Below are 57671 nucleotides of genomic sequence, written 5' to 3' on the forward strand. Positions count from 1 at the left end.
ACACGTGAATTGCATCTCAATGTAAGGAGAAAAGATATGGCGCCTCGTCCAGCTGCTATAACGCAACCAGCCATTGCTCGCGCTTTAAGAGAAGCTAAAAAACAAGGTTGTGAACTCGTAGAAATCAAACCTACCGGTGAACTGCTTATCTATCTTAAATCCGATATCCCAATACCAAATTCAGTTAACCACCCAGACAAACTTTTAGATTTGTCAAAGAATGAATATTACGAAACCGCGCTCTCCAAGATGTAAAATTGCTTATGCCTAAACCACGCCCTCCTCATCTTGTCAAAGAAGTCACACGCCATGGTAAAATTATATGGTATGTACGTATTGGTCATGGACCACGTATTAGAATACGCGGCACCTATGGAACGCAAGAGTTTGTTGATAACTACAAAAGCGCACTTGCCGAGTTACAAGGGCTTATACTTCCTAAATCAAAAACTGGTAAACTTGTTGAAGGGTCATTTGCATGGCTACTTAAACAATACTTTAACAGCTCCAATTGGCATAACCTTGCTAAAGCTACAAAGAAACAAAATCAACTCATTCTTATAAAGGTGTGCGATGCAATAGGAAATATTCCATATCAAGCAATCGAGAAAAAACATATCATAGCCGGTGTTGAGAGGCGTAAAGAAACACCAGCAATGGCTAGGAATTTTCTGAAGGCACTTAATGGGCTTTTTAATTGGGCGATTGATCAAGGACTTTTGGAAAGTAATCCAACTTTAGGCGTTAAAAAACCTCCACTTAAAAATAAAGAGGGATTTCCTGTTTGGACAGAAGAAGATGTTGAGAAATATTATCAAAAATGGGCTTTAGGAACCCATGAACGTGTCTGGATTGATGTTCTTCTTTACACGGGTTTGCGTCGTGGTGATGCCGTACGAATTGGTTGGAAAGATGTGAAAGATAATATCATTCATCTTAAGACAGAGAAAAGTAAATTCCAAACAGATGTTTTTCTACCAATTTTGCCTGAACTAGCCGAAACCCTTAAAATTGGTCCTATTGGAAATGAAACATTCATTTGTGGTAGACGTGGAAACAAAATACCCAAAGAAAGCTTCGGGGTTTTATTTTACAAAGCATGCAATGAAGCGGATATAAAAAAATCAGCACATGGTTTGAGAAAATTAGCAGCAACACGCGCCGCTAATTCCGGTGCAACAGTTTCACAATTGAAAGCACTTTTTGGATGGACAGACGACAACATGGCATCTCTTTATACAAAGAGTGCAGATCGTAAAAAACTTGCTCTTGAATCGATAAAAAAGCTCCAAAAAAGTTAGGGATAGGAGCAAAAAAACGTAATAGAATCAATAACCGCCCAATCCCTTACATTAAGCATAATTATTTGATTTTATTTGTACTGTATTCGCCAAACAGGCCCTATAGGTTCACATATTGACATAGAAGCTTGTAGAGACTTAGGAATTGAAATATTAGACGGTGGAGGAGATCCAACTTCTGCTGCTGAGTTTGCGTGGCTCTTAATTATGTCTGCGCGTAGAAAACTCTGTAAATCTGTTTCTGATATGAAAAAAGGACGATGGCAAACAACATTTGGCAACCAAATGAAAGGGGCTACTCTTGGAATATTCGGGTTTGGGCGTATTGGTAAAATGGTTGCTCAATATGCTCAAGCTTTTGGCATGTCCATTTTGGTTTATGGAAGCGAGCGTTCAACGCAAGAAGCAAAAAATTTAGGTTATCATTTTACGCATTCAAAAGATGAATTTTTTACACGTCCTGACATTATATCCGTACATTTACGTTTAAGTGATAAAACCAGAGAAATCATTCAATTAGAGGATCTATTGAGCATGAAACCTCATGCTATTTTTGTCAACACAGCGCGTTCAGCTTTGGTTGAAAAAGGGGCGATAGAAAAAATACTAAGTTTGAAAAATTCAACTTACTTTGCACTGGATGTTTATGACAGCGAGCCAGTATATGAGAGCAAATTATTGCAATCAGAGAGAGTTCTTTGCACACCGCACTTGGGCTATGTGACTGAAGAAAGTTTTGAGAATTATATGGAAAAAGCTTGCCAAAATATAGCGTCTTTTATGAAGAGCGCTTAATGCCAGCTGAGCCAATGTTTGTAGAATTTATTTTATATAGCTAGCGTATCAAATTTGCACGACACATAATAGCTTATTTCCTTAAATTAAGCATATTCCTTAGCTTTCATATGAATACCAATCGTATTGACAGCTTTTTATGTCATCCGCATAAAATACCTCATTTATTGTTGCAAGCATTATTAAAAAAGGCTACAAGAGCACTTTCATTGTAGGGGGCTGAGTGAGCAATCATCAATTTATAGAAAAAAATTTATTATAGATGGATTGTATTGCTTGTTGCCACTATCGCTCAAGCATCAGCCTGCTTCTTTGTTCAAGGGATTGGTCCTTTAGCTGAATTTTTTTAAGAAGGATTTCTCGCTGAGTGACTCTCAGATAGGTTTGCTGTCTTCAGCAGCGCAATTCCTACCTATTAATGGGTTACTTGTAGCTGGCGAATTACTAGACAAGTTCAACGAGCGCTATATTGTTGAGGTTGGGCGCACTCGGCGTTTCTATCGCTCTTTTATTGGGAGCAATCGCAGATAACTATATTTCCCTTTTGGTTTGTTTGCTCATTGTAGAGGGATTTTATAGTTCTGCTTAACCCAGTGGCGCTAAATCTATTTCTTCATGGTTTCCACAATCGCAGCGCGGATTTGCAATGGGAATAAGGCAGGTGGGGCTACCATTAGGTGGAGCATTAGCTGGAATGGTTCTTCCTGCTAGTACGCTTGTCTATGGCATACAAGGTGCGTTTTTGGTCGGTGCCATAGTTTCTTTTTTAGGGGAATGTATATTTATTATTTTTTATCACACACCAGCAAAAGTTGTCGCTATCGTTCCCAAAAGCAAGGCAAAAGTTTCGTTCTATGCAAATGTAAGGTCTCGTCTTGCGATGTTGGCTGCGCCGCATATGAAGAATATTATTTTTCAGGCGTTTCACTTGTGATCGTTCTCAATATGTTTTAACCATTTTTATAACGATTTATTTTTATAGAATCTATCACCTGCCTCTAGATAAAAGTGCTTATTTGTTTTTTGTTTCACAGGCTTCTGGTGCCTTAGGAAGAATTATTTTAGCAGCGTGGAGTGATCATTGTAAAAAAGGACGATTTTTTCCTGTCTTGTTTTGCATGATTGCAGTCGTTTTTGGATTTTTAATATTAATTTTTGGCATGAGTGGATCCATAATTTATTTAACTATTTTATCTTCTTGGTTAGTTTTTTTGGGATTAGGATGGTATGGCCCTTGGGTTGCTTATATTGTAGACTCTTCACCGAAAGAAAGCGTTAGCTTTTCTCTGGGGTTAGTAATATCTGTAAATCAAATCGCAATTATTACTGCGCCATCATTATTTGGATTAATCCAAGATTTTACAAACACTTATTTACTAACATGGCTGATTTTAATTTTAATGATTATTTTTTCACTTTTCTTAACAAAAAAATAGGGAAATATAATCGGGGAGGAAATTATAATGATAAATGAAAATACTTTTGAATTGAGCAATGTCGAAAGAGACAAACTTTGAGAGGCTTTAGACCATGTTATTTATGATCCATACGGGTAGTATTGAATATTCGGTTGAACTAAAAAATAGTATTTTCGCTGCTACCACATAGAATATTGACAATTCTTATGAAGCAAAAGGGGTCTATTACCCCTAGACCATATTAATCTTTGAAAACCTTCCTATTGATAGAAAAATTAATACGTCACCTAATCCTTATAATCTAGATGCGTCTTGTAAAAGCGGTTATATAAGCGAAAATTTAATTATGATGTTTTCTTTATTAATCGGAGAGCCGTATTCAATTAAGTTTGAAGCCGAACATATAGTAAATAACCTAGTTCATTTAGAGGATAATAGAAAGGATTATACAGGATTAGGATCTGAAGTTGAGTTAGATTTTCATATAGAAAATGCTGCACTAAAATTTATAAAAGGTTTAAATTTATCTCCTAAAGGGATACTTTTAACTGGTGTTCGCAATGATGTTGATGGCCCGTTAACGAGAATATCTGATGCACGTCTAGCTTTAAAACTTTTAAGTGAGGAAGATTTGAGTAGCTTAAGGGATAATTTATATATAATTAATGTTCCCTATAGAGGAGAAAAATGGAGTAACCTCTACAAGTAAAGTGCCCCCTAGTTCAAGGAGACGGTGAATTCCCAGATATCAGCGCTGTTTTTTATCTGGGCATGTTAGAACCACAGTCAAAAAAAGCCAAGGACACTTTAGATCATTTTTATGAAGCTATTAAGGCTGTATCTTTTGGAATTGATGTACAACCAAGAAGATTATTATACATTGATAACAGAATGGCTCTACACTCTAGAGATAAATTTTCTGGATCATTTGATCGTTATAAAAATCCAATGCGGTGGATTCAAAGAGTATTTGTGTCTGCAGATTTATGGAATCATAGATATGTAGAACAAATAAAAGAAAGAGTCTTTGATTTTCAATGTTAATGTCTTGATCATGATATGATGTTGAGTATTATATATTATTGACGACATATCTCATATGTATAGATTTCTCCCGCATCATCAGGTGAGGTGGCTATCTAATTATAAGCTATAGTAGCCAATTGATTTTCTATGGCTGCACTTATCTTTGTTATTTTGCCCTTCCTTTCAAGCCGCTAGAGGGCTTTTCCTATTAAGCCCTTGGAAGAGCGATTTGGAGTAATTTCATAATGCGAAACCAAAACATAGTGACAAACTCTTCTATTGTTTTCACAAGTATGACGGTTTGCATGGTTGCACCCTTCAAGCACAGTGACTTTTTTTCTTGCACGATGAAATCTTTCATATATGAGACAACATAATTAATTTATAACAGATAATTCAATGTATTATCTAAAAAATGCAACGAAATAGCTATTAATGCGAACATATGAATTAAAAAAACAAACATCGCGTACAAATAAATTCAAATATAATTGGCCACACGACTTATAACATTTTTTAGATGAACAAATAATAATACACCCCATGTATTTAAACAAAGCCCCATGTCTTTAAACAAAGAATGAAAATCATAAAATGAGCTCTAAGGATAATAGGAACTCTTCGCAAAGAAGAGAAAGAGATGAAGACTCCAAAGACTTCATCATCACCATCCTTCTCTATTTTGTTAACACATTCATTTTATACAAGAATCTTTCCCTCGGAGGAAACAGCATTTGCAATAGCTTCCTCGCTTGCCTCATCAGGTAATAACATCTCATTATGGGCGCATCCCGATGGGATCATAGGAAAACAGTTTTCTAAATGATAAACACGACAATCAAAAAGAACAGGCTTATCACAGTCAATCATCTGCTGAATTTTATCATCAAGTTCATCGGGTTTTGAACAATGAATTCCCACCGCTCCATAAGCTTGTGCCAATTTCACAAAATCAGGCATAGATTCCGTATAAGAATGAGAAAGACGATTACCATGCAGCAATTGCTGCCACTGGCGAACCATACCCATATACTGATTATTTAAAATAAAAATTTTCACTGGCGTATTATGCTGAATTGCCGTTGCAAGCTCTTGAATATTCATCTGAATAGAGGCATCACCAGAAATACACACAACAAGCGCATCAGGGTGTGCTATTTGAGCACCGATAGCCGCAGGAAGACCATACCCCATCGTTCCTAACCCACCAGAAGTCATCCAATGTTTTGGTTCATCAAAATGATAATATTGTGCTGCCCACATCTGATGCTGTCCGACATCCGTTGTGATATAAGCGTTCGCATCTTTGGTAAGAGCATACAGCCGTTCAAGAGCATATTGTGGCATGATAACATCTTTTTTTTTCATATATGCCAATGAATTACGAGCTTTCCAACGGTTAATCTGTGTCCACCACGCCTCACGAACTTCAATGTTAAACGCTGGTTTCTGTATCTTTAAGAGTTGCGTCATATCTTCCAAAACACAAGCCACATCACCAATAATTGGAACTTCTGCTTTTACAATTTTATTGATGGAAGAAGGATCAATATCAATATGAATAATACGCGCATGAGGTGCAAATGCATCCAATCGCCCCGTGATACGATCATCAAATCGTGCTCCAACAGCTAACATGACATCACAATCATGCATAGCCATATTAGCCTCATAAGTTCCATGCATCCCAAGCATTCCAAGCCAATTTTTACCAGAAGCAGGATAAGCACCAAGTCCCATTAATGTTGAAGTAATCGGAAAATTCCCCAACTGAACCAAATTACGTAAAAGCTGTATAGCTTCCATCCCCGATGAAATTACACCTCCACCAGAATAAATAATAGGACGTTTTGCCTCAACTAAAAGAGAAACGGCCGATTCAATAACCTTAGTATTCCCTTTCAACGGTAGAGAAGAATGCAAAGATTCCTGAACTTGAGGTGCTCTATAAATTCCTGAAGCAAATTGAACATCCTTAGGAATATCAATCAAAACCGGACCAGGACGACCTGATTGAGCAAGAGAAAAAGCTTCATGAATAACAGCCGCAAGATCATTGACATTTTTAACTAGCCAATTACGCTTCGTACAAGGCTTTGTAATTCCAACTGTATCAGCCTCTTGAAAAGCATTTGTTCCAATCACCGTTGTTGACACCTGCCCAGAAAAACAAACAAGAGGTATAGAATCCATAAGTGCATCCTGCAAAGGTGTCACAGCATTCGTTGCCCCTGGACCAGAAGTCACAAGCATAACCCCTACCTTCCCTGTGCTGCGTGCATAGCCTTCAGCCGCATGCCCTGCGGCTTGTTCATGGCGCACCAAAATATGCCGGAGTGTATCTTGATGATAAAGAACATCAAAAATAGGCAAAACAGCCCCACCAGGATAACCAAAAATATGTTTAACCCCTTGATCTATAAGAGCCTGAACCACTATTTCAGCCCCCGACATTATTTTTCCATCTGCACTCTCTTGCTTTCTTGGATCATTTCTCATTTTTCCCACTCACCTACTTTATAGGACAATAAAAAAGCCCCTAACGGAGCCCATAAAAAAAGACCCCAAAGGAGCCCATTACACAACACATACTGTATGATCACCCCCCATTATTCCAACGTATAAAATATATAAAAAAATTCCTTGTAGAAAGATTTCTAATTCCATTGATACCATTCGTCAATAAAAAATTATATTTTCTAAAAAAAATTTTTCACGAATTATCTTTTATCTTTCGATAAGTTTCTTTGCAAAACTCTAGCTCTTTTATCAAAAAGTAAGTATCCATTCTTCATCAAATTGATTACGAAACCATGTCATTTGTCTTTTTGCATATCTCCTCGTTTGTATTTTCACCGCTTCAAGAGCATTCTCAAAGCTTCTATATCCATCCAAATAAGCCATAAATTCAGGTATACCAATAGCCTTCATTGCTGGTAATGAAGGGGAAAGCATAAGATTCTTCATGATCATCACTTCTTCTAAAGCTCCTCTTTCAATCATAGAATCCAAGCGTTTATGAATACGTTCATAAAGCAGAGGACGTGGTGGCATGAGAAGAATTTTTTCGGTCAAATTCGGCGCAATAAGAGGTGTTGTTTTTTGTTTCTGCCACCAACTGAGCGTCTTACCGGTTGCATCATAAACTTCCAAAGCACGGACAATACGCTGTCTATCGTGCGAAGAAATTTTTTCAGCAACAACAGCATCAATCTTCAACAACTGGCGATAAAGATTTGCAACGCCCTCTTTATCAAGCAGCAAACGCCACTTCTGCCGCACAACATCTGGAACATGAGGGATTTCCGAAATCCCCTCTAAAAGAGCACGAAAATAAAGTCCTGTTCCACCAACAAAAATAACTGATCTTAAAGAAAAAGTAGCCAATAGCTTCTCGACATCACACAACCATTGCCCTACTGAATAATTCAAAGTAGGACTCACATGACCATAAAGATAATGTGGAACAATCGCAGTATCATCCTCCCTCGGCCGTGCCGTTAAAATATTTAAAACATCATAAACCTGCATTGAATCAGTATTAATAATGAGAGCATTTTTTTCTTGAGCCATTTGCAAGGCAAGTTCTGACTTCCCACTTGCCGTTGGTCCCGCTATTAATGTAACTGTTCTCTGCTTCATAAATAGCAATTTCTCCCTATCAATAACTTATTGCAACATGCATGACATCTCCTAAAGCCCCTGTATTTTATCTTCGTTATCATAGAGTGAACACTTTAAACAAAAATACGAATACAAATTCTTCTTAAAACCAAGCCTCTTATGAAACTTATAAAAAAGAAAAAATGGACTTAATAACAACACCAAAGGAATTTCCAAGCATTTTTGCTATCCTAGTTCAATAATAAACTACAGCCATGATCATTCTGTCCGTTAGTCCATTAAAAACAAACATATTCTTTGTCATCATTTATGAAAATAATACTGAGCTTAACCTATACAATCAAACAGCTTTATTTTTTCCTATAAAAACAGCATATTATTCTGATTTATAATAGGAGATTCAGAAATTGTCTTTTTCACACTTTTTTTATAACTATTTTTTCATCCATCACCAAGAAAGATATAAATATATATAACTAATTTAGTCTAATATGATTTTTCTCTGGATCACTTTTTTCAAACTGAAGTGAAAAAACGTTCTCTATAGCACACAAAACACAATCACAAAGTGCTAAAAGTCTCACTAGATAAAACATTATTTATAATAATAATTGACTTAAACACAAAACATAGATCTCTCATACAGCATTTCAAAGCCTAAGCTGTTGCAAGGTTGAAATCTAGCAAATCTATGATGGTACCAACTTGTACTTTTATTTAACGCAAAAATAGAGCTGCCCAATGGATTTTATGTTATACAGTCCATGCTCTCTGTCGTTAAATGAGCTTGAGAAATATGGGACACCACATGGCTGAGCTACAGAATATCCCATATACTAAGGCTGATAAAAAACAAAAAATTAATTTCTTAAGCATCAATCCATTAGGAGCGTTACGAACCGCAACTCTCCATCTGGACGCGCTACAATAAATAGAGCATTTTTGCGTCCAGCTTCACGTAATTTATGAATACGTTTTTTAGCCTCATCAATTGTTGTGATAGCACTCTGATTGATATCAACAATCACTTCACCAACTCGAATACGCTTTTTATCCGCTGCGCTATTTTGTGCAACAGATGTCACCACTAGTCCTCGAAGTTTATCTGAAATTGAATAACGATGACGCAAATCCTCTGTCAGTTCAGATAACGTCATTCCCATAAATTGCATTGTCACGTTTTTCGACAGATCTTGACTTTTTTTATCATCAACTTCTTCTTCTGTATCTTCATTTGGATCTGTTTCAATCAAACGTCCAAGCTTAACTTTTACTGTTTTTTCTTGCCCATTACGTAAAACAGTAACATCCACCACTTTTCCTTCTGAACTTTCTGCAACTAAACGCGGCAAATCACGTGCATGCTTAATTTTGGAATTTCCAAAGTAAAGAATGACATCTCCAGTTTGCAACTGGCTATTATCTACATTATTTTCTTCCGTCTGTTCTATTTTACCAGCCACCAATGCCCCTACAGCATTGTCCAATTTTAAACTTTTTGCAATATCCTTTGTTACCGGCTGAATACGAATAGCCAACCAACCACGTCTTATTTCTCCAAAATCACGCAATTGATTAATAACAGAAAGGGCCATATCCGATGGAATAGCAAATCCAATACCGATAGATCCTCCAGAAGGTGAAACAATTGCTGTATTAATGCCAATGACTTCACCATTTCTATCAAATAACGGACCACCAGAATTGCCCCGATTAATTGCTGCATCTGTTTGAATAAAATTATCATAGGGACCAGCATTAAGATCACGGTTACGTGCAGAAATAATACCAACCGTCACACTTCCACCAAAACCATAAGGGTTTCCAATAGCCATAACCCAGTCACCAATGCGTGCTTTTTCAGAATCACCAAAACGCACAGCTTTTAATTTTTTACTTCCTGCATCGACTTGAAGCAACGCCAAATCAGTTTTGCTATCCTTTCCAAGAAGCTTTGCCTTTAGTTTTGTACCATCCGTAAAATTAACTTCAATATCATCAGCATCAACAATAACATGATAATTTGTAACAATAATCCCTTTTTGCGCATCAATCACAAAACCAGACCCTAAAGAACGCACCTTTTGAAATTGACTATCTTTTTGACCATCTTTGGGTGTAAAAAAATCACTAAAATATTCCTCCAGCAATGAATCTTTTGGGATAACGGGTACCGAGGTATTTTCATCCTGTTCGGTTCCTTCAACAGTCTGTGCCGTGGAAATATTCACAACTGTTTCCAAAAGCTCAGAAGCTAAATCAGGAATAGAAAGCAATTCCTTGCTTGTCTCTGCGCCCCAAGACAAACTCACTGATCCTGATAGAAACAAAGTCACACAAAAAACAACTCTTGTGATAAAAAACTTTAAAAACGTATTTTTACTCACGACACTTCTATCCATGACATGCCTTTAACCAAAGCGGCAAAGAGCCCCACTAAATTTATCTATGTAAAACCAGCACGGCTCGATACTCTCTACGACTTTTATCATAAAAGAAAATGGTCACAGATCATTCTTTTCATGCAAAATCTCGTATCTGCAATCCATTATTTTATCTATTCTCTCCCGATTTTGAATCCGTTTTACTGAGGCCTGTATTCATTGTCGGTAAGAATGCTTTATTTGCCTGCGGCGGATTACGAAAATAGAAAAAGAAATCCTCATTTGGTGAAATCACCATCGGAGTACGCTCTAAATTCTTGTATTGTTCCATCGCCAACCAAAAATCGTAAAAAGATGGATTAGCCTCCCTCGCATTCAATAAAAGACGAATACTTTCAGCCTGACCTTCACCACGAGTAATTTCAGCATCACGCTTTGCAGCTGCTACGATTTCTTCATATTCACGATTAGCTTCTGCCACAATACGATCTCGCTCCTGCTGACCACGAGCACGAATATTTTCCGCAGCAGCTTCACGTTCAGCTGCCATTTGCCGATAAACATCTTCTGAAACAGCATCCGTCAAATCGGTTTTACGAATACGCACATCAACAATGTTAATACCCAACGAACCTGCATCTACAGAGAACTGCTTCTGTACTTCAGCCATCATCGCTCCCCGTTCATCCGATAAAGCCGCTTTAAATTCTCGCTTACCATAAACAGCCCGTAAAGCATCAATAAAACGCGGTGCAAGATTTTCACGGGCAGCAATTTGCGGACGCCCAGAAGCAATGCGCTGTAAAAACAACTTAGGATCTGTAATACGGTAAATAAAGAACGCATCCACTTCATAATACGCACCTCCACGAACCTGTACAGATTGTGTAGGAACATCATAACGCAACAACCGATTATCAACAATGATCATCTTATCTATAAATGGCGCCTTCAAATAGATCCCTGGATTAGATTCTACCTGAACAATTTGTCCAAAACGCTTAATTGCTACTTGTTGACGAGGATAGACGATAAAAACGGACATCCACAAAATCATCAAAACCAGTACTATAGCACTCAAAACAAACAAAAAACGAGATTGCTGCATAATTAATATCCTCCAGAAATGCTAGAATCCGAAAGCGATGCAGGACGCGCTGATGTTGCCTTCAATTTTTCTGATGAATTGCTACGCAACAATTCGTTCAAAGGTAAATAGGGCACCGCTGGAGAATTTGCCTGATCAAAAACCAACTTATTTGGTGAAGAAAGGATGCGCCCCATCGTTTCCATATAGAGACGGTAGCGAGCAGCTTCTGGTGAAATAGCAGCCTCACGAGCTATCGCCTGAAAACGCTCCGCACGCCCTGTTGCCTCTTCGACCATTTGTGCCTTTTCACCTTTTGCGATTTCTCGTGTGCGTGAAGCTTCACCATTTGCTAAACCAATTTTCGTAAAACGCACACGATTTCCCTCTTCAATCATTCTTCCACGTTCCTGCTCCGCCTGCTGAACAGAATTAAACGCAGCAGCAACCTTTGTTGGAGGAGCAGCTTCACTGATAGACACACGGCTTATTTCAACACCAAGTTGATATTTATCTACAGTCAACTGAATAATCTTTCTAACGTCATTAGCAACTTCTTCTTTCTTGTCACGTAAGACATCATCAACCGGCCGCGAACCAATGACTTCACGCATTGCACTCTCAGCAACTTGGCGAACTGTTCCTTCTTGATCATTCACATTGAATAAAAACTGACTAGGGCGTGAAATACGATAGTAAACGGAAAAATTAACATTAACAATGTTCTGATCACTTGAAAGCATTAAGCCATCACTTTGTTGCGCCTGACCGGGCTTCCCACCAATCGCGATTGTTTTTTCCGTTAAAGGTACTTTCATATAGGTCTCAATTGGCCAAAAATGAAAATGCAACCCATCACCAATAATGCCTTCTTTAGGGATGCCAAAGCGCAACTCCACCGCTTGTTCATTTTGCTGAACAATATAAAATGACTGATATAGCCAAAAAAACGCAATAAGCAGAAGGAATAAAACAGAAAGACTACTTCTCCCAAATTGTTTAAACTGATCCTGCCCTTTGCGCAAAATATCATCAAGATTGGGACTATTATCACCACCATTATTGCCACCAGAACCAAAGAGATTCTTAGCTGGTTTCTTTTTATCACCACTGTTTTTATTGCCACTCCATGGGCCACCACCATTTTGATTTGTCCAGGGCATTATCACCTCTTTAACTGATTACCACTACTCGAACACCAACCATTTGCTTGATCTTATAGGGTGTCTCTTACCTCATTACAATACAACTGATAAACCCTTCCACTTCATATTACAAAAAATTATTTCCGCTCATAAACAACAAAACGTGTCGGATGACTATCTTTATCCCCTTTTGGAATATCTTGTGTTTGCACAATAGTCCACTTTTCTTTATCAAAAACAGGAAAAAAACTATCACCTTCTATAGAAGCTAAAACTTCTGTAAGAAATATTTTATCAGCCATATGCAACCCTTGTTGAAAAATTTCACTACCACCAATAATAAAAATTTCCTCTACATCATTTTGAGAAGCAACGCTTGTTGCAAGAGAACAAGCTTGCGATAAAGAGTGAGCAACAACAGCCCCCCCAGCACAAAAGGTGCAATCACGCGTAATGACGATATTTGTACGCCCTGGTAAAGGTCGCCCGATAGAATCCCAAGTTTTTCTTCCCATAATAATAGGCTTACCCAACGTCAAAGCTTTAAAGCGTTGCAAATCTGTCGATAAATGCCACGGCATTGCACCTTCACGACCGATAACACCATTTTCTGCAACAGCAGCAATTAAACAAATGGAAATCGTCATATTGCTACCGGCGCTTTAATATGGGGCTGTGCTTCATAATTAAGCAACTCAAAATCCTCAAATTGAAAAGAAAAAAGATCTGTTACCGCTGGATTTATGCGCATACATGGCAAAGCATTTGGTATACGAGACAATTGATATTTTGCCTGTTCAAAATGATTAGAATAAAGATGAGCATCTCCCAGAGTATGAATAAAATCGCCTACTTTAAGACCGCTTACTTGCGCAATCATCATCGTTAGCAATGCGTAGGATGCAATATTGAATGGAACACCTAAGAAAATATCTGCTGAACGCTGATACAGTTGACAAGATAATTTACCCTCCGCAATGTAAAATTGAAAAAGACAATGACACGGAGGCAAAGCCATTTCCTCTATTAATGCAGGATTCCAAGCTGATACAATCAAGCGACGAGAATCTGGCGTTTCCTTAATCATCGTTAAAAGATTGTTAATTTGATCAATATGGCGTCCATCAGGAGCAGGCCAAGAACGCCACTGATAACCATAAACAGGACCAAGATTTCCCTTTTCATCAGCCCATTCGTCCCAAATCGATACACCATGCTCTTTCAACCATGCGATATTTGTATCGCCTTTAAGAAACCACAAAAGCTCATAAATAATTGAACGTAAGTGTAGTTTCTTTGTTGTCAACAATGGAAATCCTGCTTGTAAATCAAAACGCATCTGATACCCAAAGATAGATCGCGTTCCAACACCCGTTCGATCTGTCCGATCAATACCCTGATTTAAAACATGAGATAAAAGAGCAAGATATGATTTCATAGGGCTATTATGTCCGATTCTTCTCATTATAGAAAATAAAAACTGCAAAATCCGTACAAACATAATTCAAATCTTTTTCCGAAAGCATCTTACACAAGAAATTATCATGATCTGACTAAAATTTTGATGCAAAAGATAAAATACTATAGACAGCTTCTAAGAAAATGACATAAATGAACAAAGATGGATGAACAATAAAGGGATCGACTATGGAAAAACAAGAATCTTTAGCACCGCATGATACAAGAAAACGTATCTGGGCTATTGTGTCCAGTGCATCAGGTAATCTAGTAGAATGGTATGACTTTTATGTTTATTCCTTTACGTCCATTTACTTTGCATCACAATTCTTTCCCTCAGATGGCGATGTCGTTGCGCAACTTTTAAAGGCTGCTGGTGTTTTTGCTATTGGTTTTCTTATGCGCCCAATCGGAGGATGGCTCTTTGGATACATTGCTGATCGTTATGGCCGCAAACGCTCAATGCTTATCTCTGTTTTTATGATGTGTGGTGGTTCGTTCTTAATCGCCCTACTTCCTACCTATGAAACCATTGGAGTAACAGCAGCAGTTCTTTTACTTTTACTCCGAATGCTTCAGGGACTTTCTGTCGGTGGCGAATATGGTACAACAGCAACTTATATGAGCGAAATCGCCCTCAAAAACCGCCGTGGATTTTTTAGCTCTTTTCAATATACCACACTGATTGGTGGTCAACTCCTAGCCAGCCTCGTTATATTCATTCTGGCACTTTATCTCAACGAAGATCAACTAAAAGCGTGGGGCTGGCGTATTCCTTTTGCCATTGGTGGATGTGGCGCAATAGTTGCAATTTATCTCCGCCGTACACTCCATGAGACAACGACCAAAGAAAGTCGTTCTAGTGCACAAGCTGGTAGTATTAGGGGACTTCTAGGCAACCACCGAAAAGCTTTTTTTCTAGTTATCGGCTTTACCGCTGGAGGATCGCTCACATTCTACACCTATACGACTTACATGCAGAAATATCTGATCACAACCACCGGCTTTGATAAACATACAGCCACAACTGTGATGACTGCCGCACTCTTTGTTTTCATGTTACTCCAACCCCTCTTTGGTTCTCTCGCAGATAAAATTGGAACAAGAACTTCACTTCTTATTTGGAGTGTCTTATCTATTATCTTTACCATTCCTGGACTTAATGTGATTGGTAATACTGATAGTACATGGATTGCTTTATCAGTCATTATTGGAATGCTATGCATTATGAGCTTTTACACATCCATCTCAGGCATTGTAAAATCGGAAATGTTTCCCGCTTCAGTGCGAGCAATAGGTGTTGGACTCTCTTATGCTATTGCCAATGCACTCTTTGGTGGTTCTGCCGAAGCTGTAGCGCTTGGATTAAAAGATATTGGATATGAATCTATCTTCTATTTTTATATAACCGGCATGATGATCATTGCCTTCATCGCAATTCTCTTAATGCCAGATGCTCGCAAAAAGGGGTATTTACAAGGAGACGATATTCATTAACTTTTAGTGTTAATAAAAAAGGATTTTAATAAAAAAGCCCAGAATACTGGGCTTTTTTATATTCTTTCCGATAGAAGTTTAAAGCTCACAATTTTTTATCCCTTCAAACACTCTAAAGAAGAAATTTTCTCCCCTGCATATGCCGCTTATAAAAATAAATGGCTTCATATTATAATGTAATAAATATTTCTTTTGCTGAATTTAGTTCACTGAAGATAAAAAACGTTTGATTTATTTTAATATTCCCATTTCCACTCAAAGTCGAAGAAACGTGATTATCTTTTAAGAAATTTTATCAATAATAAAGATTACACTCATGATTTTGTTTAATACGTTCTTAATGGTACTCCTCATGCAAAACAAATCCTTTCATGAAAAATAGAATTACCATTATATTATGAATTCGCACACTTTTTTGAGAAACATTTCTCAATGCACCCAACTCCATTTCACAACAGTACTCGTGAATGACATAACGTAAAAGCCCCGTAAAGTATAAACATGTATACCACCCTCTTTACACTTAATAAAAGTGTAAGCCGCTATCATTATACTATTGACGAACTCTTAATATTGCACTCCCCCCTTGACACTTAAGATGGTTCATAAAAAGTATTTTAACTGATACACCAACTTCGCATATCATAATCAATAACATCAAGCATATAAACTAAAGAGTATCATATCTTCATAAACACTCTGCATATGTAAATAATTCACAATCAAACAAAAAACAATATTTCCTTCAAGATGGTCAAAAACGTATGATTTACGCAATATAACAACACCATGAGCCCAAAACAGTACTGATAGCTCTCGAAAAAAACTTTATGTTTCCCTAAAAAATTATCATAATACAATGGCGCTTTTATAATGCACATCGTAAATAGCTTTAAAAAGAAGAAAAGTTATAAATCTAAAAGGGGAATACTTCATGAATAATCAAACAACTTTGGACCCACATGATACAAGGAAACGTATTTTTGCTATCATATCCAGCGCATCAGGAAATCTGGTAGAATGGTACGACTTTTATGCTTACTCCTTTGCATCGGTTTATTTTGCATCACAATTTTTTCCTGAAGATGAAGATATCGTCACACAACTGTTAAAAACAGCAGGAATCTTTTTTATTGGCTTTCTTATGCGTCCAATTGGAGCATGGCTCTTTGGATTCATTGCGGATCGTTATGGACGTAAACGCTCAATGCTTATTTCTGTTTTTATGATGTGTGGTGGCTCTTTTCTCATTGCCATACTTCCCACTTATAAAACCTTGGGAATAACAGCAGCATTTCTTCTCCTTTTAGTCCGTATGTTTCAAGGACTTTCCGTTGGCGGTGAATATGGTACAGCAGCAACTTATATGAGTGAAGTTGCACCCCAAAATCGTCGCGGGCTCTTTGCTTCTTTTCAGTATGCAACAACAATCTCAGGTCAACTTCTCGCAAGTTTTATAATATTTATTTTAGCTCTTTACCTTACTGAAGATCAGTTAAAAACGTGGGGATGGCGTATTCCTTTTGTCATTGGTGGCTTTGGAGCAATCGTTGCAATTTATCTGCGTAGTTTGCTCCATGAAACAACAACCCACAAAAGCCGCTCTGAACAACATGCTGGTAGTCTTCGAGAACTTTTTCGCAATCATAAAAAAGCTTTCTTTTTGGTTGTTGGCTTTACAGCTGGTGGATCACTCACATTTTATACATACACGACTTATATGCAAAAATATCTGATCACAACCACGGGCTTTGATAAACAAACCGCAACAACGATAATGACTGCCGCCCTCTTTATTTTTGTGCTCCTCCAACCCCTTTTTGGTTCCCTAGCCGATAAAATTGGAGCAAGAGCTTCACTCATTAGTTGGGGGGTATTATCTATTATCTGCACCATCCCTGTACTTAAAATGATCGGTAATGCTCATAATCCATGGACAGCACTCTTAATCATTATTGGAATACTCTGTGTTATGAGTTTTTATACGTCCATTGCTGGTATCATAAAAGCAGAATTGTTCCCTGCTTCAATCCGAGCAATTGGCGTTGGATTTGCTTTTGCCATTGGCAACGCACTCTTTGGCGGTTCTGCTGAATATGTAGCGCTTGGATTAAAAAATATAGGATACGAATCTGTGTTCTTTTTTTACATAGTTGGTATGATGGTCATTGCACTCATCTCTATTCTTCTTATGCCCGATATAGATAAAGGAGGATATCTCGATAAGGACGATAGACTTCATTAAACTTATTTTCTGAATAAAAAAGCCCAAGAAATTGGGCTTTTGTGATCTCCTCTCCACCCTAATAAAGAACGAAAAGTCCGCCCCGCATTCGTCTTGCAAACAACTCAATTTCTCTTAAATTGTCTATAGTTACTGCCTTCTTTATGTAATTTACTTGATAAGATTCTATAGGCAGGCCCTATCCTAAATATTTATCACGATATCTAAAAAACACCTTATACGGAAAACCTTATCTGAGCCTTACCTCACCCTCCTAAATGATGATGTGTTATGATACAACAAGATAAGTAAGGACACAAAAATCCCCTTTTACATTATTTAAGCTTTATGAAATGTCTTCAGTTTTTTGACTTTCCGCTCATAAAGACCATCTCTTCTATGATCTTCCGATATTATTCCAATAATTGCATTCTTCTCATAAAGTTTAAAGGTATTCTGATCTACTTTTCAATGTTCTCTCCCTTTAAATGCAATGTGATAACTTTTTATTCTATAACACAAGTAAAAATCTTAAAACGAATGACAACATAACTCTAATAAATCATCTTAAAGAGTTTCCCTAAGAAATTATTATAATACAATTGAATTTTGCTGGAAATCATAAACAATTATGTTTAGAAAATATGGACTATAAATCCAAAAGGGGAACAGTTCATGAAAAATGAAACAACTTCAGCATCACAGGATGCAAGAAAACGTGTTTTTGCTATTATAGCAAGTGCATCAGGAAATCTCGTAGAATGGTACGATTTTTACGTTTACTCATTTGCATCGATTTATTTTGCATCACAATTCTTTCCCTCCGATGGTGACACAATTACTCCACTGTTAAAAACCGCGGGTGTCTTTTTTATTGGCTTTCTTATGCGCCCTATTGGAGCTTGGTTTTTAGGATTTGTCGCCGATCGTTATGGACGTAAACGCTCGATGCTTATATCCATTTTTATGATGTGTGGTGGCTCTTTTTTCATCGCCATACTTCCCACCTATGAAACCTTAGGAATAACCTCAGCAATCCTTTTACTTTTAGCTCGGATGATGCAAGGGCTTTCAGCGGGTGGTGAATATGGTACAGCAGCCACTTATATGAGCGAAGTTGCCCTCAAAAAACATCGTGGGCTTTTTGCTTCTTTCCAATCTGCCACCCTTATTACAGGTCAACTTCTTGCCAGCTTCATTATATTTATTCTAGCATCTTATCTCTCTGAAGATCAGTTAAAAGCATGGGGATGGCGCATTCCTTTTGTAATTGGTGGATTTGGGGCAGTGATTGCGATTTATCTGCGTCGTTCTCTCCACGAAACAACCACGAAAGAAAGCCGCTCTCACAAACACTCTGGCAGTCTTAAGGAACTTCTCACCAAGCATACAAAAGCCGTTGTCGTAATTGCATGCTTTGCATCAGGAGGATCACTCACATTTTACACCTTTACGACTTATATGCAAAAATATCTGATCACAACCACCGGCTTTGATAAACAGACCGCAACAACGATTATGACGGCTGTACTATTTATTTTCATCCTATTCCAACCCATAGCTGGTATCATAGCCGATAAAATTGGAACAAAAACTTTACTTATCATTTGGAGTATACTCTCTGCCATCTTTACATTTCCTGGACTCTGGATAATCGGTAATACGCATAGTACATGGGTTGCCTTATCCGTCATTATTGGCTTGCTCTTCATTATGAGCATGTATACATCCATCTCTGGTGTCGTAAAATCAGCAATGTTTCCCTCTTCAATACGCGCATTAGGCGTTAGCATCTCTCATGCCATTGGTAACGCCTTATTTGGTGGTTCTGCTGAATACGTTGCACTTGGATTAAAAAAGTACGGTCATGAATCACTCTTTTATTTTTATATAACCGTTGTGATGATCATGGCATTCATTGCTCTTCTCTTTGTCCCGAGTATGCGTAAAGGGGGATACCTCCAAGAGGATGAAAAACATTAAACCTTTTTATCAACGAAAAAGCCCAAGAAATTGGGCTTTTTTTATCATTATCACAAATTTAATATTGTTTAAATTTTATGAAGTGCATTTAATTGTTTGGCTACCAAATAATAGAAAGTCATACGACTTTTTCTGCGATCTCCAGACATCATTTCTGCAACTTTTGACACAGCCATTTTAGCGCTCTGCTCATCAGCTTCTAAAACATCTTGAACCCATTTTTCAACACGTTCTAACTCTTTTGGATCCGACGTAGCAACAAGCGCCGCATCCTGCTTTTTCATCACCAAAGCTAAACGACGGCTAAGTCGTTCTACTGCTGCTTCATCGGGATTTGAATCATATAGTTTAATATCTGCTAAATTATTTGTCATTTTGCATCATCTCCTCTCCAAAAATGAGCGGACTATACTTTACAGCCGCATCATATAACTCCATAAATAATTAGAGGATTAAAAATATTAACAACCCCCCTTTTCTAAAGACCGTTCTTCATCTATATTTAGAAGGCTGGTTTACCAGATATGGTAATAAATGGACGGTGAAATAAACCTATTGGACCCGGGGGCGGTACCCGGCGCCTCCACCAAAATATAAGAAACCAACATTATATTTTGGTGGGGGCGAAATAGGATCGACAAGGGTGTAAAGATCGCTCTTTTACTCGGCATTGTACCACCGTTATCGGGCTAAATGAGTAGTTGCAAATGACAACTATGCGGAAGCACGTCTCGCTGCTTGATGCAGTGTGAATGTTTCAAACTAAGTCTTAAACCGTCGCAGGTTTAAGCGGGGTTCGGAGGCACCTGGCAACAGAAGCCTTCACTTTTTTAAATGTTGTTGATTGATCTTTCAGACATTATCAGACATTATTTACCATAGAGTTTCGTATTTATTCGATTTATTGAGGTGCATCGTAGAAAAAACACTGTTAATTTTAAATATATTTTCTATCACACAATATCAATACGCCCCATTCTGCTACGTGAAATAAAAGGAATAAACTTCGATGGTTAAAGATCAAATCCGTTACGATATTCTCGTTCAGGATGCGCTTCGTGGAGTTATCCGTAAAGTTTTATCGGAAGTTAGCAAAGCAGGTCTTCCGGGAAATCATCATTTTTTTATAACTTTTTTGACAAATGCCCCAGACGTTAAAATTTCTTCTCGGCTAAAAAATCGCTATCCCGAGCAAATGACAATCGTCTTACAACATCAGTTTAGAGATCTCAGTGTTTCAGAAACAGCTTTCGAAGTAACCCTCTCCTTCAGGGAAATAACCGAAAAGCTCGTGATTCCTTTTACGTCCATTCAGGTCTTTTATGATCCTGTAGCAGCATTTGAAGCAGCATTTGATCTACCCTCAAATCTTACCTCTGGAGAAAGTGAAAATTCAGAAAATACTTCAACCATGCCCATTACCTTATCAAACACACAAAAAAAAGAAAATACGCTTACAAAAGAACAAAATCTCAGTACAAATAAAGAATCTTCAAATAACGATGCAAAACAAAGTGCTGATGTTGTCTCTTTAGATTCCTTCCGAAAAAAATAATTTTTCTCATGACTGAATTGATTAACCTTCGCCAATTTCGAAAACAAAAAAAACGTACAGAAAAATCTCTTTGTGCTGAGCAAAATCGTTATCGTTTTGGACGAACAAAAACTGAAAAAAATTTTGAGCAACAAAAATCTTTAAAAACGCAAAAATTTCTTGATCAAAATTGTTTACGAAATGATGAATAAAGGTAGAAAAATGCACGAAAATAATTCTATCGATTGGTCAAAAGTCATTCCACGAAAGATATCTGTTCGCGTTGATGGACACGCAACAAGCGTCTCTTTAGAACCACCATTTTTAGATATTCTAAAAGATATAGCCCGCAAAAAAGGACAATCTTTAGCCTTTATTATCACTGATATTGATAGCAAAAGACCACAACAAGTCAATCTTTCGGCTTCGTTACGCGTTTATGCCCTTCAAAGCATTCTCACTCAACGCCTTTAATGTTTGTGCTTATTTTTTACGTTCTCTTTCTGTTTATTCAACTGAAGCTGTTGTGACTTTTTTAAGAGAAGTTTTTTTGATCTAGAACTTCAATGAAAAAAAGACTACAAAAGAGATATAATGAGTAATTTTTCTGATCACAACATACCTTTCTTTGAAGATGATTCCCCTCCAGACCATGATAAGAAGAGCTCTGGTTTTTTCTCCCATACTCTAAAAGAACAAAAATCATATAACACAGACTATTTAGAACAACTCAATCCAGAACAGCAACAAGCTGTTATGAATACTGAGGGGCCTCTTTTAGTTCTTGCAGGTGCTGGTACAGGAAAAACGCGCGTTTTAACAACCCGTATTTCTCACATTTTACGCTCTGGACTTGCCTCTCCTCAGCAAATACTTGCTGTCACTTTCACCAACAAAGCAGCACGTGAAATGAAAATGCGTATTGGTGAACTTATTGGAGGAGTTGTTGAAGGTATGCCTTGGCTTGGAACTTTTCATTCCACTGGTGCTAAAATTTTACGACGTCACGCAGAACTTGTTGATTTAAAAAGAAACTTTACAATTCTCGATAGCGATGATGTTCTTCGACTTTTAAAACAGCTTATTCAAGCTGAAGGATTAGATGATAAGCGTTGGCCCGCACGAAACCTAGCCATGATGATTGATTCTTGGAAAAATCAAGGACTTTCACCAACACATATCTCAAAAAGTGATGCTCATTCCTTTGGTAACGGCATGGGACGCGAACTTTATCACAGTTATCAAAATCGATTAAAAGATCTTAATGCTTGTGATTTTGGTGACCTTCTACTTCATTCTATCTCTATCTTCCAACATAATCCAGATATTCTTCGCGAATATCATTCTCAATTTCGTTATATTCTTGTCGATGAATATCAAGATACAAATACAGCACAATATCTTTGGCTTCGCCTTTTGGCCCAACATCCTCAAGGTCAACATGTTAATCTTTGTTGTGTTGGCGATGATGATCAATCCATTTATGGATGGCGTGGTGCAAAAGTCGAAAACATATTACGTTTTGAAAAAGATTTTCCTTCTGCTAAAATTATTCGTCTAGAACGCAATTATCGCTCAACATCCCATATTCTTAAAACCGCCTCCCATCTCATTGCTCATAATGAAGAAAGACTGGGAAAAGTTCTTTTTTCTGCTCAAATAAAGAGTGAGGAAGAAAAGGTAAAAATTCATTCAGCATGGGATTCGGCAGAAGAAGCACGAGCGATCGGAGAAGAAATCGAACGCGCACAACAAGCCGGTCATGCATTAAATCATATGGCTATATTGGTACGTGCATCATTCCAAATGCGTGAATTTGAAGATCGCTTTGTAACGCTTGGTCTTAACTACCGCGTCATTGGTGGTCCTCGTTTTTATGAGCGAATGGAAATACGTGATGCCATGGCTTATTTACGCGTTGTTGTCCAACCCACTGATGATTTAGCTTTTGAGCGTGTTATTAATACGCCAAAACGCGGCATTGGCGATGCAACCCTGCGCATTCTTTATGAGAGTGCACGTGCACGTGCTGTTCCTCTCTTTTTTGCTGCCGCTGACATCATTGAAACAGATGAATTAAAGCCTAAGGCACGCAGTGCGTTACGAAGCCTTATTGAAAACTTCCGCCGCTGGCAAAATATGCTTCAAGACACTCCTCATAGAGAACTTGCCGAGATCATCCTTGATGATTCTGGTTACACAACCATGTGGTTAGAAGATCGCTCACCAGAGGCTCCTACACGACTAGAAAATCTTAAAGAAATGATCCGTTCCATGGAACAATTTGAAAATCTTCAAAGTTTTTTGGAACATGTTGCACTCGTTATGGAAACGGAAAATAATGAAAATATGGATGCAGTCAACATCATGACACTTCATTCAGCCAAAGGGCTTGAATTTGAAACAGTTTTTCTTCCAGGTTGGGAAGAAGGACTCTTTCCCCACCAGCGCTCATTAGATGAAGGTGGACGTTCAGGATTAGAAGAAGAACGGCGTCTTGCTTATGTTGGACTCACAAGAGCAAAAAAAAACCTGCATATATGGTTTGTATCTAATCGAAGAATTCATGGACTGTGGCAACCTGCTCTCCCCTCCCGTTTCCTAGATGAATTACCAGCAGAACATATAGAAGTTGCAGAAATGGAAACATCCTATGGTGGTTATGGAAAGCCTTCCTTTCAACATCATGATTTCTTTTATAATGACTATACAACACCAAGACAAAAGCGTGCACAAAAAAACAAGAATATTGAAGGAAAAGTTATCACCCAATCAATCTCTCACGCACCATCAGATTTTTCTGTCAATGATCGGATTTTTCACATAAAATTTGGTTATGGTTATATTACAGCAATAGACGATCATAAATTGACAATAATGTTTGAAAAAGCCGGAGAAAAGCGTGTACTGGATAATTTTGTAAACAAAGCTTAACTAAAGGCAAACCACGATCCGTTTTTTCAAGAGACCTTTTTGTTTTATTCTGACTATCATTTCCATTTGCGAACAAAGACTTCAATGGATAAATTTTGCATATCAGGCAATGCGTCGTGAATTTTATCAAGTGGCCAATCCCACCAAGCCATATCTAAAAGGCATTCTATGACATGATTGGGAAAACGCATCCGCAAGCGTTTAGCAGGAATCCCAACAACAATCGTATAAGGCATAACATCTTTCGTTATAACAGCGTTAGCACCAATAATTGCTCCATGTCCAACTGTCACCCCAGGCATAATAACCGCGCCATGTCCAATCCACACATCATGCCCAATGATAACACGTTTTGCACAGCGCCTTTCGCGAAAAGAACGATCAAGTGCCATATAACGAAAATATTCGTTTGGACGATAGGTTATTTTATGCGTTGAAACGCGCTCCATAGGATGCTCCAACGCATTCATCCGTACATGAGATGCAATAGAACAAAAACGCCCAATATCGCTATAAATAGCCTCACTATTACGTTCTAAATAAGAAAAATCTCCAACGGTTACATCCCGTAAAATCACCCGCTCATTAATTTCCACATAGCGCCCTAATTTACAACCATGCAGCCGTGCTGTCGTATGGATACGAGGCTCACTTTCATGGAACCGAAGATCATTCTCAATATTCATGCATCTTTCACCAATGTTTCATCAATAGATATGGAAAGACATACCAATCAAGCCAATAAAATCAACCATGAAACAAACATTGCAAAACAAACCTGCCAATGTTACAATTTCCCGATCTATCTAAGAGAGTCAAACTATGAAAAATGTAATACGCATCTTGGGGCTGACAATCATATTTCTTGCAGGTGTTTTTATTTATGATGCGCTGACAAATAAGCCTTTAGGTGATAATTTTACACTCACTGATTCTAATGGAAAAAATATTACTGAGGCTGATATTCGAAGCAAGCCTTCAATAATTTTTTTCGGCTTCACTATGTGTCCTGAAAGCTGCCCTACCACACTGATGAATCTTGATCGGTGGCTTACAGCCCTTGGATCCAATACCGATAAATTAGGTATATGGTTTGTGACTGTTGACCCCGAACGTGATACACCAGAAGTACTCCATGAATATCTCAGTAATTTTAACAATAAAATCATTGGTATCAGTGGGGATCCTGATAAAGTTCACAAAATGGTCAATTCCTTTAACATCGTTGCTGAAAAAGTCCCTGGAACAGATGGAAACTATACATATAACCATACAGCAGCAATTTTTTTACTCAAAAAAGGTGGAAAATTAGCTGGCGTTATCCGTTATGACACGAAAGAAAGCGATAGCGAATTAAAAGATGAAATCGCCATTGAACGGTTAAAAAAACTCATCTTAAACTAAAAAAAGCCGATCAAAAGAAAGAACAGCATGTCGCAACAAATTCGCCTCTATTATACTGCTTCTAAAAATGAAGCAGAACGGTTCTACACCCTTATAGAAACAGCCTTTGACGAAGAAGGTTATCCTCTTGCTCTTACAGAAATAGATGAACAAAATGCTATATATGAACTTTCACTCTATGTAGACCAAGAAAACTACGAGCATATTTCGAAACGTTTTGCCCAAATCCTTTCTATAGATTTTGATAAAATTAATATGGAAGTTTTACCCAACATTGATTGGGTACAAAAAAGCCTAGAAGAACTAAAACCTGTGCAAGCCGGTCCTTTTTTCCTTCATGGAAGTCATAACCGAAACGCCATTCCCGCAAATGTTCTCCCTATTGAAATTGAAGCTAATCAAGCTTTTGGCACCGGACATCATGGAACAACAGCCGGTTGTTTAGAAATGATTGCAAAAGTCATGAAACACGAAAATCCAAAAAATGCCCTTGATCTTGGTACTGGGAGCGGTGTACTAGCCATTGGCATCGCAATGCTCCAACCAATTACTGTGCTCGCATCCGATATTGACCCAATTGCTGTTCAAGTTGCACAACACAATATCGAATTCAATGGTGTCAAAGAATATGTTACAGCTATTACAGCGACAGGTTTTGCCCATGATGCAATTGCTTCACGTGCTCCCTTTGATCTCATCGTTGCCAATATCCTTGCTAATCCGCTTATTGAACTTGCGCAAGAAGTGGTAAAAGCACTTCAAAAAGGGGGATCACTTATACTCTCTGGAATTCTTGAAGAACAACATGCCCATGTTTTGGAGACTTATATAAAACAAGGACTGAAGCACATCGAAACATACCACCGGCAAGGATGGGTTACGATACATCTGAAATAAAATAAAAGAAAAGGACGTCGTTATGTATCAATCTTTTGAGGCGACAACAAATCCTGCTTATGCTCTAGAGCGCATTGCCTCTCTTCGTAAAGAACTAGACCGTCTTGGACTCGATGGTTTTCTTGTTCCACGGTGCGATGAACACCAAGGAGAGTATGTCCCTCCTCATGCTCAACGCCTTAGCTGGCTAACCGGCTTTACTGGATCAGCTGGGATTGCAGTGATTTTAAAAAACAAAGCCATCATATTTACAGACGGGCGATATAAGCTCCAAGTTCGCCAACAAACTGATCCTGATATTTTTGATTATGAAGATCTCATAACTTGCCCTCCCTCACAATGGCTTGAAAAAAATGGGCAAAAACTTTCTATTGGTTTTGATCCATGGCTCCACACGATTGCCGCTACAGCAACGTTAAAAAAATCTTTAGAGATAGAAGCCGGTGGAAAACTTGTAGCAGTTCAACATAATCCCATTGATCTGCTCTGGCATGACCAGCCACCATTTCCACAATCTGCCTTATCAATTCACCCTCTCAAATATGCTGGGTGCGATACAGATGAAAAACTCGCTTTGATTTACAAAGATATACAGCAAACTCATGCAAATGCCTTTATTTTTACAGACCCCTCCTCCATTGCATGGATATTCAATATACGGGGCAGTGATGTTTCCAATACACCTTTTTCCCTTTGTTTTGCTCTCATCCCACTTAACGAAACACCAGCCTTATTTATTAGCAGAAAAAAACTTGGTGTAGAACAGAAACAATATCTGAAACGTTATGCAAAATTATATGAACCAGAACAGCTTATTCCAAAGATCAAAGAGTATATTCAAAAAGGAACAGTGTTTGCCTTAGATCCACAGCTAACATGCGAAAAATTACGAACTGTTATTGAAGAAAACAATAGCTCTTTCATCACACTTACCGATCCCGCTGCTCTACCACGTGCCATTAAAAATGACACAGAACTCAATGGTGCACGCAAAGCGCATCTACGCGATGGTGTTGCCTTAACCCGTTTTTTTTCTTGGTTAGATAAACAAATACTAGGGTCAATAAGTGAAATTTCTGCTGCTCAAAAATTAGAAGAATTTCGCATAAACACAGCAAAAGAAATGGGAGAAGAACTTAAAGATCTTTCTTTTGATACAATTTCAGCAGCAGGTGCAAATGGTGCCATTATTCATTATCGTGTAACGACACAAACAAATAAACACCTCAATGCTGGTGAACTTTATCTTGTTGATTCAGGTGGACAATATCGTGATGGCACCACAGATGTGACACGTACAATAGCAATTGGAAATATTGGAGAGGAAGAAAAGCGCTGTTTTACTCTTGTTCTCAAAGGCATGATTGCTCTTTCAACCGCACAATTTCCAAAAGGAACCCGTGGACAAGACATTGATAGTCTAGCACGCATCGCCTTATGGAAAGCTGGTTTTGATTATGCTCATGGTACCGGTCATGGTGTTGGGTCTTATCTTTCTGTTCATGAAGGGCCACAAAATATTTCTCGCAAAGGATGCCAAGAACTCATCTCCGGTATGATTCTTTCAAACGAACCAGGATATTATCGCGAAGGTGCTTTTGGTATCCGTCTTGAAAATTTGATAATGGTAAAGCCAGCACAAAAAATTGATGGCGGAGATATAGAAATGCTTTCGTTTGAAACGCTTACACTTTGCCCTATTGATCAAAAACTCATTCTTCCAGAGCTTTTGACACAAGAAGAACGACAATGGCTCAATGATTACCATGCGCGCGTTTATCAGATGAATGCACCTTACTTAAATGAAGAAGATAAAAAATGGGCAAAAGAGGCAACAATGCCCCTTTAAATGAAGAAACACAAATATCTTCCAACGCTTCTTACAAAAACACCACACCCTTCTCTTTTAAAGAGAGAAATGTGTATTTACCATCAACAAACACAAAAAATGCTTCTATAAAATACTTCAAGTTTTTTACCGATACAACAAAAGCTCTTCCCAAACTGAAACAGGACGGGATACACTTGTAAAAGATAACGCTTATCAACTATCCTCCACTCCATCTTCACATGAGTTATAACCTTATTCTACTATATAGAAATTTTCATTATATTTTATAATCCTCCGCGTCATATTTCTAAAGCACCTATTATAACCAGCTTATTACGCCGTATAGATTCAAAATTTTGCATATTTATTTATAATTTTTACCTTGCTTCACAGTGACAACGTATATCTTTTACTAATAATAATCTTGTATATTCTTCATCATAATAGTTTAAGTTTAATATTTAATTTCAACGTTTTTTCAATAACTTAATAAATATCAAAGTATATGGCGCTCTATTTTTGCAAAAAACAGCCTCTATTATCCCCTTTTTGATTCCAGCCCCAAAAAGATATAAGAGAGATAATCATACAAACAGTATACGCATCTCCTAGAAAACGCACTCTAAACATTATGTTCCTCAATCAACTGTAGCCAAGCCTCTTCATCAATAACCTCAACACCTAATTCTTCAGCTTTAGCCAATTTGGAACCCGCTCCAGGTCCTGCAACAAGAAGATCTGTTTTTTTAGAAAGTGAACCAGATGTTTTGGCCCCTAATCGCTCTGCCAATGCTTTTGCTTCATTGCGTGACATATGCGCTAAAGTTCCTGTAAAAACAATTGTCTTCTCCGCTATTGGAGAAGAAGCTGTCATGATAGGCTCCTCATCAAGAGGGGTTACTTCTTCAAGTAAAACAGACAAAACCTCACGATTATGCGCTTCTTGATAAAAATCAACAATTGCGCTCCCTACCTGTGGTCCAATTCCTTCGATATTGGTAAGCTCCATCCAAGCTTCATTGCCTTTTTCATTTTCCTTATCACATGGCATAAGTGCTTCCATAGCCGCGGTCTCAAAAGCCGTATAATTTTTATAAGTACGCGCAAGACGGCGTGCATTCACCTCTCCAACATGACGAATCCCCAATGCAAACAAAAAACGGCTCAAAGGAATTTTGCGACGTGCATTAATGGCATCATACAATTTGCGAACTGAAACAGTACCAAAACCTTCTATATTTTCTAAACGTATCAAAGATTTTTCTTGGCGACGTTCTAAAGTAAAAATATCAGCTGGTGTATGAATACAAAGCGCTTCATCTTGAGCATAGAAAAAAAACTCTACCTGTTTTTTACCCAAGCCCTCAATATCAAAAGCATTGCGTGAAACAAAATGACGAATACGCTCAATCGCCTGTGCAGGACAAATAAGCCCCCCTGTACAGCGACGCACGGCTTCTCCCACTTCACGAACAGCATGACTCCCACAAGCTGGACACAAATGAGGAAAAATAAAAACAGCAGCATCTTTCGGACGTTTTTCAATAATAACATCAATAACTTGAGGGATCACATCACCAGCACGTTGTACAATCACGCTATCGCCTACACGGATATCACGTCCTTCACGAATAGGCTCTCCTTTATGACCAATTCCCTTAATATAATCCTCATTATGCAAACTAGCATTGGTCACCACCACTCCACCAACAGTAATAGGCGTAAGACGTGCAACAGGTGTCAAAGCTCCCGTGCGACCAACTTGAATGTCAATATTTTCCAAAAGCGCTATCGCTTTTTCTGCTGGAAATTTATGGGCTATCGCCCAACGCGGCGAACGAGAAACAAACCCCAAGCGCTTTTGGAGCATCAAATCATTAACCTTATAAACAATGCCATCAATATCATAGCTTAAAGAATGACGGCGTTCTTCGATATCGTGATAATAAGAAATAATTTCTTTTACTGTCTTAAAGACTTTTATTAATGGATTGATAACAAAGCCATATTCTTTTAGCTTTTTCATCATCTCCATTTGACTTTCTGCCAATATTTCACTCACCTCACCACAAGCATAAGCAAAAAATTGAAGTTTTCTGCTAGCGGTTATCCGTGAATCAAGCTGACGCAGTGAACCAGCCGCTGCATTTCGAGGATTGGCAAAGGTTAACTTGCCCTTCTCTTGTTGGCTGATATTTACTGTTTGGAAATCCTCCCGCCCCATATAAACTTCACCACGCACCTCAATGATATCAGGAAAATCACCTTGCAAAACTTGTGGAATATCAGCAATTGTTCGGGCATTTGCCGTCACATTTTCACCGACAGTTCCATCCCCACGCGTTGCCGCTCCCACGAGCCGCCCCTTTTCGTAACGCAAAGACAAAGATAAACCATCAATTTTTGGCTCCGCTGTTATTTCCAACACTTGTGTTTCTGGAAGCCGTAAAAAACGTCGAATACGCTCAACAAATTCAGTAACATCTTCAGAGCTAAATGCATTATCAAGTGAAAGCATTGGCTGTGCATGAACAGATTTTTCAAACTTTTCAGAAATTGGTGCCCCAATTTTATGTGAAGGCGAATCAACACGAATAAGCTCTGGAAAAAGAGCTTCAATTTCTGCATTACGGCGGCGCAAAGCATCATATTCTGCATCAGAAATTTCAGGCTGATCATCACGATTATAAAGCACATCATGACGTGCAATCTCTTTTGCCAACCACTCTAATTCACTTTCTGCTTCAACAGCTGTGAGATTTTTATCTGCATTTTTGTTCATAAAATCTATTCCAAATTACAAGCACTGCCCTAAGGATCTCCACGTCTCCTCATAAAGTGAATCTCAATAAATACAAGCTTTCCAGTATTTTTATCGTTGACGAATTACCTTTATGCTAGAAGCTTTTGAGCCGCTGCACGCGCTTCTTCAGTAATCTGTTCTCCTGCCAACATACGAGCAATTTCTTCTGCACGCTCATGCTCTTCCATTTTATGAATCGCAGTAACAAAGCGTCCTTTATCATGACTTTCAATTTTTGAAATAAGAAAATGTCCACGCGCTTTCGATGCAACCTGTGGAGCATGCGTAATAGCGAAAACCTGAACATGTTCTGATAAGCGTTTCAACCGTTGCCCAATAGCCGCTGCAACAGCACCCCCAACGCCTGTATCAATTTCATCAAAGATCAGCGTCGGTGCTGATCCTCGATCAGACAAAACAACTTTTAATGCCAACAAAAAACGAGACAATTCACCGCCAGAAGCCACACTAAGCATTGGTCCAGCACGTGTTCCAGGATTTGTTCGCACCCAATATTCAATACGATCACATCCCTCTGCACTCCGCTTTTCCATATCACTTTGCATTTCAACAATAAATTCAGCCCTCTCTAATTTCAGTGCTGGTAACTCAGTCATCACGCTTTCAGACAAGTTCTTTGCCACCTCTTGACGTTTTATTGACAACGCTTGCGCTAATGTATCATACTCTTTTTGTGCTTGTTTTGCCTCATCTTCAAAACGTGTCAATACAGTCTGAGCCTCTTCAAAAGCAGCGAGTTCAGCATCCATTTTATCACGTAACTGTACCAATTCATCCGCAGAAACTTGATATTTACGAGCAAAACCCCGAAGAGAAAAAAGACGCTCTTCTATCCTTTCCAATTCATCAGGTTCAAAATCTAATGCTCGTATTGCCGTCTCAATACCTTCTTGTGCTGTTGCAAGTGCATGCAATGCCTCATCAATAGATTTCACCACTGGTGCAATAAGCTCTTGTGCCTCAGGAATTTTTCGCTCCAAACGCCTCACCAAATTAGAAAGCACGGGGATTGGTGATTTTTGACCCGTTAAAAGATTATCCGCTTCTTTAATATCCGTCGCTATTTTTTCTAATTTAAGCATATCGGCACGGCGCAGAGAAAGAGCATCCTCTTCACCAACTTTAAAATCAAGCTTTTCAAGCTCTTCTACACACGCACGAAGATAATCAACCTCACGTACGGCGCTCTCTACTTTAAGACGCTGTCGTTGCAAACGTTCCTCAAATTCACGCCATGTGTGATAACACTGACGCAAATTTTCCACTTCATCGTCAAGACCACCAAAGGCATCTAATAATTGGCGATGTGTAGCAACATCAACAAGCGCACGATCATCATGTTGTCCATGGATTTCAACCAGCAAACGGCCAACACTCCGCATCAATGCAACACTAGACACCTGATCATTAATAAAAACACGGCTACGTCCATCACTTGATTGCACACGCCGTAAAATAATATCACCCTCATCATCAAGACCATTCTCACGAATAAGTTGACGTGCAGGATGTGAAACAGACACATCAAAAACAGCTGTGACCTGCCCACGGTCCGCACCATGACGCACAAGCGAAGCATCACCCCGCCCCCCTAGAGCAAGTGATAAAGCATCCAAGAGAATAGACTTCCCCGCACCTGTTTCTCCAGTTAAAACAGTCAACCCCGCCGTAAAATGAATATCGAGCGTTTCGATCAAAACAATATTATGAATCGAAAGCTGTACTAGCATAGAGAATCAACGCACCCTCTTCTTATCACCACCTAAAGCATTTGAGATCCAAGAAGATTTATGCTCGCGGGGCGATATTTTATTCTTCTGCAAGAGATTATAAGAAAATTTATACCATTCACTTTTGGGATAATTACGTCCTAAAATAGCTGCTGCCGTCTGTGCTTCCGCCGTTAAGCCGAGAGCAAGATTAACCTCTGTCAAGCGGAAAAGTGCTTCTTCAATTTGATTTGTATCAGAATACTCTTCAACCACGGTACGAAACCGTCTGCTTGCTGCAAGGTAGCGCCGCCCCTCTTCATAATAACGGCCAATCTGCATTTCTTTACCAGCCAGCTGTTCGCGCCCAAAACGAATTTTATCCTTAGCATCCTTGACATATTCAGAATTAGGATAACGCTCTATAAGGAGCTGCATAGCAGCAATAGCACGTTTCGTATCACGTTGATCACGCGTAACATCCGGAATCCGACGGAAAGAAGAAAGACCAATAATATAGTACGCATAAGCGGAGTCAGTAGACCCTGGATAAAGAGTAATATAGCGTTGAGCCATACTAATTGAATCATCATACTTTCCAAGTCGATAATTAGTAAAAGCACCCATGACCAAAGATTTACGCCCCCAGTCAGTATAAGCATACTGCTTTTCAATCTTCAGAAACTTCTTCGATGCATCGCCAAGCTTCCCACTCTCAAGGCTAGCAAGAGCCTGATTATATAAAACATCTGGTGGCTCTATTTTTAAAACATAAGCAGATGGATCAAGGGTATTTTTCTCTTTAAAGAGGCATCCCGCCAACATACAGGTGCTTCCCAAAAGCACCACCCCCAATATCTTGCGTACAATGTTAGATTTTCTATATGTCATATTTCCAATGCACACATGAGATTTTTTCATAGTTTTTCCGGCCTCCACAGAATATCACCTTGTAGCAAAAACAATTTATCAAAGCTTTTATACCATATCACTTTAAAATCCACATAACCAATTTAGCAGTTTAGGTCAATCATCCCCTTAAAAATCAAATAAACGATAAAAAAATCTTGTCATTTTTTTTACTCTTTCTCTAAAAAGCTTTTATCGTAATATGATTCGTCTGCCAAAACAGCCTTCACCAATTGCGCATTAATTCTATGTCCACTACAATAAGAACGAAATAATCCAATAAAAGGCGCCCCAAGCAAAGCAGTATCACCAATCGCATCAAGCATCTTATGCCGAACACATTCATTCTCCCAATAAGGACCATCGGGATTTAAAATTTTATCATTAAGGTCGATAACAAGGGAATTTTCCAAAGAAGCGCCTCTCGCCTTTCCAGAAAGCCTTAATTTTTCCACGTCTTTGATAAAACCAAAAGTGCGCGCACGTGACAAATCATCTCTAAACCCTCGTGTGGTAAGATCAAAACTGAAATGTTGCTTACCAATAGCAGAAGAAGGAAAAGAGATCGTTATATCAAAACGACGTCCATCGAATGGCAAAAGCTCTGCAAAACCATGAGCTCCTTCAACCCGCAATGGCTTTTTTATAATGAAATAAGAACGCAACGCATTTTGCTGTACAATGCCAACATCCTCAAAAGCTTGGCAATATAACCACGCTGAACCATCCAAAATAGGAATCTCATTATGTGACACTTCAATAACAAGATTATCCAAATTATAAGCAGCAATTGCTGCCATCAAATGTTCAATTGTTTCAACCCTTACATCTCCATCTCCAAGTACCGTTGATAATTCAGTTTCTCCTGTTTGCGATGCATGGGCTTGAAATATTTTCTCTGTTCCGTCTAATCCACAACGCTTAAAAACAATACCACAGCCAACATCCGCTGGACAAACCTTTACCACTGACAAACAGCCACTGTGAACGCCAATCCCCTTAAATGTTACTGCTTTTTTAAGAGTAGACTGATATTTTGGCACCAAATTCATCATATTATTTTATTGCATTGCTTTTACATCTTTTAACAAAATTTATAAAACTATAAAAAATATTCATAGTAAATAATAAAAAAAAACCGCTTATTATAAGCGGTTTTTTAAAAACAAAGTATTTTATCCCAAAAACAGCAATATATTTTACTGTATAATTTTTGACTGAGCATCAAAGAGGTAATAAAATTGCTTACTTTGCCTCGTTTTTCATCAATTAATTTGCCTGACGACGTAAAAATGCTGGTATTTCCAACTGATCTTCTTCATTTATAAAAGTACGCTGATCTTGTGGTACCTGAGGGTGCAGCTCACCAGAACGACGTGGAACATAAACAGAAGCATCTTGAGAAAGCGCTTGAGAATTTTTATTGTAGACATGAGACTCTTGCTGCTGAGACGATCTAACAGCAGGCTCCAACCTCGCTTCTGGCTCTGCTTCTTCACGATGCGTCAAACTCTGTTTCAAACGCTGCCAAAGATTACGAGGACCTTGATCAGTCACAGATGTTCTGTGACTTTGCCCATGAGCAACAGGAGGAAAATCCTTTAACTCAGGCATACGCATTGGAGCCCGCGCTTGCATCTGTTGCATTTGTTTTGGTTGCACTGGCTTTTCTTTTTGCTTCACAACCCCTGTCATCTCATCAAGAACATGCGCTGTTGCTTCCATACTCACGGGAGCCGTCATAGCCTGTTGAAAACCGCGGCTTACTTGCATACGGGGCACATTTGATCTCTGTTCCTGAACAGCATTTGAACCATACGCAACAGCATTCGTTGCACTTCGTGTCGTCATTGCTTCTGCAGGATGTGCAAAAATTTGACTTTTGGGACGGAACTGTTCTCCGGTTGATTTGCCCTTCTCTATTTCAAGTGATTCGATCACTTCTACCATTGACTCAGAACGCAGGGGCGATGACTGAACATGAAAAGAACTGTGTGACGTTCCAGGATCGCTCTTACGTATTGGAGAAGCAGGCCTTTGAATCTGAGGATGAGAGGACTGCACCACATCACTAACTTCACGATCAATACCGGTGGCAACCACAGAAACACGAATAACGCCTTCCAATGACTCATCATCAATAGCACCAAAGATCACATTCGCATCAGCATCCACTTCTTCACGAATACGATTAGCAGCTTCATCAACCTCAAAGAGAGTCATATCACGACCACCCGTAATAGAAATCAGTAAACCACGCGCCCCACGCATAGAGGTATCATCCAACAATGGGTTTGCAATAGCAGCTTCAGCCGCAGCCAAAGCACGCCCATCACCAGATGCCTCACCCGTTCCCATCATAGCTCGACCCATTTCGTGCATAACAGAACGAACATCAGCAAAATCAAGGTTAATCAAACCCTCTTTAATCATCAAATCCGTAATGGAAGCAACACCAGAATAAAGCACTTGATCAGCCATAGCAAAAGCATCAGCAAACGTTGTCTTATCATTTGCAATACGGAAAAGATTTTGATTGGGAATAACAATCAATGTATCGACAGACTTTTGTAATTCTTCAATACCAGCCTCTGCCGTTTTCATACGACGTGCGCCTTCAAACTGAAACGGCTTTGTCACAACACCAACAGTCAAAATACCTTTTTCACGTGCTGCGCGAGCAACAACAGGAGCAGCCCCTGTTCCAGTTCCTCCCCCCATACCAGCAGTAATGAAAACCATATGAGAGTCTGCAAGATGATCAATAATTTCATCAATACATTCCTCTGCCGCCGCTTGTCCAACTTCCGGTAAAGCACCAGCACCCAAACCCTCTGTCACAGCTGCTCCAAGTTGGATAACACGTTCAGCCTTTGACATAGCCAAAGCCTGTGCATCCGTATTTGCAACAACAAAATCAACTCCCTGAAGACCAGCATTTATCATATTATTCACGGCATTCCCGCCACCACCTCCAACACCAAAAACGGTAATGCGTGGCTTCAATTCCGCGATATCTGGCCGATGCAGATTAATCGTCATTTTCTTTTCCTTCTCATAAGACACCGCAAGCCAAAGCGATGAAATTTATCCAACTAGACTTAACTAAAAACTCTCACGCAACCACTGACCAACACGCTGAAAATACCCACGCGTGCCCATCGATAAATGATTTCCTGCCACCTGCATTGTTTTTTCTTCAAAACCCACCAATTGCGGATAAATTAACAACCCAACAGCAGATGTAAACGCCGCCCCTTTTGCAAGAGAAGGAAGCCTCGAAATACCTAAAGGCCGCCCGATACGAACATTTCTTCCTAATATAGTACGTGCCATTTCTGGCAATCCCGTTAACTGGCTTGCTCCCCCAGTCAAAATAACACGTTTACCAATGATGTGACCAAAACCAGAACGATTTAAACAATCACGGACCATTTCTAAAATTTCTTCAACACGCGCACGAATGATACGCCCAAGAACCGCGCGAGGATATTGAGTTTCACGCTGTTCACTCCCAATTTCTGCTACATTAATCATTTGTCGCTCATCAGCACTTGTTAAAAGTGCTGAACCATAAACAACTTTTAAACGCTCCGCCTCTGTTAAAGACATAGAAAATCCGCGCGCAACATCAAGAGTGACATGATGCCCCCCAACAGCAAGAGCATCCGCATGAATAAATTTTCCCTCAAAAAACACTGAAAATGTTGTTGTTCCACCACCAAAATCAATACATGCAGCCCCTAAATGCGCCTCATCATTCATCAAGACAGCAAGACCACTTGCAAAGGGAGTAGCAACCATTGCTTCAACACTCAAATGTGCACGATTAATACAAGTTTCTAAATTACGCAAAGAGGCTGTTTCTGCTGTTACCACATGCACGTCGACACCAAATATTTCCCCTGCCATGCCAATAGGATCAGAAATTCCTTTATCTCCATCCAACACATAAGAAACTGGAACTGTGTGCATAACATGACGTTCAGCATCAAAAGCTTTACGCGAAACATCTGAAAAGGCCATACGCATATCACGCTTGGTGACTTCACGACCATTCAAATGGACCTTTCCATTAATCAAAGCACTTTGTAATCGACTTGAGGAAAAATTCACAATCACTGAATCCACCACCAAACCCGCCATTTTTTCTGCCGCATCAACAGCCAATCTTATTGATTGTTCTGCTGCAAACATATCCATGACAACACCGGATTTAATACCGCGTGAACGCTGCACTCCAAAGCCTAGAATCTCCATAGAATGTGTCCGACCATGTAAATAGTGCGCATGCTTCAAAGGACGCAAACAAGCAATAAGACAAACAATCTTACTTGAGCCGACATCAAGAACCGTTAAAAAACGTGTCTTACGCCCCCCCCGATGATGTGATCTAAGCAACATCATGGGTTTCCTGCCTTTCGTGCCTTCAAAGTACGTTCTTCTTCTGCTACAGCAGCATGATAACGCTCCAACGTTTCATCTGATAGAGAAACAGTAATTCGATCAGCAAGACGTAAATCAACACTGAGAATATCGCGCGATAAAAGATCTTGCATTGTACCAGAGGAAACAAGAGAGGAAAGCCTTTCAAGGGCACCATTTTCAGGCAACATAACGCGCATTCCATTATCCAAAACAAGATCCCAACGTCGATTACCTACCCGCACAAAAGCACGAATACGATCATATACTTCCGGATAGACTGACAGCACTTGAATAAACTCTTTAGCAGCATTTTGCGCACCCTGCCCAACCACAAGAGGCAAATCCCGAGCAATTTCTCCTTTAAAGGGCACAATAACACGACCTGTATTATCAATAATATCCATTATGCTATCATGTTGCCAAATGGCATAGGGTTCACGCTCCACGATGGAAATGCGCATTCTATTGGGATAAATTTTCTGAACATTTGCTGATTGAACCCAAGCCTGTTTTTCCAAAAGAGAACGTGCTCTTTCAACATCAAAAGTGAATATAGAAGGCGCAACATCAAGTTTTAAAATTTTAAAAATATCCTGCTTTGCCAAACGCTTATTACCGCTTATATCGACATGAGTGACCACAAAACTACTATCCGATATGATCGTGTTTACGATCACAGCCATCTGACCACTTGATGAAAGTCCATAAAAAGCCGTAGCAAAGAAAAACCATACAACAGCAAAAGAGCCGAAATGGCGTGGAATATGAATATTGACAAAAACAAACTCAAACATAAACCGAAGAAAACGACGATAAAGACGTGGCAAAGCCGGCACTGAAAGCACCCCCATCGGAACATTTGTTTTATTAACATTCAACGCATACATGATGCGTCCTCCACCATCCATTGAACAATATCGCCGTAAGTACGGCCGCTCGCTTTTGCAATATCAGGAAGAAGAGACGTCGATGTCATACCGGGTTGTGTATTAATTTCAAGCCAAACCAATTCTCCCGTTTTTTCATCAAAACGAAAATCAGAACGGCTAACACCTCGACACCCTATCGCCTGATGGGCTGCTAAAGACATTCTTTGCACACTTTGGTAAATATTTAGTGAAAGTTGTGCAGGACAAATATGAAGAGAACCACCCGTTTTATATTTTGAGTCATAATCGTAGAATGAAAAGTGTTTATCGGGAAGAATTTCACACACATCCAGCACTTCATTCCCCAAAACAGCACAAGTTAATTCACGACCAGGGATATATTTTTCAATCATCACCTCATCGGCATATCCCCACTCATCTCCCCCAACATTATGCGGCGGTGCAGCTTCATTCCCTTGGACAACAACAACACCAAAACTTGATCCTTCACACACAGGTTTAATTACATAAGGAGGCTCCATGGGATGCGTTTGCCCCAGAGCAAAGCGGCTCATGATACGAGAAGGAGCAACACAAACCCCAACATTTGCAACGATAATTTTTGCGCGTCCCTTATCCATTGCCAAAGCAGATGCCATCACGCCAGAATGGGTATAAGGAATTTTTAAATATTCAAGAATCCCCTGAATCCGGCCATCTTCACCAAATGGACCATGCAATGCATTGAAGACAATATCGGGCTGCAACTTTTCAAGAACAGAAGCAATATGAGCGTCAACATCCACGCGGCTCACGCGATACCCCTGCACCTCTAGAACATCAGCACAAGCCGCCCCTGAAGATAAACTTACAGACCGTTCAGAAGAAAAACCTCCCATTAACACAGCTATATGTTTATCTTTCATAATAAATCACCCTCTTTTGTATACTATATGTAGTCTATATAGAACACATCAGCACCACATACAGAAAAAAAACAAAGTTTATTCTTGCGAATCAATAACCTAGCATTTTTCATAATGAATCAGACTCAAAAGCCTGATGCAAGAGATTCTTTGTTAATTTATTGATTCTTAATAGAAATTTTTTATTATCTCTTTGAAATGACTCAATTTTTTATTTGCACTTTTTTAGTGAATAATAAATCAATCAAATGGATCAAAAGGAGGAACACTTCGACCACGCTCAAATTGACCGATACGCTCTATTTCCCATTGTAAAAGATGGGCTGAATTTGCAAAAACACGCGCACGCACTGTTTCTCCCAATGCTTCAAGATCATATCCTGTTGCTTGCCCTGTATTAATCATAAAATTACAGTGCATTTCACTCATTTGAGCGCCACCAATTCGTAAACCACGACACCCTGCTTCATCAATCACGCGCCACGCAGATCCATTCTCAGGATTTTTAAAAGTTGATCCCCCTGTCTTTTCACGAATAGGTTGCACTGTTTCTCTGTGGAGGGAAACTTCATCCATAGCAGCACGAATATCATCTTTATTACCGAGTTCACCTTCCAATAAAGCAGCCGTAAAAATAAAATCTTTAGGAATATCACAATGGCGATAGGAATAATGCATATCTTTCAAACTCAAGATATGACGTTGTCCTTTACGATCCAGAGCATAGACCTCGACAACACGCGCTGCGGTTTCAACACCATTCGCCCCCGCGTTCATTTTGAGAGCTCCTCCAAGACCTCCAGGAATACCATGATAAAAATGGAAACCTGCAATTTCAGCTTCTAAAGCGGCTGCAGCTAAATGTTTATCCGCTGTACCAGCACCAACTAAAAAGCCTTTTGGAGAAACTTGCTGCACTTGCCCAAAATTTTTTGGCGAAAGACGAATCACAACACCAGGAACGCCCCCATCACGCACCAAAAGATTAGAACCGATACCGACAATTGTCACAGGAACAAATTCAGGCAAATTTTGAAGAAAGAGAGCCAAATCTTCTTCATCAACAGGCTGATAAAAAAGCTCTGCCAACCCGCCCGTGCGAAACCACGTTACCTTACGCATTTCAACATTAGGTGTAAGTTTGCCTCTCACGCCACCCAACAGCGGTTGCAATTGCGCCAATAGCGCCTCACCATCAATGTGCTGAAAATTTATCATGACCATCCAATACCGCTAACTGATGAGGCAACGCACAAGCCCATTGTGTGATATTGCCAGCACCAAGAAAAACAACATAATCCTCTGCCTGAGCAAATTTTGAGACAAGAGACACGACATCTTCCAGACCATGTATCAAGCGCACATCACGATGACCCGCCATTTTAATATGCTCTACCAATTCTTGAGAACCAAATCCTACAATAGGCTCTTCACCAGCCGCATAAACGGGCGTAATCAACACTGTATCTGCATCATTAAAACAAGCAGCAAAATCATCAAATAAATGATACAAACGTGAATACCGATGGGGTTGTGCAATGGCAATAACACGCCCTTTTGCACTCTCACGTGCTGCACGCAAAACAGCCTTTATTTCAACAGGATGATGTCCGTAATCATCAAATATTTCAATACCTCGCCAACTTCCTGTTCGCGTAAAACGCCGTTTTACTCCGCCAAATTCTGCTAAACCCCTTTTTATAGCTTCATTTGAAATGCCAAGTTCATGCGCAATAGCAATAGCCGCCGTTGCATTAGCAACATTATGCTGTCCTGCCATGGGCAAAAGCAAATTTTTCAACTCAATCTTTCTTCCTGTTTTGCGTGAGCGAACAAGAACATCAAAATGCGTTTTTTGACCATCCATCGAAAGATTAAGAAAACGAACATCCGCTTGTGGATTTTCACCATAAGTGATCACCCAACGATCATCAATCCGACCCGCCAATGACTGAACCTCTGGATGATCAAGGCACAAAACAGCAAAACCATAAAAAGGAACATTTTCTACGAATTGCCGAAAAGCCTCACGCACAGCATCAAAACTTCCATAATGATCCAAATGCTCAGCGTCAATATTAGTAATAACAGCAATATCAGCAGGCAGCTTTAAAAATGTACCATCACTTTCATCAGCTTCAACAATCATCCAATCGCCATCTCCTGTACGAGAATTCGTACCATAAGCATTAATAATACCACCATTGATTACCACTGGATCAAAATGACCAGCATCAAGAAGCGCTGCGACCATTGATGTGGTTGTTGTTTTACCATGTGTGCCACCCACCGCAATTGCACGCCGAAACCGCATCAGCTCCGCCAGCATTTCTGCACGTCTAACAAGCGGCAAATGTCTTTCCTTTGCAGCAATATACTCAGGATTTGTTTTTTTAACGGCAGTAGAAAAAACAACAACCTCTGCATTCCCTAAATTTTCAGCACAATGACCTATATGAACGCTAATTCCTTTTCTCCGCAAACGTTCAACATTTGTACTTTCAACTTGATCTGACCCTTGAACTTTATAGCCAAGATTATAAAAAACCTCCGCAATTCCACTCATACCGATCCCCCCGATTCCGATAAAATGGATAACGCCTATATCAAGTGGCATTTTCATTTAAAAGCTCCTCTTTTATATCTGACAACAATCGCCCTGCAATCAAGGATTCAGCCATATCAGCAAGGAAACGGGTTGCATGAGGTTGCCCAACTTTTTTTGCAGCAAGCGCTTGTTTTTCCAATAAATGGGGCGCACAACAAGCGTGCATTAAAAGAGAAAAAAGCTTTTGTGCATTTAAATCTTTTTCTAATACAATTTGCGCACCACCTACACGAGCAAGCAAAGCTGCATTGGCAGCCTGATCATGATCTAAAGCATGGGGATAGGGAACAAGCAAAGCAGGTCTACCAATCACCGCTATCTCACAAACGGATGAAGCCCCAGCGCGCGACAAAATAAAATGAGCATGTGCCATACGTTCAGCCATATCATCAAAGAAAGGAGCAACCTCTGCTTGTACGCCCATATCACGATAGATTTTAATCACCCCTCCTGCTTCACCGCGAACTTGCTGCACAATTCGTAAACGTTTACGGTTCTTATCATCGAATAAAGCAATAGCTTCTGGAACAAGATGTGAAAAAGCAGAAGCCCCTTGGCTACCTCCAAAAATCAAAAAATGAAATGGCTCTTCACCAGTTGAGGAATGATAAGGAATTTCGGCCGCCTTCAACACAGCCTCACGGACAGGATTCCCCGTCAAAAGTATTTTATGAGCATAAGCACCATTTGGCGACAACAAACCACCAGCGATTGCACGCACAAAAATTGCCAACACCCGATTAGCACGCCCCATAACAGCATTTTGTTCATGAATAAATGTTACACGCCTCGTTAAGGCCGCAATAAAAAGAGGAGGAAAGCTCGGATACCCCCCAAATCCTCCAACAAGAACAGGACGTAATTTATAAAACAGTGCCAATGATTGCCCCATACCCTTTAGCAAAGACCAAAACGTCTTTATCAGAGCAAAAGGATGACGTCGTATAAATGTTGCCGATGAAACGATATGAGTATGCTCTTCATCAAAGCACCGAACAAAAGGACGTGCTCTTTCATCTGTTATTAAATGAACATCATATCCACGCTTCCTTAATTCAACAGAAAGGGCTTCAGCAGGAAAAAGATGTCCACCTGTACCACCAGCCACCAAAACAATAACTTTTTTATCATTCATAAGGGGTATCCAAGACAGAAGAGGAAGAAAAAGCTGAAAGGCGTGCTTCTGGCCAACGACGTGTTAAACTAAGCAAAATGCCCATTGAAAACGCAATCGCCACCATCGAAGAACCACCATAAGAAATAAAAGGCAATGTCATGCCTTTTGGAGGAATTAAGTGAAGATTAACGGCCATATTAATAGCTGATTGAAAGCCAATCATCATTGCTATGCCAGTAATACCAAGACGTATAAAGGAATCACGTGTATTCATAGCTATATACAATGAACGCATAACAATAAAGCCAAACAGCATCATAATTAATAAACAAAGAATAATACCATATTCTTCAGCAGCAACGGAAAATACAAAATCTGTATGGCTATCAGGAATGATACGTTTTACTGTTCCCTCACCCGGCCCTTGCCCAAACCAACCACCATTCAAAATAGCCTCACGGCCTACATCCACTTGAAAAGTATCTCCTTCACCTGTCAAAAAACCATTGATACGCTCGCGCACATGATGCAGAAAAAAATAAGCTAAAATAATTCCTACAACGCCTAACATGAGAAAGAGAAAAATAATGGTAAGAGGTACACCAGCAATAAAAAACAGCCCTCCCCATGTTGCACTTATTAAAACTGTTTGTCCAATATCAGGCTGCAAAACCAGAAGCACACAACAAATGCCATAAAGTACAATCGCTAACGTATAACCTAGAATTCCTCTCCTGCGTATCTGTTCCGAAAAAAGCCAAGCGGACATAACCACAAAAGCTGGCTTCATAAACTCTGAAGCCTGTACAGAAAAACCAAATAGCTGAATCCACCTCCGTGCTCCCTTTAATTCTGGACCCCAAAATAAGGTTGCAACCATAAGAGCAAGCGTTACAATGAGCAAAAGAGCACATAAACGGCGAATATTAGAAAGCGAAAAAAAAGAAATGGTAACCATCGTAAAAAATGCTGAAATGCTGAAAATGATATGCCACCGAACAAAATAAAAACTATCAGCAATTCCGATTTTTTTTGCAATAATAGGGCTGGCAGCAAAAGACAGCATAATGCCAATTCCCATTAAAATTAAACAAGCTGCAAAGATAGAGCGATCAATCGTCCACCACCAATTAGCAATTGGATCTCTATCTGCACGCGTCACCATGATATCCACCTTATCCATTTTATAAATTGTCTCAAAGTGAGATGGTTCCCCAGCCTGTTTAGCAAACACTTTAAAAACTAAATTACACAAAAAAAGATTCTGGAGTCTTAACGCAAAAATATTTTTTTATAACTGATGCTTTTTTTATTGTAACTGCATCACAAAAGAGACAAATGCTTCGCCTCGCATTTCATAATTTTTAAATTGGTCATAACTTGCACAAGCAGGTGACAAAAGAACCGTCACCTCTTTTGCCTTACAACCCGTTGCGTCAACAGCTGCTTCACGCACCGCATTTTCCAAAGTTAAGCTCATAGAAAAGGGAAAAGCAGATCCAATAGTGCGAGCAAATTCTTCCGCCGCACTCCCAATCAAATAGGCTTTACGAATTTTAGGAAAAAATTCTCTAAGAGACTCTATTCCTCCCTTTTTTGCCTGTCCCCCAACAATCCAAAAAATATCATTAAAGGTGGAAAGCGCAGGAGCTGTTGCATCTGCATTAGTCGCCTTGCTGTCATTGATAAACAAAACCGCCCCCATTTTACGCACCTGCTGCATACGATGATCCAGCCCTTTATAATTTGCTAAATGCTTGTTCATAGAGGGATCGGTTATTTTTAAAGCCTGCAACGTTGCTAACGCCATAAGGGCATTTTGCGCATTATGACGTCCGCGCAAAGCAGTCATAGACGCCAGATCTGCAAGCATATGGCGCTGTCCTTGACAAACAGAAAAGAGCTTGGTCCCATCGGCATAAAAACCATTTTCAACAAAATGATCCTTAGATATTGCCCCTATCTTCTTCCCATCATGAAGCAACTGTTGGTATAAAACCCGACAAGCGGCATCATCAACTGAAATAAAAGCCTGAGAAGCTTGAGCAATCAGATGCCTTTTGGTTTTCACATAACAAGCAAAGCTTCCATGTCGATCAATATGATCAGGTGTGAGATTTAATAAAAGTCCAATGGTCGGCTGAAGAGAGGGAGTAAGATCAATTTGAAATGATGAACATTCAATCACATAGATACGTTTTTTAACAAATGGCTTAAGCGTCAATATTGCTTTTCCGATATTTCCCCCCACCTGTACATCATAACCCATTTGTTCTAGCAAATGCGCAAGTAAAGATGTTGTGGTTGACTTCCCATTCGTCCCCGTAATCGCAATGAAAGGAACATCTTGGTCACAAAAACCATAATGCTGCAAAAAATGATGGCGCGCACGAACAAATAATTCAATATCACCGATAATTTCTATATTTTTTTTTCGTGCTTTTTCAACAACCCAATGGGGTTGAGGATAATTTAAAGGAACTCCAGGAGCTACAATCAATGCAACAAATTCTGACCAATCTTCATAACGCAGATCTCGCGTTGGAATATTGTGCCGAAAAGCCATTTGCACGCTTGAAGGACTATCATCCCACGCCACCACTTCTGCACCGCCACGCATCAATGCTTGTGCCGTTGCTAATCCAGACTTCCCTAATCCAAATAAAGCAACTTTTTGTCCTTTATAACACGCAACAGAAATCAAAATCTCACCGCAATTTAAGTGTTGAAAGACCAATGAGAGCGAGAACAATTGAAATAATCCAAAAGCGTATCACAACTTGGCTTTCAGTCCAGCCTTTTTTCTCAAAATGATGATGTATCGGTGCCATAAGAAACACGCGTTTTTTTGTTAATTTGAAATAACCAACCTGAATAACGACCGAAAAAGCTTCCACAACAAAAAGCCCACCAATAAGAACCAAAACAATTTCGTGCTTCGTAGCAACCGCAACAGTCCCTAAGAGCCCTCCAAGAGCCAACGAACCAGTATCTCCCATAAAAATAGCTGCAGGTGGTGCATTAAACCATAAAAAACCAAGCCCTGCCCCCACAACAGCTCCCAATAAAACAGCCAATTCACCTGTACCCGATACATAATGGATTTGGAGATAATCAGCAAAATTCATATTACCAGAAAGATAAGCAATCAGAGCAAAAGATAAGGCTGCAACCATCACAGGAACAATAGCAAGCCCATCAAGTCCATCCGTCAAATTAACCGCATTACCCGTCGCGACAATGACAAAAGCAGAAAAAGGAATAAAAAACCAGCCCAAATTGATAAGATAATCTTTCAAAAAAGGCAAAGCAAATCCAGATGAGCCAATTTTCAAGATGACAAAAGCAGCAATTGCGGCAACACAAAACTCCAAGCTTAACCGTGCTTTCCCAGAAAATCCTTTGTCTGTTTGTTTTGTGACCTTAAGATAATCGTCATAAAATCCAATTGCCCCAAAAGAAAGCATAACCAATAGCGATACCCAAAAATAAATATTCGATAAATTACACCACAAAAATGCCGATACTACAATGCCAGTTAAAATCATTAATCCACCCATTGTAGGTGTTCCAGCCTTTTTAAAATGTGTTTGAGGACCATCTGCACGAATCGGTTGCCCCTTACCCTGCCGCAATTTAAGAGAAGCAATGATGCTAGGTCCAAACAAAAAGACGATGAGCCCCGAAGTAAGCATAGCCGCTATCGTGCGAAAAGTAATATAACGAAATACATTCACACCTGGAAGCCAATCACTAAACGAAGAAAAAAACAGCATCATGGTACAAAAAACCTCTTAAAACTATGAAGAAACCACTTTATAGTGATCAAGCAATGCAGTCACAATATTTGATGAACAAAGGCCATTGGATGATTTAACCATAAGCAGATCCCCAGAAGAAATTTCTGCTAAAAGAAGCGATAAAATTTTCTCAATATTTTCAGCATAATGAACCTTAACACCAGCAGACAAATCACTGACTAAAGATTTCATCGCCTCACCAAATAGAAAAACCGGATTAGCACCGGAAAGACGTATTGGCTTTATTAAATCACGATGAAGCTTTTCACTATACTCCCCTAACTCTAGCATATCCCCTAAAATAGCAATTCGCCGCCCCTTTTTCCCTACAGGTCCTGTAGCAAGAAGCTCAAGCGCAGCACGCATAGAAGCAGGATTAGCATTATAGCTTTCATCAATGAGATAAAATTCACCCCCATTTGATAAAGACAGTCGATAACGAACACCTCGCCCCTTTTGAGAAGAAAAATGGCGAAAAGAAAGAAAAACAGGCTCTAACTCAACCCCCATAGCATCACAAGCAGCAATAACCCCTAAACAATTTTGCACAATATGGCGTCCGGGAGCACCAATTTGAACCTCCCTATCCCGCCCTCTAATATGTACAATCATAGAAGAACGATCGGTTAGAAGACGTATATCTCGCGCTTGATAATCAGCATTTTCAGTCTCACCAAAGCTCAAGAGCTTCTTTACATCGCATTTCTTTGCTCTTTGAACGAGATAAGAAAAAAAATCACTATCCGCATTTAAGATGGCAATGCCTTTCTCATCTAATCCTTCAAAAATTTCAGCTTTTGCCGTTGCTATTTCTTCAAGATTTTTAAAAAAACCCATATGTCCTGCACAAATATGCGTAATGAGAGCCACATGTGGACAAACCAGTTTGACCAGAGAGCGAATTTCATCTCTATGATTCATGCCAATTTCAAAGATACCATAATTACTCTCCATGGGCATCCGTGCTAAAGTGAGTGGAACCCCCCAGCAATTGTTTAAAGAAGCGAGATTCGCATGAACGTTCCCAGCCGTTGCAAGTACTTGTTTCAAAGCTTCTTTTGTCGTTGTTTTTCCCACCGATCCCGTTATCGCGATAATCTTAGCTCTTGAACGTTTGCGTGCCGCTTGTGCAAGTTTTTCTAGGGCTTGCAAAACATCAGGAACAACAATAAGTGGAGCAGATATCTTTTTCATATCCCTCAAACGGTGTTCCGCAACGATAAGAACGCCCGCACCTCGTTCATAAGCTTGCGCAGCAAAATCATGACCATCAAGATGATGCCCTTTAATGCAGAAAAAAATATCACCTTGCGCAAGAGTACGGCTATCAATGGAAACCCCAGAAAAGGTTTCTGGCATGCTTCCCATTACAACACCATTAATTGCAGTAACAAGTGCTTGCTTACCCCATAAAGCTGTCATTTCTTTCGGTCCTCTAGAGCTTCTATCGCTTTCAGACGATCTGAAAAAGGATAAGTTGTCTGCCCTATAATTTGGCCATCCTCATGACCTTTTCCAGCAATGATGAGTGTATCACCAACTTTCAAAAGCTCCACCGCGTAAGAAATAGCCTCACCACGATCTGCTATCTCTATTGCTGTTGGCACTGCCTGTAAAATATCTTTGCGTATTTTTTCTGGCATTTCTGTGCGGGGATTATCATCCGTTACAATAACAATGTCCGCTTTATCCGCCGCAATTTTTCCCATCAAAGGTCTTTTTCCTTGATCCCGATCTCCTCCACACCCAAAAACAACGATCAAACGCCCTTGCGTAAAGGGACGAACAGAAAGCAAAACCTGCTCCAAAGCTTCTGGTTTATGGGCATAATCAATATAAACAGGCGCATTATTTTCTGTCTTTCCGACAAATTCTAACCGCCCAGGTGCCCCCCGCAAAGTTTCAAGCGCAGAAAAAACCTTACGAGGTGCAACACCCGTTGCAATTGCTAACCCCGCTGCCATAAGTGCATTGGCTACCTGAAAATCTCCAGCTAAAGGCAAATCAAATGTATAAATATTGTTTTCCACACGACACTCAATACACTGTTTTGAGCGTTGATGTTCGACACGATTAATCGTGATAAATTGCCCCTTACGACCAATTGTCAAGACACGGCGGCGCGCTTGTGTAACAACATCAATAACCTTTTGTGAATAGACATCATCAGCAAAAATCAAAGCAGGAGCAGATACAGGCAAAAGTGTATCAAACAACCTCATTTTAGCCTGCAAATAATCCTCTACCCCCGTATGATAATCCATGTGATCTCGCCCTAAATTGGTAAAGGCACCAGCCGTTAAACGGACTCCATCAAGTCGTCCTTGGTCAAGCCCATGCGAAGAAGCTTCAAGAGCTGCATGAGTCACACCTTCATGAGAAATTTCACAAAGAAGACGGTGTAAGACGACCGGATCAGGTGTTGTGAGAGAACCATAAACATTCCGTTTAGGAGAAACAACACCAACCGTTCCTATACTCGCAGCACAAAATCCAACATGAGTCCAAATTTGCCGAATAAAAGAGACAACAGATGTTTTACCACTTGTACCAGTCACAGCAACGACCGTTTCAGGCTGAGAACCGTAAAAACGTGCAGCTGCCAACGCTAAACTATGACGAACATTAGAAACACGTAAAATGGGAACAGATAAATCCTCAAGAACAGCATGACAATCTGTAACAATTGCTCGTGCGCCACGCTTTATCGCATCATCTATATAGTGTCTTCCATCACTTTTTTTTCCTTGAACAGCGACAAAAACATAGCCTGGCAAGACTTGTCGAGAATCCGCACTAATTCCTGTTATTTCCATTGAAGAAAGATTCTGATCTTCAAGACATTCTGTAAAAACTGTTCCAAACAACATAACAATGCACCTTTGTATTTATTTTACTGTTGTTTAACGAAACTTGAATTGCTCTTTTTACTTAAAAGAGGTTCATATTCTTTTTTAAAATCGGGTTTTACACCAAGAAAACTAGCTGTGCGACGAACAATATTAGCAAGCATTGGTCCAGCATTCATCCCCGCTGTTGCTGAACGCTGTCCCTCTTCAGGCTTTGGTTCATCAATAATTGTTAAAACAACATAAACAGGATCATCAATAGGAAAAGCAGCAAGAAAACTATTGAAATTTTTTGTTTTAGAATATTTTCCATTTTCAACTTTTTCAGCTGTTCCTGTCTTACCACCAACCCGATAACCTTCGACTTTTGCGTTACGTCCAGAACCAATATCACTATTTAATTTATAAAGGTAACGCATATTTTGACTTGTTTTAGCCTGCAAAACCCGTTTTGCGTGGTGCGAAGTTTGTTCTTTTGTCCGTTTTAAAAATGTCGGAGCAATTAACCAACCACCATTCATTAAAGCAGCAGCCCCAACAGCTGTTTGCAAGGGTGTTGTTGCCATACCATGCCCAAAAGAAATCGTCATAGAATGAATATCCTTCCAATGATGTGGTACAATAGGATGGGCAACTTCAGGCAACTCTGTCGTGAGACGATCCAGTAAGCCAAGTTTTTGTAAAAAAACACGATGTTTATCAATCCCTATCGCCAATGCCTCTTTAGCAGAACCAATATTGGAAGAATAAATAAAAACCTCCCATAACGTTAAGGGACGATTTTTTCCGTGAAAATCATGAATAGTATACCCACTACTTGCCTTTATTGGCTTTGAAGCATCAATAATACTGTTTAAATGAAAAATATTGGAATCAAGAGCCATGGCGGTTGTAAAACTTTTAATGATCGATCCCATTTCAAAAGCTCCTGCCGTCATCCGATTGAGACGATCACTTTTTAAAGCTTCAATAGGATTTCCAGGATCAAAATCTGGTAGTGATGCCAAAGCCAAAACTTCCCCCGTATGTATATTTAAAATAACAGCTCCTGCAGCAATTGCCCTATAACGCTTCATAGCCTGAATAAGTTCATCATGAACAATTGCCTGAACACGCACATCAATCGAAAGCTGAACTTGCTTTAATGATTCTTCCATGGCAAGACCAGCGGCACGCAAAGCACTCAACCCAGCATCATCAATATATTTTTCCATACCTGCAATGCCCTGATTATCAACATTCACCATACCGAGAATATGGGAAGTTACAGGTCCATCAGGATAAAAACGACGAATTTCAGTCCGAAAACCAATTCCTGGTATACCAAGAGCCATAATTTGCGTCTTCTGCATTGGTGTTAACCCACGCTGTATCCAAGAAAAACCAGATTTCCTTTTTAAGCGCTTATAGGTTTCCTGCCAATTAAGATCAGGTAAAACTGTTGAGAGCAATTCAATTGTTTCATCCACATCAATAATACGTCGTGGCTCAGCAAAAAGTGAATAAGTTTTAATATCTGTTGCCAATAAACGACCATTACGATCAACGATATCAGGCCGTGCCATCAATTGAAGAACTCCTGGCCCTTTTGCTTCTTCAATCTGTCCACCTTCCAATCCATAAGAAATAAGGCAAGCCCCCATGATGCCATATAAAATTAAAAAGCAGAACAACGAAAAAAGCAAACGTGGACGACTAGAATAAGGACGACGAACAGAAACATTATGATTATTCAATGAATTCTTTAAGCGCTTTTTCTTCTGTGAGAATAAAAAAGTCGATTTCATTACTGCGCGCCTTTTTGGACAACACCATTTATCTGGGAAGCCCGATTATTTGTCAAAATATCCTGATTATCTTCCAAGATATTTTGTTTAATCACTTCTTCAATTTGATCATGTACCCGTACCGGAATGTCTTTTAACTCCACGACTTGACGCGGCTGTATAACCTCTAACCCAAGTTCTTTTTGATAACGTTTCGCAAGTTTTTGCATGCGTGAAGGCCTTATCATTACAGCCCACTCAGCACGAAGCAAACTTACCGTATTTTTTGCTGCAGCAATTTCATGCTCAAGATGACGAACTTCGTTCATTCGTTTTTGAACATCATATTTTACTTTATAAGTAAGACCTGCCATACAAATCATAATCAACACTAAAATCATATCAAATGTACGAAAAACTGTCATTTCTTGCTGCCTTCAAAACTGGCAATTTCTGGTAAACTAAATAATTTCATATCTGCTGCAAGAACCTCTGCTTCAGTTCGTACACCAATACGCAACCTTGCAGAACGTGAACGTGGATTTTTCTGTAATTCCTCTTTAGTTGCCGTGATCCCCCCTTTAAACAAAGAAAAAAATGTCGCTGGAGCAGCCTTTATTTCAGGCAGATAGCGTGATCTCATACATTCTCCAGAACGAGCCGAAAAAAATCTTTTGACCATACGATCTTCAAGAGAATGAAAACTGACAACGCCCAAACGCCCCCCAGCTTTTAAAACGCGTTCAGCAGCAAATAAACCACATGCTAATTCACCAATTTCATCATTAACATAGATACGAAGAGCCTGAAATACACGTGTTGCAGGATGAATACGATCTCCCGGCTTACGTCCTATCAACGCTTCGATAGCATACGCCAAATCACCTGTACGCAAAAAAGGCTGAATAACACGACGCTTTTCAATCATCCGTGCAATTCGCCCCGCATAACGCTCTTCTCCTAATATCTTAAAGATACGTGCCAAATCCCTTGCTTTTAAGTGATTGACAACATCGCTGGCTGTAAAACCAGTCTGAGCCATTCGCATATCCAATGGACCATCTTTTTGAAAAGAAAAACCTCTTTCAGCTTCATCAAGCTGCATAGAAGAAACACCAATATCCAAAATAACAGCATCTACCTTCTCTTCAACAACGCGATCTAACTGTGAAAATTCCATTTGCACCAAACGAAGTCGTGGAAAAAATTCTTCAACAAGCGATTGTCCCGCACTAATAGCATGAGGATCACGATCAAGAGCGATCACCTGTGCCCCTGCCTTTAACAAAGCGCGCGTATAACCACCAGCACCAAAGGTGCCATCAATCACTTTTGCTCCAACCAATGGCATAAGCCCAGCCAAAACTGGCTGCAACAACACTGGAATATGGCGTTCAGCTCTTTGATCCTGCTTTATCAAAATAATCCGTCTTGAAGTTATGCTGTCTCAAATCAACAGCTCTCTCATAGCAACTGATTTTAGAATAACCTAGCCTTCAACTTTCATATTAACCACAATGAACGAAAAAACTAAAGCTATCCCAAGACAGATCCTAACGCATTATACTTAAAGAAATGTTATAATTTTTAAAAATACTCTTTGCTCAAGTGTCCATTTCAAACACATAGACTCCACAAAAGACCACATATAATTGATCTTACAAAATATTGCGTATCGTCACGAAATATCAGTCGGCCTATAAGCCGGGTTCTGTATAGTAAAGCTCACACTTTACATGGCAACCATTCATCTGGGACGGATGTTACCACCCGCCTCGTGCAACCTACCCGAATGACTCGCCCGGAAATCGGCTGCAAATTAAATTTTGCACGTCATTTCTATTTGGTCTTGCTCCCGGTGGGGTTTACCTTGCCACATTCATTACTGAATGCGCGGTGGGCTCTTACTCCACCCTTTCACCCTTACCTATAAAAATAGGCGGTTTACTTTCTGTGGCACTTTCCCTAGGGTCACCCCCGCCGGGTGTTACCCGGCACCGTCTTTCCATGGAGCCCGGACTTTCCTCACCTGCCGCATTTCAGCATCAGACAAGCGCGGCTGCCCAGCCGACTGACGCATTAATTTATAAAACATTTTCTTCTCCGTGAAAATAGCATCTTAAAATATTTTATAGCAAACCTGTCTAAAAAAATGTTTTTATTTTAATGAAGCCAGATAAGTTTTCACTTTTGCGCAATATTTCGCCGAAATAGAATTCATTTTTTTTGCAGCATGACCTGCGTTATATTTAAGAATTGTACCACACGTACTTCCACCACTGAGTTTATACGCCCGTGCCAAATAACGCATACCATATTCAAGATTGGTCGCAGGATCGTACAAATCCTGTACAGAACCACTAAAACCCAATCCTCGAGCCGTAGAGGGTTTAATTTGCATCAAACCTATTTCGCCAGCAGCCCCCTTTATACCTGCCTTATAATTACTTTCAACTTTTACAACAGCATGTGCTAAATTAACGGGAACATTATATTTATTCGCAAGTTTCTGAATAAGAAACTCATAAGGACGATCAGGAATCTTAGAAGCAACAACCACTAAAGCTTCTCCTGATTCCGCAACATTCAAAACACTATGAGTCCAACTTATATCAAATACAAAAAATACAGCACACGCTGTATTTAACAAGATTTTCAAAAATTGCATTTTCTTTCTCTTCACTCAAACATTCTCAAATTCTAGCCGCAAATAATTTGCGAATGTATTGTACAAAAAAAGAAAGCAAAAGAACGGCTTGAAAAAGGAAAGAGTAAGACAATTTCAAGATAAAATTATGCAACAAAAGAAAATCTCTTTATGCACAAATTATAGGTTTCTCTATATCATAAAATAAAAGAAATAAAGAAACTATAATTAATCTTATAGCGTATTAAATAAAATGATATAAGCTATAAATTGCTGCTATCACTATTGTATCACTCAACTTTTATATTAAAAAAATCACATATTAAATAGATGTAACATTTTTTACATAAGATTATTAATTTTTTTATTGAGATCAATCCCTCAAAGCAAAAAAGACAAGAGAATCTTTTTACCGGAGATGCTCAATATCAAAAAAGTTTCATAGAAAATATAAACCGTTATCAACGCTTCTCTCTGGTCAATAAACACCCACAGCACTCTTTATGTCCGATAAAACTCAACATGTCACACAAATGCCTCCCCCTGTCGTTGCGCATAAAAATTCATAAATATACTAAAACCATCATACTCTTTATCAATTCAAAATATTGCAACAGACCTTTAGCTCTCAAGATGCCCCAAAGAAGCTTTTTACTTCTTTTTTAAAAGAGCTTTTATCCACACAAGCCTCCCACTTGTAGTGTACAAGAAACTGATTTTGATTTTTTCACCATGGATAAAATTAAAATGAGAGAATTCTACAATTCTTAAGCTTCTCACTCAATATGAAAATGATAAATTATCATTATAAAACAATATGCTAAAAAAGCTATATCCGTCTTTGTCCCTACAGCAAAGCTTAACAATTACTTTTGTCTGTTTTTTTGAAAAATGTTAGAAAACTCAATATCCTCAAAGCCTTTTTAAATAAAAATAGACCTCTCAATCTTCCTTCAAATATTTTTTTCTTTGTCACAGACTATCACCTTATCAGCCTTGCACCTCATTTTCAGAAATCATACAAGTGAATAAATATCCTAAAATCCATAGAACAAAGGAATCTTAAATCCTTTAAAAATTTTCTATTTTCTCATATCAAATAAAAAATAACTGGCATATAAAACGCGATTAACGTGTTTTATTATAGTCAATACTGCTTTTGTCATTGTAGCGATTGATAATGCGATTAACTCGAGCAACACCCTTGATAAACTCGCTATCACTCCTGTAATGATTACAACATTATCCTTATACTCCGATTGCTTATCTTTTGAGTAAGATAATTTGCTTATTATCTTACAAACTGATTATCTCCTCGCACTTTTCAAAACTTCACGAAAAACTCTTGCTCCTTAAAATAAAACCCAAAAGCGCAATTAAAAAATATCTAAAAATAAGCATTAGCAATGGAAGGACGAGAAATCGCTTTTGAGAGAGCCATAGCAACAATTTCACCAGATTTTTGAGCCTGCTCACGACTCTGACCACTTTTAGAAGCAAGCGCAATTATGTCACGACGCAGCTGCGCAATAAACAACTCTTGCTGTTGAGGACTCATCTTAGAAAGATGCTTGATAATATCTGGAAAAGATACGGACAATCTCTCTAACAACTCCTCCTCTGTTACATCAAGCTTCTGAGAAGAAGAAGAAGAGCGACCGGAAAAAAACTGATAAACAGCACCGCTTCGGGAAGCAAAAAAGACAGCGCCAAAAATAAAAAATACAAATAAAATAAAAATAATACGACGCGAAGAAGATTCCATTATCTCTTACCTAAAGATCACAGAACACAAACATAGATTCCTTTTATGATTCCCCTTATAGCATTCAATAATGCCTCAATAAAGAAAAATCAAATTATTGAAAATGAATACGCTAACACTATCCGCCAACAAGACCTGCCCCCCCTGTGTATTCAGGCACCAAAGGCGAAACTAATAACAGATCTTACACTTCCCCCAATAACACCTACAAAATCCCCTAAAACAATTACAAAAAGCCTGACTGAGGAAATCCTCAGTCAGGCCAGACAATCTAGGGGATCCACGCGGGGGGGGGGGAGGAGGTTCCCCGATCGTCCTCTCACATCAACCACTAAGATAGCCGATGTAATATTCTTGCTATGGAATAAAATTCTTTAAACAACAAGGAATTCTTATCATCTTCTACGCAAAAAAACACAAAAGAGTTATAAATTGTTTAAAAATGTTTAAATTTAGGCAAAAAAAGTCTAAAATGACCCAATTTGAAGCAATTTTATTTCAAGAATCATCAATTAGAATCTACCATCATTATAACTTTTAAATAGTTTTTGTCATAACTCCGATGACCATAATTAAAAAAACGTAATTTTTACGTATCCACCTTATAAAAATCAAACTATGTAAAAGCAGAATCACTTTTCCAACAGCAATCACCACAAAAAGAAAAACGTAGATTTTTAAAATCTTACACAAATAACCGTAAAAAATGAGCACTCTGAAGGTATTTGTTTCGAATCATGCCCTATAATCATTCCAAATAACGATAAACTATTTTACAATAACCTACAGTCTTTACCGCATTTTAACATAACAAACCGAGATCAATGCAGATATTTTCTCTTAATCTCTATTATTAAATGATCCCGTAAAATAATACGCACAGTAGTTTCTATGCTCAAATATTGTTATAGT

The 57671-nt window shown here is 39.1% G+C and carries 47 protein-coding genes and 2 other RNA genes; 18 read left to right on the forward strand and 31 right to left on the reverse strand.

The window, feature by feature from the left end; translation table 11 throughout:
* Positions 1 to 36 precede the first annotated feature (36 nt).
* The 7 genes from ACFIKU_RS04350 (at position 37) to ACFIKU_RS04380 (ending at position 4558) form a co-directional block, all read left to right on the forward strand.
* Positions 37 to 255: a hypothetical protein gene (locus tag ACFIKU_RS04350; protein WP_012755083.1), complete on the forward strand. Its 219-nt coding sequence runs from the start codon at positions 37 to 39 to the stop codon at positions 253 to 255.
* 8 nt (positions 256 to 263) lie between these two features.
* The gene (locus tag ACFIKU_RS04355) at positions 264 to 1301 is read left to right on the forward strand and encodes a tyrosine-type recombinase/integrase (protein ID WP_375642135.1); all 1038 of its coding nucleotides are present in this window, start codon (positions 264 to 266) and stop codon (positions 1299 to 1301) included.
* Positions 1302 to 1376: 75 nt separating this feature from the next.
* Positions 1377 to 2096, forward strand: coding sequence for a D-2-hydroxyacid dehydrogenase family protein (locus ACFIKU_RS04360; RefSeq protein ID WP_375656788.1), 720 nt, complete (start codon positions 1377 to 1379; stop codon positions 2094 to 2096).
* Between the two features lie 646 nt (positions 2097 to 2742).
* Complete coding sequence (locus tag ACFIKU_RS04365; protein WP_375656789.1) at positions 2743 to 3030, forward strand: hypothetical protein; 288 nt, start codon at positions 2743 to 2745, stop codon at positions 3028 to 3030.
* A gap of 82 nt (positions 3031 to 3112) precedes the next feature.
* Positions 3113 to 3532 carry a hypothetical protein gene (locus ACFIKU_RS04370; protein WP_375656790.1) on the forward strand — a complete coding sequence of 140 codons (420 nt, stop codon included), beginning with the start codon at positions 3113 to 3115 and terminating at the stop codon, positions 3530 to 3532.
* Positions 3533 to 3860: 328 nt separating this feature from the next.
* Positions 3861 to 4223 carry a hypothetical protein gene (locus tag ACFIKU_RS04375; protein WP_375656791.1) on the forward strand — a complete coding sequence of 121 codons (363 nt, stop codon included), beginning with the start codon at positions 3861 to 3863 and terminating at the stop codon, positions 4221 to 4223.
* Between the two features lie 62 nt (positions 4224 to 4285).
* Positions 4286 to 4558: a hypothetical protein gene (locus ACFIKU_RS04380; protein ID WP_375656792.1), complete on the forward strand. Its 273-nt coding sequence runs from the start codon at positions 4286 to 4288 to the stop codon at positions 4556 to 4558.
* A gap of 681 nt (positions 4559 to 5239) precedes the next feature.
* Here ACFIKU_RS04380 and ACFIKU_RS04385 read toward each other — a convergent pair.
* The 7 genes from ACFIKU_RS04385 to ACFIKU_RS04415 all read right to left on the reverse strand — a co-directional run bounded on the left by ACFIKU_RS04385 (position 5240) and on the right by ACFIKU_RS04415 (position 14218).
* Positions 5240 to 7039: an acetolactate synthase 3 large subunit gene (locus ACFIKU_RS04385; RefSeq protein WP_375656793.1), complete on the reverse strand. Its 1800-nt coding sequence runs from the start codon at positions 7037 to 7039 to the stop codon at positions 5240 to 5242.
* Between the two features lie 270 nt (positions 7040 to 7309).
* Positions 7310 to 8182, reverse strand: a complete 873-nt coding sequence (gene miaA / locus ACFIKU_RS04390) for a tRNA (adenosine(37)-N6)-dimethylallyltransferase MiaA (RefSeq protein WP_375642129.1) — start codon at positions 8180 to 8182, stop codon at positions 7310 to 7312.
* 857 nt (positions 8183 to 9039) lie between these two features.
* Positions 9040 to 10566 carry a Do family serine endopeptidase gene (locus ACFIKU_RS04395; protein WP_375642128.1) on the reverse strand — a complete coding sequence of 509 codons (1527 nt, stop codon included), beginning with the start codon at positions 10564 to 10566 and terminating at the stop codon, positions 9040 to 9042.
* Positions 10567 to 10717: 151 nt separating this feature from the next.
* The gene (hflC, locus tag ACFIKU_RS04400) at positions 10718 to 11656 is read right to left on the reverse strand and encodes a protease modulator HflC (protein ID WP_375642127.1); all 939 of its coding nucleotides are present in this window, start codon (positions 11654 to 11656) and stop codon (positions 10718 to 10720) included.
* Between the two features lie 2 nt (positions 11657 to 11658).
* The gene (gene hflK, locus ACFIKU_RS04405; RefSeq protein ID WP_375642126.1) at positions 11659 to 12798 is read right to left on the reverse strand and encodes an FtsH protease activity modulator HflK; all 1140 of its coding nucleotides are present in this window, start codon (positions 12796 to 12798) and stop codon (positions 11659 to 11661) included.
* Between the two features lie 119 nt (positions 12799 to 12917).
* Positions 12918 to 13427, reverse strand: coding sequence for a dihydrofolate reductase (locus tag ACFIKU_RS04410; protein ID WP_375656794.1), 510 nt, complete (start codon positions 13425 to 13427; stop codon positions 12918 to 12920).
* On the reverse strand, positions 13424 to 14218 hold the full coding sequence (locus ACFIKU_RS04415) for a thymidylate synthase (RefSeq protein WP_273722957.1): 795 nt from the start codon (positions 14216 to 14218) through the stop codon (positions 13424 to 13426). Before ACFIKU_RS04415 ends, ACFIKU_RS04410 begins: the two co-directional genes overlap by 4 nt.
* Positions 14219 to 14427: 209 nt before the next feature.
* Between ACFIKU_RS04415 and ACFIKU_RS04420 the strand changes: the two genes are divergently transcribed.
* From ACFIKU_RS04420 to ACFIKU_RS04430, 3 genes are all read left to right on the forward strand, one after another.
* Positions 14428 to 15735 carry an MFS family transporter gene (locus ACFIKU_RS04420; protein ID WP_375642124.1) on the forward strand — a complete coding sequence of 436 codons (1308 nt, stop codon included), beginning with the start codon at positions 14428 to 14430 and terminating at the stop codon, positions 15733 to 15735.
* 934 nt (positions 15736 to 16669) lie between these two features.
* Positions 16670 to 17980 (forward strand): MFS family transporter, encoded by a 1311-nt coding sequence (locus tag ACFIKU_RS04425; RefSeq protein ID WP_375656795.1) that lies wholly within the window; start codon positions 16670 to 16672, stop codon positions 17978 to 17980.
* A 654-nt stretch (positions 17981 to 18634) separates the two neighbouring features.
* Positions 18635 to 19942 carry an MFS transporter gene (locus ACFIKU_RS04430; RefSeq protein ID WP_375656796.1) on the forward strand — a complete coding sequence of 436 codons (1308 nt, stop codon included), beginning with the start codon at positions 18635 to 18637 and terminating at the stop codon, positions 19940 to 19942.
* 68 nt (positions 19943 to 20010) lie between these two features.
* Here the strand turns inward: ACFIKU_RS04430 and ACFIKU_RS04435 are convergent, their stop codons facing one another.
* The gene (locus ACFIKU_RS04435) at positions 20011 to 20316 is read right to left on the reverse strand and encodes a DUF2853 family protein (RefSeq protein ID WP_375656797.1); all 306 of its coding nucleotides are present in this window, start codon (positions 20314 to 20316) and stop codon (positions 20011 to 20013) included.
* 96 nt (positions 20317 to 20412) lie between these two features.
* Between ACFIKU_RS04435 and ssrA the strand changes: the two genes are divergently transcribed.
* The 5 genes from ssrA (at position 20413) to ACFIKU_RS04460 (ending at position 24410) form a co-directional block, all read left to right on the forward strand.
* Positions 20413 to 20769, forward strand: a transfer-messenger RNA (tmRNA) gene (gene ssrA / locus ACFIKU_RS04440).
* Positions 20770 to 20951: 182 nt separating this feature from the next.
* Complete coding sequence (locus tag ACFIKU_RS04445) at positions 20952 to 21497, forward strand: SspB family protein (RefSeq protein WP_375656798.1); 546 nt, start codon at positions 20952 to 20954, stop codon at positions 21495 to 21497.
* An 8-nt stretch (positions 21498 to 21505) separates the two neighbouring features.
* The gene (locus tag ACFIKU_RS04450) at positions 21506 to 21688 is read left to right on the forward strand and encodes a DUF4169 family protein (protein WP_375656799.1); all 183 of its coding nucleotides are present in this window, start codon (positions 21506 to 21508) and stop codon (positions 21686 to 21688) included.
* A gap of 10 nt (positions 21689 to 21698) precedes the next feature.
* Entirely contained in the window at positions 21699 to 21950 is a 252-nt protein-coding gene (locus ACFIKU_RS04455; protein ID WP_375656800.1) for a ribbon-helix-helix domain-containing protein, read from the forward strand.
* A gap of 120 nt (positions 21951 to 22070) precedes the next feature.
* Positions 22071 to 24410: an ATP-dependent helicase gene (locus ACFIKU_RS04460; protein ID WP_375656801.1), complete on the forward strand. Its 2340-nt coding sequence runs from the start codon at positions 22071 to 22073 to the stop codon at positions 24408 to 24410.
* 56 nt (positions 24411 to 24466) lie between these two features.
* On the opposite strand, the gene ACFIKU_RS04465 is transcribed toward ACFIKU_RS04460, so the two are convergent.
* A complete protein-coding gene (locus tag ACFIKU_RS04465) occupies positions 24467 to 25096 on the reverse strand; it encodes a DapH/DapD/GlmU-related protein (protein WP_375656802.1) in 630 nt (209 codons plus the stop codon).
* Positions 25097 to 25232: 136 nt separating this feature from the next.
* On the opposite strand from ACFIKU_RS04465, the gene ACFIKU_RS04470 reads away from it, so the two are divergent.
* From ACFIKU_RS04470 to ACFIKU_RS04480, 3 genes are read left to right on the forward strand one after another with little or no spacing between them, the layout of a single operon-like run.
* Positions 25233 to 25814 (forward strand): SCO family protein, encoded by a 582-nt coding sequence (locus ACFIKU_RS04470; RefSeq protein WP_375656803.1) that lies wholly within the window; start codon positions 25233 to 25235, stop codon positions 25812 to 25814.
* A 27-nt stretch (positions 25815 to 25841) separates the two neighbouring features.
* A complete protein-coding gene (locus ACFIKU_RS04475; protein WP_375656804.1) occupies positions 25842 to 26711 on the forward strand; it encodes a 50S ribosomal protein L11 methyltransferase in 870 nt (289 codons plus the stop codon).
* A gap of 22 nt (positions 26712 to 26733) precedes the next feature.
* The gene (locus ACFIKU_RS04480) at positions 26734 to 28560 is read left to right on the forward strand and encodes an aminopeptidase P family protein (RefSeq protein WP_375656805.1); all 1827 of its coding nucleotides are present in this window, start codon (positions 26734 to 26736) and stop codon (positions 28558 to 28560) included.
* 604 nt (positions 28561 to 29164) lie between these two features.
* Here the strand turns inward: ACFIKU_RS04480 and ligA are convergent.
* From ligA to ACFIKU_RS04590, 22 genes are all read right to left on the reverse strand, one after another.
* On the reverse strand, positions 29165 to 31324 hold the full coding sequence (gene ligA, locus ACFIKU_RS04485) for an NAD-dependent DNA ligase LigA (protein WP_375656806.1): 2160 nt from the start codon (positions 31322 to 31324) through the stop codon (positions 29165 to 29167).
* 110 nt (positions 31325 to 31434) lie between these two features.
* Positions 31435 to 33096 (reverse strand): DNA repair protein RecN, encoded by a 1662-nt coding sequence (recN, locus tag ACFIKU_RS04490; RefSeq protein WP_375656807.1) that lies wholly within the window; start codon positions 33094 to 33096, stop codon positions 31435 to 31437.
* A gap of 6 nt (positions 33097 to 33102) precedes the next feature.
* Complete coding sequence (locus tag ACFIKU_RS04495) at positions 33103 to 33996, reverse strand: outer membrane protein assembly factor BamD (RefSeq protein WP_375619631.1); 894 nt, start codon at positions 33994 to 33996, stop codon at positions 33103 to 33105.
* Positions 33997 to 34154: 158 nt separating this feature from the next.
* The gene (gene lpxC, locus ACFIKU_RS04500; protein WP_375642111.1) at positions 34155 to 35039 is read right to left on the reverse strand and encodes a UDP-3-O-acyl-N-acetylglucosamine deacetylase; all 885 of its coding nucleotides are present in this window, start codon (positions 35037 to 35039) and stop codon (positions 34155 to 34157) included.
* A gap of 214 nt (positions 35040 to 35253) precedes the next feature.
* Positions 35254 to 37026 carry a cell division protein FtsZ gene (ftsZ, locus tag ACFIKU_RS04505; protein ID WP_375642110.1) on the reverse strand — a complete coding sequence of 591 codons (1773 nt, stop codon included), beginning with the start codon at positions 37024 to 37026 and terminating at the stop codon, positions 35254 to 35256.
* Positions 37027 to 37089: 63 nt separating this feature from the next.
* Positions 37090 to 38391 (reverse strand): cell division protein FtsA, encoded by a 1302-nt coding sequence (gene ftsA, locus ACFIKU_RS04510; protein ID WP_375656808.1) that lies wholly within the window; start codon positions 38389 to 38391, stop codon positions 37090 to 37092.
* Positions 38388 to 39299 carry a cell division protein FtsQ/DivIB gene (locus tag ACFIKU_RS04515; RefSeq protein WP_375656809.1) on the reverse strand — a complete coding sequence of 304 codons (912 nt, stop codon included), beginning with the start codon at positions 39297 to 39299 and terminating at the stop codon, positions 38388 to 38390. Before ACFIKU_RS04515 ends, ftsA begins: the two co-directional genes overlap by 4 nt.
* Positions 39287 to 40207, reverse strand: coding sequence for a D-alanine--D-alanine ligase (locus tag ACFIKU_RS04520; RefSeq protein ID WP_375656810.1), 921 nt, complete (start codon positions 40205 to 40207; stop codon positions 39287 to 39289). The genes ACFIKU_RS04515 and ACFIKU_RS04520 overlap by 13 nt, the downstream gene beginning before the upstream one ends.
* A gap of 240 nt (positions 40208 to 40447) precedes the next feature.
* The gene (murB, locus tag ACFIKU_RS04525) at positions 40448 to 41425 is read right to left on the reverse strand and encodes a UDP-N-acetylmuramate dehydrogenase (protein ID WP_375656811.1); all 978 of its coding nucleotides are present in this window, start codon (positions 41423 to 41425) and stop codon (positions 40448 to 40450) included.
* Positions 41403 to 42830, reverse strand: coding sequence for a UDP-N-acetylmuramate--L-alanine ligase (gene murC / locus ACFIKU_RS04530; RefSeq protein ID WP_375656812.1), 1428 nt, complete (start codon positions 42828 to 42830; stop codon positions 41403 to 41405). Before murC ends, murB begins: the two co-directional genes overlap by 23 nt.
* A complete protein-coding gene (locus ACFIKU_RS04535; protein WP_375656813.1) occupies positions 42814 to 43950 on the reverse strand; it encodes a UDP-N-acetylglucosamine--N-acetylmuramyl-(pentapeptide) pyrophosphoryl-undecaprenol N-acetylglucosamine transferase in 1137 nt (378 codons plus the stop codon). The genes murC and ACFIKU_RS04535 overlap by 17 nt, the downstream gene beginning before the upstream one ends.
* Positions 43943 to 45097: an FtsW/RodA/SpoVE family cell cycle protein gene (locus ACFIKU_RS04540; RefSeq protein ID WP_375656814.1), complete on the reverse strand. Its 1155-nt coding sequence runs from the start codon at positions 45095 to 45097 to the stop codon at positions 43943 to 43945. The genes ACFIKU_RS04535 and ACFIKU_RS04540 overlap by 8 nt, the downstream gene beginning before the upstream one ends.
* Positions 45098 to 45241: 144 nt before the next feature.
* Positions 45242 to 46636, reverse strand: a complete 1395-nt coding sequence (gene murD / locus ACFIKU_RS04545) for a UDP-N-acetylmuramoyl-L-alanine--D-glutamate ligase (RefSeq protein ID WP_375656815.1) — start codon at positions 46634 to 46636, stop codon at positions 45242 to 45244.
* Positions 46637 to 46640: 4 nt separating this feature from the next.
* Entirely contained in the window at positions 46641 to 47711 is a 1071-nt protein-coding gene (mraY, locus tag ACFIKU_RS04550; RefSeq protein ID WP_375656816.1) for a phospho-N-acetylmuramoyl-pentapeptide-transferase, read from the reverse strand.
* A 21-nt stretch (positions 47712 to 47732) separates the two neighbouring features.
* Positions 47733 to 49154: a UDP-N-acetylmuramoyl-tripeptide--D-alanyl-D-alanine ligase gene (gene murF, locus ACFIKU_RS04555; RefSeq protein WP_375656817.1), complete on the reverse strand. Its 1422-nt coding sequence runs from the start codon at positions 49152 to 49154 to the stop codon at positions 47733 to 47735.
* Complete coding sequence (locus ACFIKU_RS04560) at positions 49151 to 50602, reverse strand: UDP-N-acetylmuramoyl-L-alanyl-D-glutamate--2,6-diaminopimelate ligase (protein ID WP_375656818.1); 1452 nt, start codon at positions 50600 to 50602, stop codon at positions 49151 to 49153. The genes murF and ACFIKU_RS04560 overlap by 4 nt, the downstream gene beginning before the upstream one ends.
* Positions 50603 to 50625: 23 nt before the next feature.
* Positions 50626 to 52368 (reverse strand): peptidoglycan D,D-transpeptidase FtsI family protein, encoded by a 1743-nt coding sequence (locus ACFIKU_RS04565; RefSeq protein WP_375656819.1) that lies wholly within the window; start codon positions 52366 to 52368, stop codon positions 50626 to 50628.
* Positions 52368 to 52772 (reverse strand): hypothetical protein, encoded by a 405-nt coding sequence (locus ACFIKU_RS04570; protein ID WP_375656820.1) that lies wholly within the window; start codon positions 52770 to 52772, stop codon positions 52368 to 52370. The genes ACFIKU_RS04565 and ACFIKU_RS04570 overlap by 1 nt, the downstream gene beginning before the upstream one ends.
* Positions 52769 to 53767 (reverse strand): 16S rRNA (cytosine(1402)-N(4))-methyltransferase RsmH, encoded by a 999-nt coding sequence (gene rsmH, locus ACFIKU_RS04575; protein WP_375642097.1) that lies wholly within the window; start codon positions 53765 to 53767, stop codon positions 52769 to 52771. The genes ACFIKU_RS04570 and rsmH overlap by 4 nt, the downstream gene beginning before the upstream one ends.
* Before the next feature lie 264 nt (positions 53768 to 54031).
* An RNA gene (rnpB, locus tag ACFIKU_RS04580) (RNase P RNA component class A) lies at positions 54032 to 54422 on the reverse strand.
* An 83-nt stretch (positions 54423 to 54505) separates the two neighbouring features.
* Positions 54506 to 55015, reverse strand: coding sequence for a lytic transglycosylase domain-containing protein (locus ACFIKU_RS04585; protein WP_375656821.1), 510 nt, complete (start codon positions 55013 to 55015; stop codon positions 54506 to 54508).
* A gap of 1366 nt (positions 55016 to 56381) precedes the next feature.
* Positions 56382 to 56759: a hypothetical protein gene (locus tag ACFIKU_RS04590; RefSeq protein WP_375642095.1), complete on the reverse strand. Its 378-nt coding sequence runs from the start codon at positions 56757 to 56759 to the stop codon at positions 56382 to 56384.
* Positions 56760 to 57671: the final 912 nt, after the last annotated feature.

This window comes from Bartonella sp. CM120XJJH (assembly GCF_042194715.1).
Taxonomy (GTDB): Bacteria; Pseudomonadota; Alphaproteobacteria; order Rhizobiales; family Rhizobiaceae; genus Bartonella.

Coding starts and splice junctions, on each gene's coding strand:
- ACFIKU_RS04350 (WP_012755083.1), top strand. CDS start 37: ATGGCGCCTCGTCCAGCTGCTATAACGCAACCAGCCATTGCTCGCGCT.
- ACFIKU_RS04355 (WP_375642135.1), top strand. CDS start 264: ATGCCTAAACCACGCCCTCCTCATCTTGTCAAAGAAGTCACACGCCAT.
- ACFIKU_RS04365 (WP_375656789.1), top strand. CDS start 2,743: ATGGGAATAAGGCAGGTGGGGCTACCATTAGGTGGAGCATTAGCTGGA.
- ACFIKU_RS04375 (WP_375656791.1), top strand. CDS start 3,861: ATGATGTTTTCTTTATTAATCGGAGAGCCGTATTCAATTAAGTTTGAA.
- ACFIKU_RS04380 (WP_375656792.1), top strand. CDS start 4,286: ATGTTAGAACCACAGTCAAAAAAAGCCAAGGACACTTTAGATCATTTT.
- ACFIKU_RS04385 (WP_375656793.1), bottom strand. CDS start 7,039: ATGAGAAATGATCCAAGAAAGCAAGAGAGTGCAGATGGAAAAATAATG.
- miaA (WP_375642129.1), bottom strand. CDS start 8,182: ATGAAGCAGAGAACAGTTACATTAATAGCGGGACCAACGGCAAGTGGG.
- ACFIKU_RS04395 (WP_375642128.1), bottom strand. CDS start 10,566: ATGGATAGAAGTGTCGTGAGTAAAAATACGTTTTTAAAGTTTTTTATC.
- hflC (WP_375642127.1), bottom strand. CDS start 11,656: ATGCAGCAATCTCGTTTTTTGTTTGTTTTGAGTGCTATAGTACTGGTT.
- hflK (WP_375642126.1), bottom strand. CDS start 12,798: ATGCCCTGGACAAATCAAAATGGTGGTGGCCCATGGAGTGGCAATAAA.
- ACFIKU_RS04410 (WP_375656794.1), bottom strand. CDS start 13,427: ATGACGATTTCCATTTGTTTAATTGCTGCTGTTGCAGAAAATGGTGTT.
- ACFIKU_RS04415 (WP_273722957.1), bottom strand. CDS start 14,218: ATGAAATCATATCTTGCTCTTTTATCTCATGTTTTAAATCAGGGTATT.
- ACFIKU_RS04420 (WP_375642124.1), top strand. CDS start 14,428: ATGGAAAAACAAGAATCTTTAGCACCGCATGATACAAGAAAACGTATC.
- ACFIKU_RS04425 (WP_375656795.1), top strand. CDS start 16,670: ATGAATAATCAAACAACTTTGGACCCACATGATACAAGGAAACGTATT.
- ACFIKU_RS04430 (WP_375656796.1), top strand. CDS start 18,635: ATGAAAAATGAAACAACTTCAGCATCACAGGATGCAAGAAAACGTGTT.
- ACFIKU_RS04435 (WP_375656797.1), bottom strand. CDS start 20,316: ATGACAAATAATTTAGCAGATATTAAACTATATGATTCAAATCCCGAT.
- ACFIKU_RS04445 (WP_375656798.1), top strand. CDS start 20,952: ATGGTTAAAGATCAAATCCGTTACGATATTCTCGTTCAGGATGCGCTT.
- ACFIKU_RS04450 (WP_375656799.1), top strand. CDS start 21,506: ATGACTGAATTGATTAACCTTCGCCAATTTCGAAAACAAAAAAAACGT.
- ACFIKU_RS04455 (WP_375656800.1), top strand. CDS start 21,699: ATGCACGAAAATAATTCTATCGATTGGTCAAAAGTCATTCCACGAAAG.
- ACFIKU_RS04460 (WP_375656801.1), top strand. CDS start 22,071: ATGAGTAATTTTTCTGATCACAACATACCTTTCTTTGAAGATGATTCC.
- ACFIKU_RS04465 (WP_375656802.1), bottom strand. CDS start 25,096: ATGAATATTGAGAATGATCTTCGGTTCCATGAAAGTGAGCCTCGTATC.
- ACFIKU_RS04470 (WP_375656803.1), top strand. CDS start 25,233: ATGAAAAATGTAATACGCATCTTGGGGCTGACAATCATATTTCTTGCA.
- ACFIKU_RS04475 (WP_375656804.1), top strand. CDS start 25,842: ATGTCGCAACAAATTCGCCTCTATTATACTGCTTCTAAAAATGAAGCA.
- ACFIKU_RS04480 (WP_375656805.1), top strand. CDS start 26,734: ATGTATCAATCTTTTGAGGCGACAACAAATCCTGCTTATGCTCTAGAG.
- ligA (WP_375656806.1), bottom strand. CDS start 31,324: ATGAACAAAAATGCAGATAAAAATCTCACAGCTGTTGAAGCAGAAAGT.
- recN (WP_375656807.1), bottom strand. CDS start 33,096: ATGCTAGTACAGCTTTCGATTCATAATATTGTTTTGATCGAAACGCTC.
- ACFIKU_RS04495 (WP_375619631.1), bottom strand. CDS start 33,996: ATGAAAAAATCTCATGTGTGCATTGGAAATATGACATATAGAAAATCT.
- lpxC (WP_375642111.1), bottom strand. CDS start 35,039: ATGATGAATTTGGTGCCAAAATATCAGTCTACTCTTAAAAAAGCAGTA.
- ftsZ (WP_375642110.1), bottom strand. CDS start 37,026: ATGACGATTAATCTGCATCGGCCAGATATCGCGGAATTGAAGCCACGC.
- ftsA (WP_375656808.1), bottom strand. CDS start 38,391: ATGATGTTGCTTAGATCACATCATCGGGGGGGGCGTAAGACACGTTTT.
- ACFIKU_RS04515 (WP_375656809.1), bottom strand. CDS start 39,299: ATGTATGCGTTGAATGTTAATAAAACAAATGTTCCGATGGGGGTGCTT.
- ACFIKU_RS04520 (WP_375656810.1), bottom strand. CDS start 40,207: ATGAAAGATAAACATATAGCTGTGTTAATGGGAGGTTTTTCTTCTGAA.
- murB (WP_375656811.1), bottom strand. CDS start 41,425: ATGATAAATTTTCAGCACATTGATGGTGAGGCGCTATTGGCGCAATTG.
- murC (WP_375656812.1), bottom strand. CDS start 42,830: ATGAAAATGCCACTTGATATAGGCGTTATCCATTTTATCGGAATCGGG.
- ACFIKU_RS04535 (WP_375656813.1), bottom strand. CDS start 43,950: ATGAATGATAAAAAAGTTATTGTTTTGGTGGCTGGTGGTACAGGTGGA.
- ACFIKU_RS04540 (WP_375656814.1), bottom strand. CDS start 45,097: ATGGTGACGCGTGCAGATAGAGATCCAATTGCTAATTGGTGGTGGACG.
- mraY (WP_375656816.1), bottom strand. CDS start 47,711: ATGATGCTGTTTTTTTCTTCGTTTAGTGATTGGCTTCCAGGTGTGAAT.
- murF (WP_375656817.1), bottom strand. CDS start 49,154: ATGACAGCTTTATGGGGTAAGCAAGCACTTGTTACTGCAATTAATGGT.
- ACFIKU_RS04560 (WP_375656818.1), bottom strand. CDS start 50,602: ATGTTGTTTGGAACAGTTTTTACAGAATGTCTTGAAGATCAGAATCTT.
- ACFIKU_RS04565 (WP_375656819.1), bottom strand. CDS start 52,368: ATGAAATCGACTTTTTTATTCTCACAGAAGAAAAAGCGCTTAAAGAAT.
- ACFIKU_RS04570 (WP_375656820.1), bottom strand. CDS start 52,772: ATGACAGTTTTTCGTACATTTGATATGATTTTAGTGTTGATTATGATT.
- ACFIKU_RS04585 (WP_375656821.1), bottom strand. CDS start 55,015: ATGCAATTTTTGAAAATCTTGTTAAATACAGCGTGTGCTGTATTTTTT.
- ACFIKU_RS04590 (WP_375642095.1), bottom strand. CDS start 56,759: ATGGAATCTTCTTCGCGTCGTATTATTTTTATTTTATTTGTATTTTTT.